We start from the raw sequence: 54920 nt of genomic DNA on the forward strand, positions 1-54920 counted from the left end.
AGGACCAAACGGCTGCGGTAAATCGACGCTTTTAAAAGCCATTCTCGGCGAAGTGGCTCCGCTCTCAGGAACGTGTAAGGTATCGGTAAACTGCGCTTATCTCGATCAACATCTGTCGCAGCTCGATCTTTCGCAGTCGGTGATGGCACATCTCAATCTGAGTCATACACCTCTGGAAGAGGGTGTGCTGCGAACCCGTTTAGCGCAGCTTCAGCTGGGCGCTGACAAAGTGGCGCTTCCGCTGGCTGAGCTGAGCGGCGGGGAACGTCTCAAGGCTGCTCTGGCCTGTGTCTTGTGGCGTGAGGACGCTACGCAGCTTTTACTGCTGGATGAACCGACCAACCATCTGGATCTGGCCTCGGTCGAGGCGATTGAAGCCGCACTGGCCGGTTTCACCGGGGCATTGCTGGTGGTTTCTCACGATGAGGCTTTTTTGCGGGGGTTAGCATTGACGCATGAACTGGTCTGGGAAGAGGCGGGTTGGCGGTGTGCCCCCCTTTAAAACACAAGCCCCCGCAAAGGCGGGGGCGGTAACTCACTTTACTGCATCATGCTATATGCTTGCTGAGTGCAGGGTTGGCCTGAATCAGGCGCATCAGCTTTAGCTCGGTTGGGGTGGGTTTTTCGCGTTTTGACTCCCACTCCTGCACCATAGCCACGCTGACACCCATCGCTCTGGCGAATTCTTCAGTTTTTAATCCAGTCCCTTTACGCAATTGCTCATATTCTTTAAAGGGATTGGATCTTTGTTGCAGGGTTAACGTCTGCGGTACATCTTTAAAAATAATCTGTTCCAGGCTGCTCAGCAGCTCAAGCTCAGGATCTTTATATTCCATTGAGGACTCCTCTTAAATCACATACCGGGATCAAGAACATCAGAGAGCCTGTTAAGAATAGTCCCTAATACAAACGACGGATCGTCACGGATGTGATTAATCGTGCGGTAATGATCGCTTTATGCGTTTCAGCCGTTGCCAGGGTGAGACTAATTACCTGATTACGCTTATGTCGGCTTCGCCAGGTATTTTTTTGTAAATAGTAAGAAATAAAACGGCAATAGCCGTTTTGCATGAAAAGAGTATCTTGCAGGGCTGACCTGGACTATCCTTGTCAGCGTCGGGCACGCATGTGCCGGTGTGCGCTTTTTTGGGTGAAAGGAGTAATGAAATGGCGACAGGAAAGTCCTGCTCTCGCTGGTTTGCGCCTATTGCGGCGTTGTTGATGGTTGTTAGCCTGAGTGGGTGTTTTGATAAAGAAGGCGATCAGCGCAAAGCGTTTATCGATTTTCTGCAGAATACGGTGATGCGCAGCGGTGAACGGTTGCCGACGCTGACTGCGGATCAGAAAAAACAGTTTGGCCCCTTCGTGTCTGATTACGCCATTCTTTATGGTTATTCACAGCAGGTGAGTCAGGCGATGGATTCCGGTATCCGTCCGGTTGTGGATAGCGTGAACGCTATTCGCGTCCCGCAGGATTACATGACGCAACGTGAACCGCTGCGCCAGTCCAACGGTGCGCTCGGCGTGCTGAGCCAACAGCTGCAGAATGCGAAAATGCAGGCGGACGCGTCACGTTCCGCGCTGAAGCAGGGCGACGATCTCAAACCGGTCTTCGACAAAGTGTATGAGAAAGTGGTGTCGAAACCTTCTGAAGCGATGCAACCGCTGATCCCGGCCGCGCAAATTTTCACGCAGCAGCTGGTTCAGGTGGGGGACTTCATCTCCCAGCAGGGCACTCAGGTGAGCTTTGTGGCCAACGGTATTCAGTTCCCGACCTCGCAGCAGGCAAGCCAGTATAATGCGCTGATTGGGCCACTGGCCTCCCAGCACCAGGCCTTTAGTCAGGCGTGGAGTGCAGCGGTCGCTGCCACAGAATAAATCGGAAAACCCCGCCTCAGGCGGGGTTTTTTATTCCGGGCGAAAATAACGCTTGTTATTCTTCTACCACATCGGTATAACTATACAGGTCGGTTTGTTACACAGACCTAAAGCAGTTTAGTAAAGCAGTCCAGATTGTTATCCATAGATACCCTTCGTAGTGACCCTTCCTTCATCGCTTAAAAATCTGTAACACAATCCATCAAGCCGGAAGGCACAATATATTTGTTAATTAAGGTAATTCTATGTCTGCTAAAATGACTGGTCTGGTAAAATGGTTCAACGCTGATAAAGGTTTCGGCTTCATCACTCCTGACGATGGCTCTAAAGACGTGTTCGTACACTTCTCTGCTATCCAGAACGAAGGCTACAAATCTCTGGATGAAGGTCAGAAAGTTTCCTTCACCATCGAAAGCGGCGCTAAAGGCCCAGCAGCTGGTAACGTTGTAAGCCTGTAAGCTTCCAACCCAGTAGCACAAATTTTAAAAACCCGCCTTCTGGCGGGTTTTTTCATTTCTATCGCTGAACCTGCGGGTTAACGCAATTGATTTCCACCTTTCCGCTAAGGGCAGCGATCAGGTTGTCTACCGCGGTTGCAGCCATATTGTAGCGTGTTTCATGGGTTGCTGAGCCGATGTGGGGCAGGGCCACCACGTTGGGCAATGAAAGCAACGGGGAGTCCACCGGCAGCGGTTCCTGTTCAAACACGTCAAGACCGGCAGCATGGATCTCACCCTGTTGCAGAGCCTCAATCAACGCCTTCTCATCCACCACCGGGCCACGACCCGCGTTGATGAAAATGGCCGTTTTCTTCATTTTTTCAAACGCCTCTTTACCGATAAGATGACGGGTTTCGTCCGTCAGCGGCAGGATCAGACAGACAAAATCGGCTTCCTGCAGCAGCGTATCCAGCTCGCAGTAGCGGGCGTTAAAACGTTCTTCGGCTTCACTGTGATGACGACGCGCGTTATAAAGAATCGGCATGTTAAAACCAAAATGTGCGCGCTGCGCCAGAGCCAGGCCAATACGGCCCATGCCAACGATGCCCAGCGTTTTGCCATGAACATCCACCCCAAACCAGTCCGGACCAATGCTTTTTGTCCATTCGCCAGCTTTGACGCGATCGGCCACTTCGACCACACGACGCGCCGTGCTGAGGACCAGCGCCATCAGCGTGTCGGCCACGGTCTCCGTCAGCGCATGTGGCGTATGCATCAACAGGATCTTGCGGGCATTAAGGGCATCCACGTCGAAGTTGTCATAGCCCACGGAAACGGTAGAGGTAGCACGAAGCTTCGGCATTTTCTCCAGCAGGGCGACATCCACTTTTTCGCTTGAACCCAGCAAACCTTCGGCGCTGGCGAACGCATCGGCGTGCTGTGCCACGGTTTCCGGGCTGAGGTTCTTCACCTGGGTAACGGTGAAGTGTTCCTCAAGGCGTTTCTGCAGATCTTCCGGCAGTGCTTTATACAAAATGACGGACGGCTTCATGCTAATCTCCGTTGATTTTTAAGGATTCAGGCGTGGCGTGCGCCGACAGGTAATTGTTGATTATTAGCAGGCTTAACAATCAGAGTAAGCCACACGGAGGCGAAAAGCGCTACCCCCATAAATATGTACGATGCGGATGGGCTGCCGGTTGCTCCGTTCAGGTAACCCACAAACCAGGAGCCGCAGAACGAGCCCAGCGCCCCCATACTGTTAATCAGTGCCATCGCGCCGCCTGCCACGTTACGCGGCAGCATCTCCGGGATGATCGCAAAGAACGGTCCATAAGGGGCGTACATTGCCGCGCCCGCAATCACCAGCAGGGTGTAAGAGACCCAGAAATGGTTCGCGCCGACGGCCCAGGAACCAATGAAGGCAAAGGCAGCGATCAGCAGCAGCGGCCAGACAAACAGCTTACGGTTCTGCATTTGGTCCGATGCCCATGACGCAATGATCATGGCGATTGTGGCTGCGAGGTAAGGTACAGACGACAGCCAGCCCACTTCCACCATGCCAAGGTTTTCACCGGCATTGCGGAGAATCGATGGCAGCCACAGTACGAAACCGTACACGCCAATGCTCCAGGTGAAATACTGGGCGCAGAGCAGAATCACGTTACGCGAGCGGAATGCTTCACCGTAGTTACGCACCGCTTTCAGGCCTTGCTGTTCTTTATCCAGCTGCGCCTGCAGAGCGGCTTTTTCATCTTCGGAGAGCCATTTCGCCTGCGCAGGTTTATCTTTTACCAGCATCCACCAGCAGAATGCCCAGATAACCGCTGGTACCCCTTCGATAATGAACATTTCACGCCAGCCGAAGGACTGGATCAGGTAGCCAGAAACCACCGACATCCACAGCACGGTGACCGGGTTACCGAGGATCAGGAAAGTATTGGCTCGTGAGCGTTCGGATTTGGTAAACCAGTTGCTGATATAAATCAGCATCGCGGGCATTACCGCTGCCTCAACGACCCCAAGAATAAAGCGAATGGCTGCCAGAGCAGGAATATTATTCACCACGCCGGTCAGTGAGGCGCAGGCACCCCACAGGATCAGGCAAACGAAAATCAATTTGCGGACGCTGCGACGCTCCGCATAGATAGCGCCGGGGATCTGGAAGAAGAAGTAGCCCAGGAAGAAAAGGGCACCCAGCAACGAAGAGATACCTTTGGTGATCCCCAGGTCTTCGGTGATCCCTGCCGCGGACGCGAAACTGAAGTTGGCACGATCAAGGTACGCCAGGCTGTATGTGATAAACACGATTGGCATGATGTACCACCAGCGTTTTACTGCATTGGTCGAACTGTTCATAGGCTTGCCTCTGTTGTTGAGGTTTGTACCGCCGTTGTATGTAGGGTACACGGTGGTTTGTTTTGTTTCCCCCTGACCTACCTGAGGAGAGGGGGAGGGAAACGGAATTTATTCGTTCAGCTGCGCGCGGGTCGGTAATCCTTCACTGTCGCCCTGCACCTGGATTGCCAGCGAGCCAATTTTATTGCCCCGGGCGACGGCCTGCTGCAGCGGTTTGCCTTCCAGCAGGGCACTAATGACCCCCACGGCAAAACCATCGCCAGCGCCGACGGTATCAACCACGTTATCAACCTTCACGGCCGCGACTGCGCCTTGCTCGCCGTTAGCCGTTTTAAACCAGGCGCCATCGGCGCCGGTTTTCAGCACCACCGCTTTTACCCCTTTGTTGAGGTAAAAATCGGCAATCCCTTCAGGGGTGTTTTTACCGGTCAGGATCATGCCTTCTTTCACGCCCGGCAGAACCCAGTCAGCCTGAAACGCCAGACGGTTCAGCTTCTCGATCATTTCCGCTTCGCTTTTCCACAGCACCGGGCGCAGGTTAGGATCGAATGAGATCGTTTTCCCCTGAGCCTTCATGGTGGTTGCGGCATGATCCAGTAATGCATACGAACTGGCTGAAAGCGCAGCCGCCACGCCGCTCAGATGCAGATGGCGTGCGGAGGCGAAATAGTGGGCGTGGTAATCCTCGACTGAGAGGTGGCTCGCCGCAGACCCTTTACGGAAATACTCTACAATGGGATCGGTTCCATTTTCGACTTTCGATTTAAGCTGGAAACCGGTCGGGAAGCGTCCATCGAGGGTGACGCCGGAAGCATCAATGCCCTCTTTTTTCAGCGAATCGAGAACGAAATGGCCAAAGCTGTCATCACCCACGCGGCTGACCCAGCCGACATTCAGACCCAGGCGCGCCAGGCCGGTCGCGACGTTCAGCTCAGCCCCCGCCACGCGTTTGATAAAGTGCTCCACCGTACTCAGGTCGCCCGTTTCGGTGGCGACAAACATCGCCATGGCTTCGCCGATAGTGATCACATCCAGCGTCTTGTGCATGGTTTACTCCTCACGCAGCAGGTTTACGTAATGACGGGTGACGGCGGTTAAATCCGCCCCTTCCAGCGGGAACTCGATACCACGCGGGGCATCGGCGGGCAGCTGACAAAGCAGATCCAGCCAGCGCGCATCGGCCCGATCCGGCGCCACGGCGCGGAAATTTTCTTTATGCGGCACGGCGGCTTTAACGTGGATATAGCTCACTGCAGAGGCCAGATGGCGCGCGGCTTCTTCCGGGGAGTCGCCCACCCACAGCCAGTTGCCCATGTCGAACGTCAGCGTGACGGGCAGCGCCATGTCCCGGCAGGCGGCTTTGAAGCGCTGCATCGGCGCAAGCTGGCCGCAGTCGGTCTGGTCGTTTTCCACCACCAGGGCCATACCGCTTTCATCGAGCAGGGCACGCAGGGCGTGAAGCGGCTGGGTGTCGCTGAAATGACCCAGCGAGACCTTGAGCCACAGCGCATTCAGGGTACTGGCTTCGCTGAGATAACGGGGAAGGTCAGGGTTGAGGGTGCCATCGGGCATAAACAGGGCCGCAGGGGCGGAGTAGCATGCCAGCAGGCCCAGCAGCTCAATGGATTCACCCAGCGCGGGCAGCGCCAGCAGCTCTTCGCTGTTGAACAACTCGCGGCGGATCTCGACGCCGTCGGCACCCGCGCCCGCAATGACGGGCAGCATTGCCCGTTGACCACCTGCCTGTCGCACCTGTTCCGCGCCATACGCGGCGGTGACCACCATGATTTTTCTGCCCATCGTCGGACTCCATCGCAATACATCAATACTATTACGCTAGATGGAACCGGTTCCAAAGAAAAGGTCAGGATGTTGAATTTATGATCGGTATCACAAGGGAAAATTAACGGGCGGTGGAGCCGCGAACAATCAACTCGCCGGAAAATACCTGTTCGCGAACGGCATCGCTGGTGCCTTCAATACGACGAACCACTTGTTCAACAGCGGCATAGCCAATCTGCCAGGTGGGTTGTTTGAGGGTGGTGATCCCGACGCCAGCCAGTTCTGCCCACTCGAGTTCATCGAACCCCAGCAGACCGATATCGCTTCCCCAGTGCAGGCCAATGCGCTTAAGCGAGCGGGCAACCTGCAGGGTCAGCGCCCCGTTGGCAGAGATAACGGCTTTACGCATTCCGCGATGGCGGGTGTGGAACTGCCGCAGGGTATTGTCGAGCTGATCGGCTTCGTGGAGGGGCGTTTCGGCATTCTCGGCAATCACGCCGGGGTAACGCTCCAGCGTGGCACGAAACGCGCTCAGTCGCTCACGACGGGTGTTGACCATGCCCAGAGGTTCGCTCAGAAACAGGATGGCTTCAAAGCCCTGTTCAATCAGATGCTCAGTGGCGGTTGTCGCCGCCTGAGTGTTATCCAGCCCGACGACATCGCAGGCGAATTCCGGGATTTTGCGGTCGATGAGAACCATCGGCAGGGAGGATTGCTGCAGGCGGTTTAAGCCCTCTTCACGCATGCCCACGGCATTCACCACAATCCCTTCGACCTGATAGCTGCGCAGCAGATCCAGGTAATGCAGCTCCTGATCGACTTCGTTGTTGGTGTTACAGACCAGCGGCGTAAAGCCCTTTTCGCGACAGGCGGCTTCAATTCCGCTCAATACGTTAACGGAGTAGGGATTGGTGATATCGGCGATGATAAGCCCGATAAGACGGGTACGACCCCGTTTGAGCCCGCGCGCCATAAGGCTCGGGCGGTAGTCGAGATCGGCAATGGCTTGTTCAATACGAGCGAGCAACGCATCGGACAGCAGGTGTTTCTCGCCGTTGAGGTAGCGTGAAATGCTGGTTTTACCGGTTTTGGCGGCTTTCGCCACGTCGCTGATTGTGGCCCGTGTTGGTTTGCTCATCGCTGAATTCCCTGAAGTGAGTGAGAACACCTTAGCGGGAAAATTAGCGATGGCAAGCGGTTCATGCCGACGTGGCGGCATGATGCCCTTATCCCCCTCTCCCCTGGAAGAGGGGGGCAGCCCTTACTGAATTGGGCTTAAGGTAATCTCAACGCGACGGTTCTGCGCTTTGCCTTCCGCCGTGCTGTTGCTGGCGATAGGGTTTGCAGGGCCCATGCCGCTGGTGCGGATGCGGTTTGCTGCAACGCCCTGCGTGATCAGCGAGCTGGCCACAGAATCGGCACGCTGCTGAGACAGACGCATATTCAGATCCTGGCTGCCGGTGCTGTCGGTATAACCGATCACATTCACCGCAGTCTTGTTGTACTCTTTCAGCACCATTGCCACGCCGGTCAGGGTGTTCGCCCCTGCTGGTTTCAGCGTTGCGCTGCTGCTGTCGAAGGTGACGTTGTTTGGCATATTCAGGATGATGTTATCGCCGCTGCGCGTTACGCTCACGCCGGTGCCTTTCATTTTGTCGCGCAGTTTTGCTTCCTGCACATCCATGTAATAACCCACGCCGCCGCCCAGGGCTGCACCTGCCGCTGCGCCAATTAACGCGCCTTTGCCGCGGTCTTTCTTGGAGGAGGAGAGTGCGCCCACACCAGCCCCTACCAGCGAGCCGAGACCCGCGCCGATGCCGGATTTACCTGCTTCGCTTTCACCGGTGTAAGGGTTTGTTGTGCAGCCAGAAACAGCCAGTGCACCGCTCACCAGAGCGGCAATAACGAATACGCGTTTTTTCATCTTATTTCCTTAATCCTTTTTATTCTTTGCCACGACGCGCGTAGCAGTTGATTATGACGTCCAGATACGGAGAAAATTCCGGGTATAACTCTGAAATTTGTGACAAACCATAAACTGCCTCACTAAGAAGGCCGTAAAACCTGCACGCAACCAGGAGCGCACGCTTGAGCACCTCAACAAAAACGATTCTGACCGCCGCCCACTGGGGGCCGATGCTGGTCGAAACCGATGGCGAAAATGTTCTGTCGTCTCGCGGGGCATTGCCAACGCAACATCCCAACTCTTTACAGACCGTCGTTCGCGATCAGGTGCACAGCAAAACGCGCGTGCGCTGGCCGATGGTGCGTAAAGGATTTCTGACGTCGCCAGACAAGCCGCAGGGGATTCGTGGTCAGGATGAGTTTGTCCGGGTGAGCTGGGATGACGCGCTGGCGCTGATCCATGCGCAGCACAAACGTATTCGCGACACGTATGGCCCGTCGTCCATTTTTGCCGGATCTTACGGCTGGCGTTCAAACGGCGTGCTGCATAAGGCTTCGACGTTACTGCAGCGCTATATGAGTCTGGCCGGGGGGTATACCGGCCATCTTGGGGATTACTCCACCGGCGCAGCGCAGGCGATCATGCCCTACGTGGTGGGCGGTAACGAAGTGTATCAGCAGCAGACCAGCTGGCCGCTGGTGCTGGAGCACACCGATGTGGTGGTGCTGTGGAGCGCCAACCCGCTCAATACCCTGAAAATCGCGTGGAATGCCAGTGACGAGCAGGGGATCCCGTATTTCGATGCGTTGCGTAAAAGCGGCAAACGCATCATCTGCATTGACCCGATGCGCTCGGAAACCATGGACTTCTTTGGCGACAGCGCCGAGTGGATTGCCCCGCATATGGGCACCGACGTGGCGATGATGCTGGGCATTGCCCATACGCTGGTGGAGAACGGCTGGCACGATACCGGGTTCCTCGCACGCTGTACCACCGGTTTTGACAACTTCGCCGACTATCTGACGGGCACTACAGACGGTATGGCCAAAACGGCAGAGTGGGCGGCAGAGATTTGTGGGGTTCCTGCGACCAAACTGCGTGAACTGGCAGCGTTATTCCACCAAAACACCACGATGTTAATGTCCGGATGGGGGATGCAGCGCCAGCAGTTCGGTGAGCAGAAACACTGGATGCTCGTGACGCTGGCCGCCATGCTCGGGCAAATTGGTACGCCGGGCGGTGGGTTTGGTCTCTCTTATCATTTCGCCAATGGCGGCAACCCGACCCGCAAAGCGGCAGTGCTGGCTTCTCTGCAGGGCTCGGTTCAGGGCGGTGTGGATGCCGTGGATAAAATCCCGGTGGCGCGCATTGTTGAAGCCCTGGAAAACCCGGGCGGGTTTTATCAGCATAACGGTCTGGATCGCCACTTCCCGGATATCCGGTTTGTCTGGTGGGCCGGTGGCGCGAACTTTACTCATCACCAGGACACGAATCGCCTGATCCGCGCCTGGCAGAAGCCAGAACTGGTGGTTATCTCAGAATGCTTCTGGACCGCCTCAGCCAAACATGCCGATATTGTGCTGCCGGCGACCACCTCGTTTGAGCGTAACGACCTCACCATGACCGGTGACTACAGCAATCAGCATATGGTACCGATGAAGCGCGTCGTAGCGCCGCGTGATGAGGCGCGTGATGATTTTGAGGTGTTTGCTGAGCTGAGCGAGTTGTGGGAAACGGGGGGGCGCGAGCGTTTTACCGAGGGCAAAACGGATTTGCAGTGGCTGGAGACGTTCTACCAGATTGCAGGTCAGCGCGGGGCCCCGCAGGGCGTGACGCTGCCGCCATTTGCACAATTCTGGGAAGCGAACCAGATTATTGAGATGCCGGAGAGTGAACAGAATGCGCAGTTTGTTCGCTTCGCCGATTTCCGCCGCGACCCGGAGAACCATCCGCTGAAAACCGAGAGCGGGAAGATTGTGATCTACAGCGAGCGTATCGCCCAATTTAAGTATGCCGACTGTCCGGCGCATCCAACGTGGCTTGAGCCGGACGAGTGGCACGGTAATGCCCAGCCGGAACAGCTGCAGGTGTTATCGGCCCATCCTGCCCATCGCCTGCACAGCCAGCTTAACTATTCATCACTGCGCGAGCGGTATGCGGTTGCCGGACGGGAGCCCGTGACCCTGAACAGCGCAGATGCACGCGCGCGTGGGATCATTGACGGTGACGTGGTTCGCGTCTGGAATCAGCGTGGCCAGGTGCTGGCAGGGGCGGTAGTGAGCGACGGGATTAAACCTGGCGTTATCTGCATTCACCAGGGGGCATGGCCAGACCTGGAGCCGAGCGAAGGCGGTATTTGTAAAAACGGTGCAGTAAACGTTCTGACCAAAGATCTCCCCAGCTCGAAGCTGGGGAATGGCTGCGCGGGGAACACGGCGCTGGCCTGGGTCGAGAAATATCAGGGACCCGAGCTTACGCTCACGGCGTTTGATCCGCCTGCCAGCTCATGATCCACGTTGGGTGCTGAGTGTCATCCTGCCAGGCGCTGTCTTCAATGCGAAAACCCTGTGCATGATAGAAATTCACCGCCCGGACATTTTTCTGGTAGACCTCCAGGCTTAAATACGGGAAGCGCTGTTGAACATGGTTCAGCAGCGCACGCCCAATCCCCCGACCAATAAAATCAGTTGAGACAAACAGCGCGCCTACAAACTGGGACTGCATGACGCTGATAAAGCCGCGCAGCATTCCATCCTCTTCCCATACCCAGGTTTCGGCGGCGGGCAGGTAAACATCCCGCACCATACCTTCGTTCTCTTTCCAGTAGCTTGCGCTGATAAACGGGTGCGCCTCCGTGGTGCTTTCAAGCCACAGACTCAGGAGTGGCCCGGCATTATCACTTTCCCATTTGCGGATCATGGTGCCTCCCTGGATGACAGACGCAGCCGGTAACGTGGTCGTTGACCAGGCCACAGGCCTGCATAAAGGCGTAACAGATGGTGGAGCCGACAAATTTAAAGCCGCGTTTTTTCAGTGCCTTAGAGAGCGCATCCGACGCCGGGGTGGAGGCCGGGATTTCCGCGAGCGTGGCGGCCTGGGTAATTTGCGGCGTATTGTTCACAAACGTCCAGACAAATTCTGAGAACGGTTCTCCGTTTTGCTCCATCGCCAGATAAGCGCGCGCGTTACCAATGATGGCCTGGATCTTACCGCGATGGCGGATGATGCCTGCATCCTGGACCAGCCGTTCCACATCGTCCTCGGTCATGGCAGCGACGGCGACCGGATCGAACTGATGGAAAGCATTACGATAGTTTTCCCGTTTCTTAAGCACCGTAATCCATGACAAGCCCGCCTGTTGACCTTCCAGGCAGATCATCTCAAAAAGCTTTTTCCCTTCTGTCTCCGGTACGCCCCATTCCCGATCGTGATAGTCGATATAAAGCTGATCCTGGCTTACCCAACCGCAACGCTGCATCGGTTATCTCCCTTAATGAAACGGTTATCGCAAAATTTTCATTCTGTCAGGCTTGACGTGTCTACTATAAAGACAATAGTTAATACAGGGCCATATGCTCGCAAAACTCTTCCTAAACAATGACAAATATCGCCGAATTCGGCTCTCTCTGGAGTCGCTTTGATGATGATAAAAAAAATCAGTGGTCGCCATGCTGTTTCTGGCCTGGCGGGGATTTCAGCCTGTCTGTTTTTTTGTAATACAGCATTTGCCTGGCAACAGGAATATATCGTTTCAGACGCCCAAAGTAATACGGCGGAACGCTATACATGGGATGCGGATCACCAACCGCGTTATGAGGATATTCTCGCCGAGCGGATTCAGTCCTCACAAAATGCCCCCGGACTTGCGCTGAGTTTACCGTCGGGTTCCACGCCGGCAGGGGCCATGAGCGTGGGCTGGAATATTCCGGTGTCAGGGCGTATCACGACCGGTCCGGTGATGGCATGGCGTTATGACGGCACGGCACCGATGATGATCAACGAATTTGGTGACAGCGCGACGACGCAGGGGCTTACCGACCCACTCTGGCATGCCAGCGTCAGCACGCTCGGCTGGCGCTTGGATACACAGTATGGCGAGCTTCGCCCGTGGGCGCAGATAAGCTATAACCAGCAGTTTGGTGAAAACCAGTGGAAATCCCAGTTTGGGATGCCACAGACACCTGCACCGACACAAAGCGGCAACTGGATGGATGTAACCGTCGGAACGGATATTCCGTTTAACACGCATATGGCGGCCTATGCGTCGCTGGCACAAGGGGAATACACCACCACCGGTGAGGAGTTTATGTACACCCTGGGCGTGAGCGCTAATTTTTAAGGTTGTTACTTTTTTAAACGTGCCGATAACATCCTGAATACAATAGCCGTGGGGGTTGTAGCGATAGCAGTCACTAACACGCTGTCGCTTCATTCCCCGGCAAGGTCATTCATTCCCGATTTATGGCATTTCATTCCATTCCTCCTGCATTTCATGCCGTTTTACCCCAGGCATATTAAGGTTTTGTTTATCGTTGTCCTCAGCGAATTCCCTTACTTTCTCTTGCAGGACAACTGCCATGAACACATCAACTTACAACCGTACGCGCTGGCTAACGCTTTTTGGCACCATCGTGACCCAGTTTGCACTGGGGTCGGTCTATACCTGGAGCCTGTTTAACAGTGCGCTTTCCGATAAGCTTGGTGCACCGGTCAGCCAGGTGGCGTTCTCCTTCGGCTTGCTGAGCCTCGGGCTGGCGCTTTCATCTTCCGTCGCGGGAAAATTGCAGGAGCGATTCGGCGTGAAGCGGGTGACGATGGCATCCGGTATCTTGTTGGGCGTGGGCTTTTTCCTGACGGCGCATTCCAGCAACCTGATGATGCTGTGGCTGAGCGCCGGGGTGCTGGTGGGACTTGCCGACGGTGCAGGTTATCTGCTGACCCTGTCAAACTGTGTGAAGTGGTTCCCGGAACGTAAAGGTTTAATCTCTGCGTTTGCCATCGGGTCCTATGGCCTGGGGAGCCTCGGTTTTAAATTTATCGATTCCCACCTGCTTGCTTCCGTGGGGCTCGAAAAAACGTTCATGATCTGGGGCGCTATCGTTCTGGTCATGATCCTGTTCGGCGCCACGCTGATGAAAGATGCGCCGCAGCAGGAGGTGAAAACCGTTAACGGTGTGGTGGAGAATGATTTCACCCTCGCGCAGTCTATGCGTCAACCACAGTACTGGATGCTGGCGGTCATGTTCCTGACAGCCTGCATGAGCGGTCTGTATGTGATTGGGGTGGCGAAAGATATTGCTCAGGGAATGGTGAAGCTGGATGCGGCAACAGCGGCGAATGCGGTCACCGTCATCTCCATTGCCAACCTCTCTGGCCGTCTGGTGCTCGGGATTCTGTCTGACAAAATTGCCCGTATCCGCGTGATTACCATCGGGCAGGTTGTCTCGCTGGTGGGGATGGCGGCGCTGTTGTTTGCCCCACTGAACGAAGCCACGTTCTTCGCCGCAATTGCCTGTGTGGCCTTTAATTTCGGCGGCACGATTACAGTCTTCCCGTCGCTGGTCAGTGAGTTCTTCGGCCTGAACAATCTGGCGAAAAACTATGGCGTTATCTATCTGGGCTTTGGCATCGGCAGTATTTGCGGCTCGTTAATCGCCTCGCTGTTCGGTGGGTTCTATGTGACCTTCTGCGTGATATTTGCTTTGCTGATAATCTCGCTGGCCTTGTCGACCACTATTCGCCAGCCGCAGCGTGAAGTCTTTAACGAAGCGCATGCCTGACGACAACAAAAAAAGGCCGGTTATCCGGCCTTTTTATTATCTTAAAAACTGAGGCTTAGATGAAAACGTCGGTTTCAGGATTTGCTTTTTTGTAAATAACTGCACCGATCACATTCTCTGTTGCCACTTTTTCCCATCCCTGTGGTCTACTTACCACGCTTGTAGACGTTTCTGATTAACGATCCCCTGAGCGTATATCTAATCTGCCTACTTTTAATACCGAGTGGGCGGTGGTACCGTCCCTTTTTCCGGGTAGCTTGCATGAAATACATTAAATCGATGGCGCAACAAAAGCTCTGCTTTTTGCTGGCGTTGTACATCGGCCTGTTTATGAATGGCGCAGTTTTTTTCCGTCGGTTTGACGGGTATGCGCACGATTTTACCGTCTGGAAAGGAGTTGCAGCGGTTGTCGAATTGGTCGCTGCTGTACTGGTCACCTTCTTTTTATTCCGGGTTCTCACCCTGTTTGGCCGCCGCGTATGGCGAGTACTGGCAACGTTTATTGTGCTGTGCTCCGCTGGTGCCAGTTATTACATGACTTTTATGAACGTTGTCATTGGCTACGGCATTATTGCTTCGGTGATGACGACGGATATAGATCTCTCTAAAGAGGTCGTTGGTCTGCACTTTATTCTCTGGCTGGTGGCAGTCAGTACCTTGCCTCTGCTGCTCATATGGAGCAACCGCTGCCGGTACACGCTGGTACACCAGATTCGCACGCCGGGGAAACGTTTCAGAAGTGTCGCGATTGTGCTGCTCGCTGGGTTGATGGTCTGGGGGCCGATTCGCCTGCTGGAAGTGAAGCAGAAAAATTATGAGCGTACGTCTGGCGTGGACATGCCAAGCTACGGTGGTGTGGTTGCAAATTCTTATTTGCCGTCAAACTGGATTTCCGCACTGGGGCTGTATGCCTGGGCACAGGTGGACGAATCCTCTGATAACAAATCGTTGTTGAACCCGGCAAAGAAATTTACCTATGACGCGCCAAAAGATATCGATGATACCTATGTCGTCTTTATCATTGGTGAAACGACACGCTGGGATCATATGGGCATTCTGGGTTATGACCGTGATACCACGCCTAAACTGGCTCAGGAGAAAAACCTGGTTGCCTATCGCGGTTACTCCTGTGATACCGCCACCAAGCTCTCCTTACGCTGCATGTTTGTGCGCGAGGGTGGAGCGAGCGATAACCCGCAGCGAACACTGAAAGAGCAAAATGTCTTCTCGGTGCTTCACCAGCTCGGCTTTACTTCCGCTCTGTATGCAATGCAAAGCGAGATGTGGTTCTACAGTAACACCATGGCGCAGAACATTGCCTATCGTGAGCAAATCGGTGCGGAGCCACGTAACCGTGGCAAGTCTGTCGATGATATGTTGCTGATTGATGAGATGAAGCTCTCTCTTAATGGGAATCCTGATGGTAAGCATATGATTATTCTGCATACCAAAGGATCGCACTTTAATTACACCCAACGTTATCCGCGTAGCTTTGCCAGGTGGACGCCGGAATGTATTGGTGTGGATAAAGACTGTACCAAAGACCAGTTGATTAACTCTTTCGATAACTCAGTGTTGTATGTGGATCACTTTATCGATTCGGTGATTGACCAGGTACGCGATAAGAAAGCAATTGTGTTCTATGCAGCGGATCACGGTGAGTCAATTAATGAATTTGAGCACCTGCATGGTACGCCACGTAATATGGCTCCTCCGGAACAGTTCCGCGTGCCCATGATGGTGTGGATGTCGGACAAGTACCTGGAAGACCCGGAGAAAGCGAAGATGTTTGCCCACCTGAAAAAAGAGGCAGACATGAAGGTGCCGCGTCGTCACGTTGAGCTGTACGACACCATTTTGGGTTGCCTGGGTTATACCTCTCCTGACGGCGGTATCAACGAAAATAACAACTGGTGCAAACTCCCTGATAGCAAGGCGAAAGCCGCGCAGTAACGCGTCTGGCGAGAATATCGCCAGTTGAAGGGCTTTTTTAATTTAAGGGATTGACGGGGGCGCACCTCAGCAGTAAGATGCGCTCCGCATTCGGCGAGTAGCGCAGCTTGGTAGCGCAACTGGTTTGGGACCAGTGGGTCGGAGGTTCGAATCCTCTCTCGCCGACCACATTTAAAGAAGGGCTAACCGCAAGGTTAGCCCTTTTTGCATTAGCAGCTTACTCATCCTGATTCACCAAAACGCCCCTTATCCCGCCTTCTTCCTGTCTGTTAACGATTTTGTGACATAATCCATTGTATTTTTTTATATATAGATTGATCTTTTTTCGCGTTGCTTATGGATAACCTCAGCATTTTTCGCTGTGCGTTTTAACGTTCGCGGTATTTAGTGCTCAGATAATCACCGTTCTGCAAGAAAATTTACCCGATCTGAATAAAAGTTAATCACTGATTGTTGCGAAATATGAAGATAATTGTGCTGCAACATAGCGAGTAGCATAAATTTCCCTGCTGAAAACTGGCATACATAGTTTTTTTAATCTTTGTTTGCGGTTTCTCACACTCAGCGTAAATCCCCGTCACCTGTATTGACGTTTTCACATTCTGTTGACAGATTGTAGGGCATGAGGGGCATTTCAGGGACGATCTGCGCTGCAACTCAAACGCTCTTCTGAAAGGATTCTCCATCCCTTAAACGCCTTCGGGCATCACCGACCGGACCGGGTAAAAAATAAATAAAGGTCTGGCGGCGTAACACAACAAAGCAAAACATCACATTGGAGCAGAATAATGAGTATTTCCTTGAAGAAGTCAGGGATGCTGAAGCTTGGTCTGAGCCTGGTGGCTATGACCGTGGCAGCAAGCGTACAGGCAAAAACCCTGGTTTACTGTTCTGAAGGCTCGCCGGAAGGCTTTAACCCACAGCTCTTTACCTCTGGTACGACTTACGACGCAAGCTCTGTGCCTATCTATAACCGTCTGGTTGAATTCAAAACCGGTACCACGGAAGTGATCCCAGGTCTGGCGGAGAAGTGGGACGTCAGCGAAGACGGTAAGACCTATACCTTCCACCTGCGCCAGGGCGTGAAGTGGCAGGACAACAAAGAATTCAAACCAACGCGCGATTTTAACGCCGATGACGTTGTGTTCTCCTTCGACCGTCAGAAAAACGCTCAGAACCCGTATCACAAAGTGTCTGGCGGCAGCTATGAATACTTCGAAGGGATGGGCCTGCAGGACCTGATCGCTGAAGTGAAAAAAGTGGACGATAAAACCGTTCAGTTCGTGCTGACGCGTCCGGAAGCACCATTCCTGGCTGACCTGGCTATGGACTTCGCCTCTATTCTGTCTAAAGAGTACGCGGACAACATGCTGAAAGCCGGCACCCCGGAGAAAGTGGACCTGAACCCAATCGGTACCGGTCCGTTCCAGCTTCTGCAGTACCAGAAAGATTCCCGTATTCTGTATAAAGCCTTCCCGGGCTTCTGGGGCACCAAGCCGCAGATCGACCGTCTGGTCTTCTCCATCACGCCTGATGCTTCTGTGCGTTACGCAAAACTGCAGAAAAACGAATGCCAGGTCATGCCATACCCGAACCCGGCTGACATCGCGCGCATGAAGCAGGATAAAAACATCAACCTGCTGGAGCAGGCTGGTCTGAACGTGGGTTACCTCTCCTTCAACACCGAGAAGAAACCGTTTGATGACGTGAAAGTCCGTCAGGCGCTGACCTACGCGGTGAATAAAGAAGCGATCATTAAAGCGGTCTATCAGGGCGCGGGTGTTGCCGCCAAGAACCTGATCCCACCAACCATGTGGGGCTATAACGACGACGTTAAAGACTACACCTACGATCCTGAGAAAGCGAAAGCGCTGCTGAAAGAAGCAGGCCAGGAGAAAGGCTTTACCGTTGAGCTGTGGGCGATGCCAGTACAGCGTCCGTATAACCCGAACGCACGCCGTATGGCTGAAATGGTTCAGGCTGACTGGGCTAAAGTGGGCGTTCAGGCCAAGATTGTGACCTACGAGTGGGGCGAGTATCTGAAGCGTGCAAAAGCGGGTGAGCATCAGGCGGTGATGATGGGCTGGACCGGTGACAATGGGGATCCGGACAACTTCTTCGCTACCCTGTTCAGCTGTGCAGCCGCGAAAGACGGTTCTAACTACTCTCGCTGGTGCTACAAGCCGTTTGAAGACCTGATCCAGCCGGCGCGTGCGACCGACGATCACAACAAACGTATCGAGCTGTACAAACAGGCTCAGGTTGTGATGCACGATCAGGCTCCGGCTCTGATTGTGGCTCACTCCACCGTGTACGAACCAGTGCGTAAAGAAGTGAAGGGCTACGTGGTTGATCCACTGGGCAAACACCACTTCGAAAACGTCTCTGTTGAATAATAAGTAGGGTGTTCTCCCTCTCCTTCACGGAGAGGGCAGGGATGAGGGCGTGCATGCATTCCCTCACCCTAATCCTCTCCTGAAGAGAGAGGGAATTTACATTTGTGAGCAATACAGACGTCACGCCAACTGGTTGTACGTCATCAGAGAGAATCCGGGTTATGTTGCAGTTCATCCTCCGACGTCTGGGACTTGTTATCCCCACGTTTATCGGTATCACCCTTCTCACTTTTGCCTTCGTCCATATGATCCCCGGCGACCCGGTAATGATTATGGCGGGCGAGCGTGGTATTTCACCTGAACGCCATGCACAGCTGCTGGCTGAGCTTGGCCTGAACAAACCACTGTGGCAGCAATACCTCAACTATATCTGGGGCGTGTTGCACGGTGATTTAGGGATTTCGCTGAAAAGCCGTCTTCCGGTGTGGGACGAGTTCGTGCCGCGTTTTAAAGCGACACTGGAGCTTGGTGTCTGTGCCATGATTTTCGCCACTGCGGTGGGTATCCCTGTTGGGGTCCTGGCTGCCGTGAAACGTGGCTCTATTTTCGACCATACGGCTGTTGGCCTGGCGCTGACGGGTTACTCCATGCCTATCTTCTGGTGGGGCATGATGCTGATCATGCTGGTCTCGGTGCAGCTAAACCTGACGCCGGTCTCCGGACGCGTCAGCGATATGGTCTTCCTGGATGATACGAATCCTCTGACCGGTTTCATGCTGATCGATACGGCTATCTGGGGCGAAGAGGGTAACTTCATTGATGCGGTGGCACATATGATCCTGCCTGCGATGGTGCTCGGCACCATTCCTCTGGCGGTAATCGTGCGTATGACCCGTTCTTCAATGCTGGAAGTGTTGGGTGAGGATTACATTCGCACCGCACGCGCCAAAGGTCTGACGCGTATGCGCGTCATTATCGTTCACGCCCTGCGTAACGCCATGCTGCCGGTGGTGACCGTTATTGGTCTGCAGGTGGGGACGTTGCTGGCGGGGGCGATCCTGACCGAAACCATCTTCTCCTGGCCGGGCCTCGGACGCTGGCTGATTGACGCACTGCAACGCCGTGATTATCCGGTAGTGCAGGGCGGGGTATTGCTGGTCGCGACGATGATTATTCTCGTCAACCTGCTGGTCGATTTGCTCTACGGCGTGGTGAACCCGCGTATTCGTCATAAGAAGTAAGGGGCCATCATGTCACACGTTTCTGAAAATAAAGTGGTTACTGCACCGGTTCCCATGACGCCGCTGCAGGAATTCTGGCACTACTTCAAGCGCAACAAAGGCGCGGTGGTGGGGCTGGTTTATGTCTCTGTCATGATCCTGATTGCGGTGTTTGCCAACGTGCTTGCACCGTATAACCCGGCGGATCAGTTCCGTGATGCGTTGCTGGCACCGCCAGCATGGCAGGACGGCGGTAGCCTGTCGCACCTGCTGGGTACCGATGACGTGGGCCGCGATGTGCTGTCGCGTCTGATGTACGGTGCGCGTCTGTCGCTGCTGGTCGGCTGCCTGGTGGTCGTGTTGTCGCTGGTTATGGGGATCGTACTCGGTCTGGTTGCCGGCTACTTCGGCGGCATTATCGATAACATCATCATGCGTATCGTCGATATCATGCTGGCGCTGCCCAGCTTGCTGTTGGCGCTGGTACTGGTGGCGATTTTTGGTCCGTCGATCAGTAACGCCGCGCTGGCATTAACCTTCGTGGCGCTTCCCCACTATGTGCGACTCACACGTGCGGCGGTGCTGGTGGAAGTAAACCGCGACTACGTAACGGCCTCCCGCGTGGCGGGTGCTGGCGCGATGCGTCAAATGTTCGTCAACATCTTCCCGAACTGCCTGGCGCCGCTGATTGTTCAGGCGTCGCTCGGTTTCTCTAACGCCATTCTTGATATGGCCGCTCTTGGCTTCCTGGGCATGGGTGCGCAGCCACCAACACCGGAGTGGGGCACCATGCTCTCCGATGTGTTGCAGTTCGCCCAAAGCGCCTGGTGGGTTGTGACCTTCCCGGGTCTGGCAATCCTGCTGACGGTGCTGGCATTTAACCTGATGGGTGATGGCCTGCGTGATGCACTTGATCCCAAACTGAAGCAGTAAGAGGCACGAGATGGCGTTATTAAATGTAGATAAATTATCGGTGCACTTCGGTGACGAAGGCACTCCGTTTCGCGCCGTGGACCGCATCAGCTACAGCGTAAATCAGGGCGAAGTGGTCGGTATTGTGGGTGAGTCGGGTTCCGGTAAGTCGGTCAGTTCACTGGCCATCATGGGGCTGATTGATTATCCCGGCCGTGTGATGGCCGAAAGTCTGGAGTTTAACGGTCAGGACCTGCAGCGTATCTCCGAAAAGCAGCGCCGCCAGCTGGTCGGTGCGGAAGTGGCGATGATCTTCCAGGACCCGATGACCAGCCTGAACCCTTGTTACACCGTGGGATTCCAGATTATGGAAGCCATCAAAGTGCACCAGGGCGGGAATAAGAAGACCCGGCGTCAGCGTGCGATCGATCTGCTAAATCAGGTCGGTATCCCTGACCCAGCATCGCGTCTGGACGTTTACCCGCACCAGCTCTCCGGTGGGATGAGCCAGCGTGTGATGATCGCCATGGCGATTGCCTGTCGGCCAAAACTGCTGATTGCGGATGAACCGACAACGGCACTGGACGTGACTATCCAGGCGCAGATCATCGAGCTGCTGCTGGAACTGCAGCAGAAAGAGAACATGGCGCTGGTGCTGATTACGCATGACCTGGCGCTGGTGGCCGAAGCGGCGCACAAAATTATCGTGATGTATGCAGGTCAGGTGGTCGAGACTGGCCATTCGCACGATATTTTCCGCGCGCCGCGTCACCCTTATACGCAGGCGCTTTTGCGTGCGCTGCCGGAGTTTGCCCAGGACAAAGCGCGCCTGGCATCACTTCCGGGCGTCGTACCGGGTAAATATGACCGACCGCAGGGCTGCCTGCTTAATCCGCGTTGTCCGTATGCTACAGACAAATGTCGTGCAGAAGAGCCAGAGCTCAACCTGCTTGCTGACGGTCGTCAGTCGAAATGCCACTACCCACTCGATGATGCCGGGAGGCCAACACTATGAGTACGCAACAGGCCACCACGCAACAACCGCTGTTGCAGGCTATCGACCTGAAAAAATACTATCCGGTGAAGAAGGGGCTGTTTGCGCCTGAACGCCTGGTGAAAGCGCTGGATGGCGTCTCCTTTACCCTTGAACGCGGCAAAACGCTGGCGGTGGTCGGTGAGTCAGGCTGTGGCAAATCGACGCTGGGTCGTTTGCTGACGATGATTGAAGTCCCCACCGGCGGTGAGCTCTATTATCAGGGACAGGACCTGCTCAAGCACGATCCGCAGGCGCAGAAACTGCGCCGTCAGAAAATCCAGATTGTGTTCCAGAACCCGTACGGATCGTTGAACCCGCGTAAAAAAGTGGGACAGATTCTGGAAGAGCCCCTGCTGATTAACAGCAATCTGAACAAAGAGCAGCGTCGTGAAAAAGCGCTGGCGATGATGGCGAAAGTGGGCCTGAAAACCGAGCATTACGATCGTTATCCGCATATGTTCTCTGGCGGCCAGCGCCAGCGTATCGCGATTGCGCGTGGTTTGATGCTCGACCCTGACGTGGTCATCGCCGATGAGCCGGTATCTGCCCTCGACGTTTCTGTGCGTGCGCAGGTGTTGAACCTGATGATGGATCTGCAGCAGGACATGGGGCTGTCGTACGTGTTTATTTCGCACGACCTGTCGGTTGTGGAGCACATTGCCGACGAAGTGATGGTGATGTATCTGGGGCGCTGCGTGGAGAAGGGGACAAAAGAGCAGATCTTTACTCATCCTCGTCACCCGTACACCCAGGCGCTGCTGTCTGCGACCCCGCGTCTGAACCCTGACGATCGTCGTGAGCGTATCAAACTGACGGGTGAATTGCCCAGCCCGCTGAATCCGCCTCCAGGCTGTGCATTCAACGCCCGATGCAGTCGCCGCTTTGGCCCGTGCACCCAGTTGCAGCCACAGCTCAAGGATTATGGCGGTCAGCTGGTTGCCTGCTTCGCGGTCGATCAGGATGAGAATGGCGAAAAGCCGATGGCGTAATCCATCAATAAAAAAAACCGGCGCTAAGCCGGTTTTTTTATGTCTGCGTGATTACTTGCGCAGACGGATCTGGTCGACAGCGTGTTTCTCACTCTTGGTGAGGATCAGGCTGGCGCGCTCACGTGTGGGCAGGATGTTCTCTTTCAGGTTCACGTAGTTGATCTCATTCCACAGCCCTCGCGCCACATTAATGGCTTCTTCTTCAGAAAGCTGGGCGTAGTGATGGAAATAGGAGTCAGGGTCGGTGAACGCCCCTTCACGGAACTTCAGGAAGCGGTTGATATACCAGTTCTGCAGCAAGTCTTCCGGCGCATCGACATAAATAGAGAAATCGACGAAGTCAGAGACAAACACATGATGGGGATCGTGAGGATAATCCATCCCGCTTTGCAGGACGTTTAACCCTTCGAGGATCAGGATATCCGGCTGAACCACCGTTTTGTCTCCACCCGGGATGCGATCGTAGATCAGGTGCGAATAGACCGGAGCCGTCACGTTAGGCGCGCCCGATTTCAGGTCAGAGACAAACTTCACCAGACGGTGCATATCATAAGAGAGCGGGAAGCCCTTCTTCTTCATTAGCCCGCGTTCCTTTAACACCTCATTCGGGTGCAGGAAACCGTCAGTGGTGATGAGCTCCACGCTGCGGTGTTCTGGCCAGCGGCTCAGTAACGCCTGCAATACACGTGCGGTGGTGCTTTTACCGACGGCCACGCTGCCTGCAATGCTGATGATATAAGGAATGCGTTGGCCGTTCGTCCCGAGGAACTGCTCCAGCACCGCCTGACGGCGCAGGTTGGAGCTGATATAGAAGTTAAGCAAGCGCGAGAGTGGTAAATAGATTTCTGCCACTTCTTCCAGCGACAGATCTTCGTTTATCCCCTTTAACCGTGCGATTTCGCCTTCCGTCAGCGTCATCGGGACGGAGTCACGCAGTGCAGCCCACTGACTACGGTTAAACTGAAGATAAGGTGTCATTAACGTTTGCTCTTTTTTGCTCATAAGCATGCTTCAGTGAGCCAGCACAACACAGCGCGTCCGGGCTCAACGTAGTTAATTTTGGACAATGGGCAGGAGGTTAACACCAGATGACAGGAATAATAAGAAAAAATATGGGGAAGCGATGCTTTACGCGGGAGTCATCACGATACGGTATAAGTGGTGTAAATCGGGCGCTGATGTTGAATTTTTGACCTTGAGTGGATGAATTTACAGCGGTTAACCCTGGTTTCGAATAAAATGTGAGCGAAAGAACGTTTTATGCAATTTTTTAGTTGCATGACTGCGCATGTCTCCATAGAATGCGCGCTACTTGATGCCGACTTAGCTCAGTAGGTAGAGCAACTGACTTGTAATCAGTAGGTCACCAGTTCGATTCCGGTAGTCGGCACCATCAAGTCCGGTGGGGTTCCCGAGCGGCCAAAGGGAGCAGACTGTAAATCTGCCGTCACAGACTTCGAAGGTTCGAATCCTTCCCCCACCACCACTTTCTGGCAGCGTTAAGCCGCCGGAGCTGGTTTGAAAATTGAATCAGCTCGAACCTAAAAAGAGAGAAATCTCTTTTTTTGTTACAGAAAGAACTGGGTAGCCGAGTTTCAGGATGCGGGCATCGTATAATGGCTATTACCTCAGCCTTCCAAGCTGATGATGCGGGTTCGATTCCCGCTGCCCGCTCCAATACGTGCTGATATGGCTCAGTTGGTAGAGCGCACCCTTGGTAAGGGTGAGGTCCCCAGTTCGACTCTGGGTATCAGCACCACTTCACTTCTCCTTCCCGTTTCTCTCTGTTTCAATTTTACTGTATTCAACAATTCAGGCATTTCGCCTGGTTGATGTGGTGATATCACCGATTTATCCGTGTCTTAGAGGGACAATCGATGTCTAAAGAAAAGTTTGAACGTACAAAACCGCACGTTAACGTCGGTACTATCGGCCACGTTGACCATGGTAAAACAACGCTGACCGCTGCAATCACTACCGTTCTGGCTAAAACCTACGGTGGTTCTGCTCGTGCATTCGACCAGATCGATAACGCACCAGAAGAAAAAGCTCGTGGTATCACCATCAACACCTCTCACGTTGAGTACGACACCCCGACTCGCCACTACGCACACGTAGACTGCCCAGGCCACGCCGACTATGTTAAAAACATGATCACCGGTGCTGCGCAGATGGACGGCGCGATCCTGGTTGTTGCTGCGACTGACGGCCCTATGCCTCAGACTCGTGAGCACATCCTGCTGGGTCGTCAGGTAGGCGTTCCTTACATCATCGTGTTCCTGAACAAATGTGACATGGTTGATGACGAAGAGCTGCTGGAACTGGTAGAGATGGAAGTTCGTGAACTGCTGTCTCAGTACGATTTCCCAGGCGACGACACTCCAATCGTTCGTGGTTCCGCGCTGAAAGCGCTGGAAGGCGAAGCAGAGTGGGAAGAGAAAATCATCGAACTGGCTGGCTTCCTGGATTCTTACATCCCAGAACCAGAGCGTGCGATTGACAAGCCGTTCCTGCTGCCAATCGAAGACGTATTCTCCATCTCCGGTCGTGGTACCGTTGTTACCGGTCGTGTTGAGCGCGGTATCATCAAAGTTGGCGAAGAAGTTGAAATCGTTGGTATCAAAGAGACTGCTAAGTCTACCTGTACTGGCGTTGAAATGTTCCGCAAACTGCTGGACGAAGGCCGTGCTGGTGAGAACGTAGGTGTTCTGCTGCGTGGTATCAAACGTGAAGAAATCGAACGTGGTCAGGTACTGGCTAAGCCAGGCTCAATCAAGCCACACACCAAGTTCGAATCTGAAGTGTATATCCTGTCCAAAGACGAAGGCGGCCGTCATACTCCGTTCTTCAAAGGCTACCGTCCACAGTTCTACTTCCGTACAACTGACGTGACCGGTACCATCGAACTGCCAGAAGGCGTTGAGATGGTAATGCCAGGCGACAACATCAAGATGGTTGTGACGCTGATCCACCCAATCGCGATGGACGACGGTCTGCGTTTCGCAATCCGTGAAGGTGGCCGTACCGTTGGCGCGGGCGTGGTTGCTAAAGTTCTCGGCTAATTGCTGATAACATTTGACGCAATGCGCAATAAAAGGGCATCATTTGATGCCCTTTTTGCACGCTTTCAGATCAGAACCTGGCTCATCAGTGATTAAATTTGTCATAATCATTGCTGAGACAGGCTCTGCAGAGAGCGTATAATCCGAAAAGCGAATTAGCATTTCGATTTGGTTTGCCTCGCAATCGCGGGGTGAAAATGTTTGTAGAATACTTCTGACAGGTTGGTTTATGAGTGCGAATACCGAAGCTCAAGGGAGCGGGCGCGGCCTGGAAGCGATGAAATGGGTAGTCGTAGCCGTGCTGCTGATCGTAGCGATTGTCGGCAACTACCTTTATCGTGACATGATGCTGCCGCTACGCGCGCTTGCAGTGGTAATTCTGATTGCTGCAGCGGGTGGTGTCGCGCTGTTGACGACAAAAGGCAAAGCGACTGTCGCTTTTGCTCGCGAAGCGCGTACCGAAGTCCGCAAGGTAATTTGGCCGACTCGCCAGGAAACATTGCACACCACGCTGATCGTAGCGGCGGTTACCGCTGTAATGTCACTGATCCTGTGGGGACTGGATGGTATTCTGGTTCGCCTGGTATCCTTTATCACTGGCCTGAGGTTCTGAGATGTCTGAAGCCCCTAAAAAGCGCTGGTACGTCGTTCAGGCGTTTTCCGGTTTTGAAGGCCGCGTAGCAACGTCGCTGCGTGAGCATATCAAATTACACAACATGGAAGAGTTATTTGGCGAAGTTATGGTTCCGACCGAAGAAGTGGTCGAGATCCGTGGCGGCCAACGTCGCAAAAGCGAGCGTAAATTCTTCCCGGGTTACGTGCTGGTTCAGATGGTTATGAACGACGCGAGCTGGCACCTGGTGCGCAGCGTACCGCGCGTGATGGGCTTTATCGGCGGCACGTCTGACCGTCCGGCACCAATCAGCGACAAAGAAGTTGATGCGATTATGAACCGCCTGCAGCAGGTGGGTGATAAGCCGCGTCCGAAAACGCTGTTTGAACCGGGTGAAATGGTTCGTGTTAATGACGGTCCGTTTGCTGACTTTAATGGCGTGGTTGAAGAAGTGGACTATGAAAAGTCCCGCCTGAAAGTGTCCGTTTCTATCTTCGGTCGTGCGACCCCGGTAGAACTGGACTTTGCCCAGGTAGAAAAAGCCTAAGCAGCGATCAAAAAAGCGACGATTTAATCGTTGCACAAGGCGCGAGATTGGAATACAATTTCGCGCCTTTTGTTTTTATGGGCTGCGGCCTGTAAAACGATTTTATTCACGGGGAGCCTCCTTGAGGCGTTATCACCCAATCAGAGGATTTTAGAATGGCTAAGAAAGTACAAGCCTACGTCAAGCTGCAGGTTGCAGCAGGTATGGCGAACCCAAGTCCACCAGTTGGTCCAGCTCTGGGTCAGCAGGGTGTGAACATCATGGAATTCTGTAAAGCGTTCAACGCCAAAACCGAATCCATGGAAAAAGGTCTGCCAATCCCAGTTGTTATCACTGTATACGCTGACCGTTCTTTCACTTTCGTTACCAAAACCCCTCCAGCAGCAGTTCTGCTGAAGAAAGCGGCGGGTATCAAGTCTGGTTCCGGTAAACCGAACAAAGACAAAGTGGGTAAAATTTCCCGCGCTCAGCTGCAGGAAATCGCGCAGACCAAAGCTGCCGACATGACTGGTGCCGACATTGAAGCGATGACTCGCTCAATCGAAGGTACTGCACGTTCCATGGGCCTGGTAGTGGAGGACTAAGAAATGGCTAAACTGACCAAGCGCATGTCCGTGATCCGTGACAAAGTTGATGCGACCAAACAGTACGACATCAACGAAGCTATCGCTCTGCTGAAAGAACTGGCTACCGCTAAGTTCGTTGAAAGCGTTGACGTTGCTGTTAACCTGGGCATCGATGCTCGTAAATCTGATCAGAACGTTCGTGGTGCAACTGTACTGCCACACGGTACTGGCCGTTCCGTACGCGTAGCTGTATTTGCTCAGGGTGCAAACGCTGAAGCGGCTAAAGCTGCCGGCGCTGAACTGGTAGGTATGGAAGATCTGGCTGACCAGATCAAGAAAGGCGAAATGAACTTTGACGTTGTTATTGCTTCTCCAGATGCAATGCGCGTTGTTGGCCAGCTGGGCCAGGTTCTGGGTCCACGCGGCCTGATGCCAAACCCGAAAGTGGGTACTGTAACCCCTAACGTTGCTGAAGCTGTTAAGAACGCTAAAGCAGGTCAGGTTCGTTATCGTAACGACAAAAACGGCATCATCCACACCACCATCGGTAAAGTGGACTTTGACGCTGACAAACTGAAAGAAAACCTGGAAGCTCTGCTGGTTGCGCTGAAAAAAGCAAAACCAACTCAGGCGAAAGGCGTGTACATCAAGAAAGTTAGCATCTCCACCACCATGGGTGCAGGTGTTGCAGTTGACCAGGCTGGCCTGAGCGCTGCTGCAAACTAATGCCTTTACGTGGGCGGTGATTTTGTCTACAATCTTACCCCCACGTTTGCTAACAAAAGTTAGCGGCTAAAAGATTTGTTCGTTGGAGCCTGGCCTAATCCAGGCCTCCGTCGAAGACCGCAGGTGTTTCGCAAGAAACTTAATGCCCTGCGTAGACGGTGACAGAACGCTAAGATTATTTTTGGATACTCTGGCTTGTTTCTGCTCACCGTATTAAGACGCTCTTTCCGTTGGGGAGAGTGAAGTGAGTTCCGGAACATGAGTTCCGGCAAACATCCAGGAGCAAAGCTAATGGCTTTAAATCTTCAAGACAAACAAGCGATTGTTGCTGAAGTCAGCGAAGTAGCCAAAGGCGCGCTGTCTGCAGTAGTTGCGGATTCCCGTGGCGTTACTGTAGACAAAATGACTGAACTGCGTAAAGCAGGTCGTGAAGCTGGCGTATACATGCGTGTTGTTCGTAACACCCTGCTGCGTCGCGTAGTTGAAGGTACTCCTTTCGAGTGCCTGAAAGACACGTTTGTTGGTCCGACCCTTATTGCATACTCTATGGAACACCCGGGCGCTGCTGCTCGTCTGTTCAAAGAGTTCGCGAAAGCGAATGCAAAATTTGAGGTCAAAGCTGCAGCCTTTGAAGGTGAGTTGATCCCGGCATCGCAAATCGATCGCCTGGCAACCCTGCCGACCTACGAAGAAGCAATTGCACGCCTGATGGCAACCATGAAAGAAGCTTCGGCTGGCAAACTGGTTCGCACTCTGGCTGCTGTTCGCGATGCAAAAGAAGCTGCTTAATCGCAGTTATCTTTATAAAGCATTTGCTTACGTATAAACTTATTCTGATTTTCAGGAACAATTTAAATGTCTATCACTAAAGATCAAATCATTGAAGCAGTTGCAGCTATGTCCGTAATGGACGTTGTAGAACTGATCTCTGCAATGGAAGAAAAATTCGGTGTTTCCGCTGCTGCTGCTGTAGCTGTAGCTGCTGGCCCGGTTGAAGCTGCTGAAGAAAAAACTGAATTCGACGTAATTCTGAAAGCTGCTGGCGCTAACAAAGTTGCTGTTATCAAAGCAGTACGTGGCGCAACTGGCCTGGGTCTGAAAGAAGCTAAAGACCTGGTAGAAGCTGCTCCAGCTGCGCTGAAAGAAGGCGTGAGCAAAGACGACGCAGAAGCACTGAAAAAATCTCTGGAAGAAGCTGGCGCTGAAGTTGAAGTTAAATAAGCCAACTTTTCTGGTTGCAGCCTAAGTCATTAGGCTGATGGCTGGTGACTTTTTAGTCACCAGCCTTTTTGCGCTGTAAGGCATCAGTAGCATTTCACACTGTTTGACTACTGGTTGTCCTGACAATGCATGTTTCTATCGACGACTTAATATATTGCGACAGGGTGCGCGCTCTGTGTAAATCGCGACGAAATGATTTAAGCGTGATAGCAACAGGTATTGCGGAAAGTATTCAATTTTCCGGTCCACAAAATGGTGTTGCACAAACTGTCCCTTCGTCGGACAGATGGGTCGACTTGTCAGCGAGCTGAGGAACCCTATGGTTTACTCCTATACCGAGAAAAAACGTATTCGTAAGGATTTTGGTAAACGTCCACAAGTTCTGGACATTCCATATCTCCTTTCTATCCAGCTTGACTCGTTCCAGAAGTTTATCGAGCAAGATCCTGAAGGGCAGTACGGTCTGGAAGCAGCCTTCCGTTCCGTGTTCCCGATTCAGAGCTACAGCGGTAACTCCGAGCTGCAGTACGTCAGCTACCGCCTTGGCGAACCGGTGTTTGACGTTCAGGAATGTCAGATCCGTGGCGTGACCTATTCCGCACCGCTGCGCGTAAAACTGCGTCTGGTGATCTATGAGCGCGAAGCGCCAGAAGGCACCGTAAAAGACATTAAAGAACAAGAAGTCTACATGGGTGAAATTCCACTCATGACAGACAACGGTACTTTCGTCATCAACGGTACTGAGCGTGTTATCGTTTCCCAGCTGCATCGTAGCCCGGGTGTCTTCTTCGACAGCGATAAAGGTAAAACACACTCATCCGGTAAAGTACTGTATAACGCGCGTATCATTCCTTACCGTGGTTCCTGGCTGGACTTCGAGTTCGATCCTAAAGACAACCTGTTTGTCCGTATCGACCGTCGTCGTAAACTGCCTGCGACCATCATTTTGCGTGCGCTGCAATACACCACTGAACAGATCCTGGACCTGTTCTTTGAGAAAGTAATCTTTGAAATCCGCGACAACAAGTTGCAGATGGAGCTGGTGCCAGAGCGTCTGCGTGGTGAGACCGCGTCGTTCGACATCGAAGCCGACGGCAAAGTGTATGTGGAAAAAGGCCGCCGTATTACCGCGCGCCACATCCGTCAGCTGGAAAAAGATGATATCAAACTCATCGAAGTTCCGGTTGAATACATTGCTGGAAAAGTAGCCGCGAAAGATTACGTTGATGAATCAACTGGCGAGCTGATCTGCCCGGCGAACATGGAGCTGAGCCTGGATCTGCTGGCTAAGCTGAGCCAGTCTGGCCACAAACGCATCGAAACGCTGTTCACCAACGATCTGGACCACGGTCCTTATATCTCTGAGACTATCCGCGTCGATCCAACGACCGATCGTCTGAGCGCGCTGGTAGAAATCTACCGCATGATGCGCCCTGGTGAACCACCAACTCGCGAAGCGGCTGAAAGCCTGTTCGAGAACCTGTTCTTCTCCGAAGACCGCTACGATCTGTCCGCGGTTGGTCGTATGAAGTTCAACCGTTCTCTGCTGCGTGATGAGATCGAAGGTTCCGGTATCCTGAGCAAAGACGACATCATCGAAGTGATGAAGAAGCTCATCGATATCCGTAACGGCAAAGGTGAAGTGGACGATATCGACCACCTCGGCAACCGTCGTATCCGTTCCGTAGGCGAAATGGCGGAAAACCAGTTCCGCGTTGGCCTGGTACGTGTTGAGCGTGCGGTGAAAGAGCGTCTGTCTCTGGGCGATCTGGATACCCTGATGCCTCAGGATATGATCAACGCCAAGCCGATTTCTGCAGCAGTGAAAGAGTTCTTCGGTTCCAGCCAGCTGTCTCAGTTCATGGACCAGAACAACCCGCTGTCTGAGATCACGCACAAACGTCGTATCTCTGCACTCGGCCCAGGCGGTCTGACCCGTGAACGTGCAGGCTTCGAAGTTCGAGACGTACACCCGACTCACTATGGTCGCGTATGTCCAATCGAAACGCCTGAAGGTCCAAACATCGGTCTGATCAACTCCCTGTCCGTGTACGCACAGACTAACGAATACGGTTTCCTTGAGACGCCGTACCGTAAAGTGACCGACGGTGTTGTAACTGACGAAATTCACTACCTGTCTGCTATCGAAGAAGGCAACTACGTTATCGCTCAGGCGAACTCCAACCTGGATGACGAAGGCCACTTTGTAGAAGATCTGGTTACCTGCCGTAGCAAAGGCGAATCCAGCTTGTTCAGCCGCGACCAGGTTGACTACATGGACGTATCCACCCAGCAGGTGGTATCCGTCGGTGCGTCCCTGATCCCGTTCCTGGAACACGATGACGCCAACCGTGCATTGATGGGTGCGAACATGCAACGTCAGGCCGTTCCAACTCTGCGTGCTGATAAGCCGCTGGTTGGTACCGGTATGGAACGTGCTGTTGCCGTTGACTCCGGTGTTACTGCGGTGGCTAAACGTGGCGGTACTGTTCAGTACGTGGATGCTTCCCGTATCGTTATCAAAGTTAACGAAGACGAGATGTACCCGGGCGAAGCAGGTATCGACATTTATAACCTGACCAAATACACCCGTTCTAACCAGAACACCTGTATCAACCAGATGCCTTGTGTGTCTCTGGGTGAGCCCGTTGAGCGCGGCGACGTGTTGGCAGACGGTCCGTCCACCGACCTCGGTGAACTGGCGCTCGGTCAGAACATGCGCGTAGCGTTCATGCCGTGGAACGGTTACAACTTCGAAGACTCCATCCTCGTCTCCGAGCGTGTGGTTCAGGAAGATCGTTTCACTACCATCCACATTCAGGAACTGGCATGTGTGTCCCGTGACACCAAGCTGGGGCCAGAAGAGATCACCGCTGACATCCCTAACGTGGGTGAAGCTGCGCTCTCCAAACTGGATGAATCCGGTATCGTTTACATCGGTGCAGAAGTGACCGGCGGCGACATTCTGGTTGGTAAGGTAACGCCGAAAGGTGAAACCCAGCTGACGCCAGAAGAGAAACTGCTGCGTGCTATCTTCGGTGAGAAAGCGTCTGACGTTAAAGACTCTTCTCTGCGCGTACCAAACGGTGTTTCCGGTACAGTTATCGATGTTCAGGTCTTCACCCGTGACGGCGTTGAAAAAGATAAGCGTGCGCTGGAAATCGAAGAGATGCAGCTCAAACAGGCTAAGAAAGACCTGTCTGAAGAACTGCAGATCCTCGAAGCGGGTCTGTTCAGCCGTATCTATGCGGTGCTGGTTGCCGGTGGCGTTGAAGCTGAGAAGCTCGACAAACTGCCACGCGATCGCTGGCTGGAACTGGGCCTGACCGACGAAGAGAAACAAAATCAGCTGGAACAGCTGGCTGAGCAGTATGACGAACTGAAACACGAGTTCGAGAAAAAACTCGAAGCGAAACGCCGTAAAATCACTCAGGGCGACGATCTGGCACCAGGCGTGCTGAAGATTGTTAAGGTGTATCTGGCTGTTAAACGTCAGATCCAGCCTGGTGATAAGATGGCAGGTCGTCACGGTAACAAGGGTGTTATCTCTAAGATCAACCCGATCGAAGATATGCCGCACGATGCTAACGGTACGCCGGTAGATATCGTACTGAACCCACTGGGCGTACCGTCTCGTATGAACATCGGTCAGATTCTGGAAACCCACCTGGGTATGGCTGCGAAAGGTATCGGCGATAAGATCAACGCCATGCTGAAACAGCAGGAAGAAGTCGCGAAACTGCGCGAATTCATCCAGCGTGCCTACGATCTGGGTACCGACGTTCGTCAGAAAGTCGACCTGAGCACCTTCAGCGATGAAGAAGTGCTGCGTCTGGCAGAGAACCTGCGCAAAGGTATGCCGATTGCAACGCCGGTATTCGACGGTGCAAAAGAAGCTGAAATCAAAGAGCTGCTGCAACTGGGTGGTCTGCCAACGTCTGGTCAGATTACGCTTTTTGATGGCCGTACCGGTGAACAGTTCGAGCGTCCGGTAACCGTAGGTTACATGTACATGCTGAAACTGAACCACCTGGTCGACGACAAGATGCACGCTCGTTCTACCGGTTCTTACAGCCTGGTTACTCAGCAGCCGCTGGGTGGTAAGGCGCAGTTCGGTGGTCAGCGCTTCGGGGAGATGGAAGTGTGGGCGCTGGAAGCATACGGCGCAGCATACACCCTGCAGGAAATGCTCACCGTTAAGTCTGATGACGTGAACGGTCGTACCAAGATGTATAAAAACATCGTGGACGGCAATCATCAGATGGAACCAGGCATGCCAGAGTCCTTCAACGTACTGTTGAAAGAGATTCGTTCGCTGGGTATCAACATCGAACTGGAAGACGAGTAATTCTCGCTCAAACAGGTCACTGGTGTCGGGCTAACCCCCGACACCAGATTGTGCTAACTCCGACGGGAGCAAATCCGTGAAAGATTTATTAAAGTTTCTGAAAGCGCAGACTAAAACCGAAGAGTTTGATGCGATCAAAATTGCTCTGGCTTCGCCAGACATGATCCGTTCATGGTCTTTCGGTGAAGTTAAAAAGCCGGAAACCATCAACTACCGTACGTTCAAGCCTGAGCGTGACGGCCTTTTCTGTGCGCGAATTTTCGGGCCAGTAAAAGACTACGAGTGCCTGTGCGGTAAGTACAAGCGCCTGAAACACCGTGGTGTGATCTGTGAGAAGTGCGGCGTTGAAGTGACCCAGACCAAAGTGCGCCGTGAGCGCATGGGCCACATCGAACTGGCATCTCCAACTGCGCACATCTGGTTCCTGAAATCTCTGCCGTCCCGTATCGGCCTGCTGCTGGATATGCCGCTGCGCGATATCGAACGTGTTCTGTACTTCGAATCTTATGTGGTTATCGAAGGCGGTATGACGAACCTGGAACGCCACCAGATTCTGACCGAAGAACAGTATCTGGACGCGCTGGAAGAGTTCGGTGACGAATTCGACGCGAAGATGGGTGCGGAAGCTATTCAGGCCCTGCTGAAAAGCATGGACCTGGAGCAAGAGTGCGAGCAGCTGCGTGAAGAGCTGAACGAAACCAACTCCGAAACCAAGCGTAAAAAGCTGACCAAGCGTATCAAACTGCTGGAAGCATTCGTTCAGTCTGGTAACAAACCAGAGTGGATGATCCTGACCGTTCTGCCGGTTCTGCCGCCAGATCTGCGTCCGCTGGTTCCGCTGGATGGTGGTCGTTTCGCAACGTCGGATCTGAACGATCTGTATCGTCGAGTTATCAACCGTAACAACCGTCTGAAACGTCTGCTGGATCTGGCTGCGCCGGACATCATCGTACGTAACGAAAAACGTATGCTGCAGGAAGCGGTAGATGCCCTGCTGGATAACGGTCGTCGCGGTCGTGCGATCACCGGTTCTAACAAACGTCCTCTGAAATCTTTGGCCGATATGATCAAAGGTAAACAGGGTCGTTTCCGTCAGAACCTGCTCGGTAAGCGTGTTGACTACTCCGGTCGTTCTGTTATCACCGTAGGTCCATACCTGCGTCTGCATCAGTGCGGTCTGCCGAAGAAAATGGCACTGGAGCTGTTCAAACCGTTCATCTACGGCAAGCTGGAACTGCGTGGCCTGGCCACCACCATCAAAGCCGCTAAGAAAATGGTTGAGCGTGAAGAAGCTGTCGTTTGGGATATCCTGGACGAAGTTATCCGCGAACACCCGGTACTGCTGAACCGTGCACCAACACTGCACCGTCTGGGTATCCAGGCATTTGAACCGGTACTGATCGAAGGTAAAGCTATCCAGCTGCACCCGCTGGTTTGTGCGGCATATAACGCCGACTTCGATGGTGACCAGATGGCTGTTCACGTACCGCTGACGCTGGAAGCCCAGCTCGAAGCGCGTGCGCTGATGATGTCTACTAACAACATCCTGTCTCCAGCGAACGGTGAACCAATCATCGTTCCTTCTCAGGACGTTGTATTGGGTCTGTACTACATGACCCGCGACTGTGTTAACGCCAAAGGCGAAGGCATGGTGCTGACTGGCCCTAAAGAAGCTGAGCGTATCTATCGCGCTGGCCTGGCCTCTCTGCATGCGCGTGTCAAAGTGCGTATCACTGAATATGAAAAAGATGCTAACGGCGAATTCGTTGCGAAAACCAGCCTGAAAGACACGACCGTTGGCCGTGCCATTCTGTGGATGATCGTACCGAAAGGTCTGCCTTTCTCCATCGTCAACCAGGCGCTGGGTAAGAAAGCGATCTCCAAAATGCTGAACACCTGTTACCGCATTCTGGGTCTGAAGCCGACGGTTATCTTCGCTGACCAGACAATGTACACCGGCTTTGCATATGCAGCGCGTTCAGGTGCATCTGTTGGTATCGATGACATGGTTATCCCAGAGAAGAAACACGAGATCATCTCTGAAGCGGAAGCCGAAGTTGCTGAGATCCAGGAGCAGTTCCAGTCTGGTCTGGTTACCGCGGGCGAACGCTATAACAAAGTTATCGATATCTGGGCTGCGGCGAACGATCGTGTATCCAAAGCGATGATGGATAACCTGCAAACCGAAACCGTGATTAACCGTGACGGCGTAGAAGAGCAGCAGGTTTCCTTCAACAGCATTTACATGATGGCCGACTCCGGTGCGCGTGGTTCTGCAGCACAGATTCGTCAGCTGGCAGGTATGCGTGGTCTGATGGCGAAGCCAGATGGCTCCATCATCGAAACGCCAATCACCGCGAACTTCCGTGAAGGTCTGAACGTACTCCAGTACTTCATCTCTACTCACGGTGCGCGTAAAGGTCTGGCGGATACCGCACTGAAAACAGCGAACTCCGGTTATCTGACGCGTCGTCTGGTTGACGTTGCGCAGGACCTGGTTGTGACCGAAGACGATTGTGGCACCCTCGAAGGTATCACCATGACCCCGGTTATCGAGGGTGGTGATGTTAAAGAGCCGCTGCGCGATCGCGTACTGGGTCGTGTGACCGCGGAAGACATTCTGAAGCCGGGTACCGCAGACATTCTGGTTCCACGCAACACGCTGCTGCACGAACAGTGGTGTGACCTGCTGGAAGCGAACTCTGTTGACTCTGTGAAAGTTCGTTCCGTTGTATCTTGTGACACCGATTTCGGTGTATGTGCGCACTGCTATGGTCGTGACCTGGCGCGTGGCCACATCATCAACAAAGGTGAAGCAATCGGTGTTATCGCGGCACAGTCCATCGGTGAACCGGGTACACAGCTGACGATGCGTACGTTCCACATCGGTGGTGCGGCATCTCGTGCGGCTGCTGAATCCAGCATCCAGGTGAAAAACAAAGGTAGCATCAAGCTCAGCAACGCGAAGTCTGTTGTTAACTCCGCAGGCAAGCTGGTTGTGACCTCTCGTAACACCGAGCTGAAGCTGATCGACGAATTCGGTCGTACCAAAGAGAGCTATAAAGTGCCTTACGGTGCTGTTATGGCGAAAGGTGATGGCGAGCAGGTTGCCGGCGGTGAAACCGTTGCAAACTGGGATCCACACACCATGCCGGTTATCACCGAAGTAAGTGGTTTCATCCGCTTCACTGACATGATCGACGGCCAGACCATTACTCGTCAGACCGACGAGCTGACCGGTCTGTCTTCTCTGGTCGTTCTGGACTCTGCTGAGCGTACTGCCGGTGGTAAAGATCTGCGTCCTGCACTGAAAATCGTTGATGCTCAGGGTAACGACGTTCTGATCCCTGGTACCGATATGCCTGCGCAGTACTTCCTGCCGGGTAAAGCGATTGTACAGCTGGAAGATGGCGTACAGATCAGTTCTGGTGACACCCTGGCGCGTATTCCTCAGGAATCCGGCGGTACCAAGGACATCACCGGTGGTCTGCCACGCGTTGCGGATCTGTTCGAAGCTCGTCGTCCGAAAGAGCCTGCAATCCTGGCTGAAATCAGCGGTATCATCTCCTTCGGTAAAGAGACCAAAGGTAAACGCCGTCTGGTTATCACCCCAGTAGATGGCAGCGAGCCGTACGAAGAGATGATTCCTAAGTGGCGTCAGCTCAACGTGTTCGAAGGTGAACGTGTAGAACGTGGTGACGTGGTTTCCGACGGTCCAGAAGCGCCGCACGACATCCTGCGTCTGCGTGGTGTGCATGCTGTTACTCGTTACATCGTTAACGAAGTACAGGACGTATACCGTCTGCAGGGCGTTAAGATTAACGATAAACACATCGAAGTTATCGTTCGTCAGATGCTGCGTAAAGCAACCATTGATAGCGCGGGCAGCTCTGAGTTCCTGGAAGGCGAGCAGGTTGAATACTCACGCGTCAAGATCGCTAACCGCGATCTGGAAGCGAACGGCAAAATCGCTGCGACCTTCTCGCGCGATCTGCTGGGTATCACCAAAGCGTCTCTGGCAACCGAGTCCTTCATCTCTGCAGCATCGTTCCAGGAGACCACGCGTGTCCTGACCGAAGCCGCTGTAGCAGGTAAGCGTGATGAACTGCGCGGTCTGAAAGAGAACGTTATCGTGGGTCGTCTGATCCCGGCTGGTACCGGTTATGCGTACCATCAGGATCGTATGCGTCGTCGTGCTGCAGGCGAACTGCCAGCTGCACCGCAGGTAACTGCTGAAGATGCATCCGCGAGCCTGGCAGAGCTGCTGAACGCAGGTCTGGGTGGTTCTGACAACGAGTAATCGTTGATTCAGCAAATAAAAAACCCGCTTCGGCGGGTTTTTTTATGTCTGCATATTTTTCAGTTTATCAGCGGTAGCCGACGATACAGCTCAATCATATCGCCCGCCAGGTCCTGAATGACCATCGCGTTCATCAGGTGATCCTGAGAGTGGACGGTGATCAGGTTAACCGGCAGCTTTCCGGTCCCTTCATCAAGACCAATCAGCTGCGTCTGGATGGTGTGGGCATGTTTCACGTATTCACGCGACTCTTCCATCGCCTTTTCGGCTTCGTCAAAGTCGCCTTTACGGGCCATCTGCAACGCCGTAAGGGCAGCACTGCGCGCTGCTCCCGCGTTGACCAGCAGTTCCATGATCGTTGTTTCTAAATCTTCCACGGGTCACTCCAGTAATTTAAGCGCTTTTTCCAGGACGACATCACCTTTCATCATGCCGTAATCCATCATGTCGATCACCGCGACCTTTTTACCAAGCGGATCGGCCTGCGCCTGAAGTTTAGCCTGCTCGTATTTAACCTGTGGCCCCAGCAATACGATGTCAGCCGTCGCGATATTATCTTTAAACTCCGCAACCGGAACGGCTTTAATGGTGACTTCAACTCCTTTTTTCTGCGCGGCGTCTTTCATACGTTGAACCAGCATGCTGGTTGACATTCCCGCTGCACAGCATAAAACGATGTTCTTCATAATCAGCCTCGATCTACATGTGTTTATTGATAATTATCCCGTGCAGACCGCTTCAACAACCGCTTTACCGCGATTGTGTGTCAGGCATCACAAAGAAATGGGTGATTTTCTGAAACCGGTTACAATTTTGCATGAAAGCGCACGCTGCCCGTCGAAACGGACAGCGTGGGAGGGAAGAAATTAACGGATGGAGGTCTGAAGGATGCGGTTTTTACCCTGTTGTTTTGCGCTGTAAAGTGCGTTATCCACGCTCCCTACAAATTGCTCCAGCGGTTCGAAATGCCATTCCCCCAGGCCTGCACTGAACGTAACCTGCAGGTTTTCTTCGCGCCAGACGCGTTTTTCAATGGTGGTACGCCACGCTTCCAGCAACGAGATTGCATCAGCAATTTGCGTAGCCTCGAAGACCACCGCAAACTCTTCTCCACCGTACCGGTACACCGAGATGTGGTGCGGTTGCATGATCTGGATCCCTTCACGCGCCACGTTACGCAGGACAATATCGCCGCTAAGGTGGCCCCAGGTATCGTTGATTGATTTGAAGTTATCGATATCCACCAGCGCCAGTGCGAAAGGCTGTTGAGCCGCCATTAACTCTTCCACATCGGTATCGAACGCGCGGCGGTTTTTGCAGCCTGTTAGCGCATCGTGGGTTGCCTGGCGGACATATGCCATCTCACGCTCTTTATTCGACTGGATGGTATGACTCAGCATCGCTTCCAGACGCGGTGCCTGGCTGACATCGCCAGTTTTGATGGCGTTGATAATATGCATTAGCACGGTACGCGAGGCATGGCGAAGGTATAAACCGAAGAGAATGATAATAATCGCCGCCAGTGCAAATCCCCAGCCAACGATAGTGGTTTCGTGGCGGGTAATATCCGTCAGGGTCGCGCCAGAGACCCGGTAGATGACAAACCAATCCGGGTTAGTGAAGGAGTAGTAGTAATACCAGGTTTTACTTTTCCGGTCGTATAAATGACCCTCGCCGCTGGTCATTTTGTCCATCAGCGCTTCGCTCACGTATTTTTTGAACAGCGCGCCCGTGTCAGGATGAAGCACCACGGTTCCGTCGCGCTCGACGACGAAGAATTCCCCTTGTACAGGGGCCACCATCTGTCGAAGGGTATACCCCATCGACGCCAAATCAAGATGAAAGGCGAGGGTTCCCTTGAGTCTGCCTTCTGTTGAAATCAATGGCTTATAAAGCGTGACCGTTGGATGCCCGGTAAAGTAGTCCATATAAGGGTGGGTATAATGGCTGAAAATACTGGCTTCCGCGTGGGCGACAAACCACGGGCGCGTCCGCGGATCGACGTTTTTACTCTTTTCCGTGGGAGGCGCTTCGGGAGCGTGCAAATAATGCCCCTCCGTGTCGGCCAGCGAGATGGATGACACGGTCGGCATCAGGTTTTGCAAATGCATCAACATCTGCAACCCTTGCGTCGGGTTGACGTTCAGCGTCTCATTCAGTATTTCGTTGCGGGAAAAGTACATCGCAGAACGACCAAGAATATAGTCGTTTTCACGCAACATTGATTCGGTATAGTTAACCGCCAGATTATGCGTGAAATTACCATTAATTTTATGATAATCCTCAAGAAAATCCTTTCGTTGCGAAAGCGTAACCACGACAGCGATCAGTGCAAAACTGCACAGTATCCCCGCGAAGCTGGCCATTATTGGCCGGGTAAAAGAGAGTTTTTTGCTGTGAAGTGCCATGAGTTGTACATCATTCCTGAGGGTGAATGCTTTTCGTCTGCCGATATCCTCTCAGCATAGTCGCAGTCCTGCGGTTAGCTGTGAATTATACGGAACACGATTTCAGACGAGATGATTTATCTTAAGAATGGCTAAGAAATTACTCATAAAATCAGAAATTCAGTGTGCACGATAAGTCAGAGGCAGGGCGAAACGAGGAAGAAGCTTTTCGCCCTGGTCAGCGTCCGTTGCTGACCACATGACAATAAAAAACCGGACGATAGCTGGCAATCATCCGGTAGTGACTCTCCGTGCCGCCTCGTTTTATTTCTGCGGAGTTGCAGTATGTTTCAGCGTAATTGCGAGGCTCTTCCCAGCCAGCTGTCCCAGTCTTTCCAGACCGGCTGCAGCCCCTGTGCGCTCAGGGCCGCGGCGACCGCTTCCGGACGTCGTCCATCATGCGGGGCAAACTGCTCCAGTTCAGGGTGATCATCGGCGTAACCGCCCGGCTGTGTTTTGGAAAATGCGCTCACGTTGTTTATCGCAAGCGGGATCACGCGGTCGCGGAACGCCGGTGATTCACGTGTTGAGAGCGATAATTCAACCTCCGGGGCAAGCAGGCGAAACGCGCAGATCGTTTGTACCAGCTGGCGCTCATCCATGAGTGAGGCCGGTTCAATCCCGCCAGCACACGGGCGCAGCCGGGGGAAGGAGATGGAGTAGCGGCTCTGCCAGTAGTGCTGCTGAAGCCACAACAGATGTTCCGCCACCATGTAGCAATCCACGCGCCAGCTATCGGAAAGCCCAATCAGCGCACCAAGGCCAATTTTATCGATCCCGGCACGTCCGAGCCTGTCCGGCGTTTCAAGGCGGAAGAAGAAGTCCTGTTTCTTGCCCTTCAGGTGATGCCGTGCGTAGGTCGCTTCGTGGTACGTTTCCTGATAGACCATCACTCCATCCAGTCCGAGCGTTTTGAGCTCCGCATACTCATCCTGCGACAGGGGCTGCACTTCCATCTGCAACGAGGCGAACTGACGACGAATGGCAGGAAGGTGCTGGCGGAAATAGTCCATTCCGACTTTGCCCTGGTGCTCACCGGTGACCAGCAGGAGATGCTCGAAGCCCATTTCCCGGATGGCCGCACACTCGCGCGCGATCTCTTCCTCATCAAGCGTCTTACGCTTAATGCGGTTGCTCATGGAGAAGCCGCAGTAGGTACAGTCATTGGCGCACAGGTTTGAGAGATAGAGCGGGACGTAAAAGCTTACCGTGTTGCCAAAGCGCTGTCGGGTGAGACGCTGGGCGCGCTGGGCCATCGGCTCCAGATAAGCACTGGCCGCAGGGGAGAGCAGGGCCATTAAATCGTCGCGGGTCAGATGGCGCGCATTCAGTGCGCGCTCGACGTCGACCGGCGTTTTGCTGTTGATGCGCAGGGCAATGTCGTCCCAGTTAAGCTGCCGCCAGCGGTCGGTAAAGGTGGTCATGAGATTGCCTCCAGAAAACCGGTCAGCGGGCTGGTGGCCTGCGCCTGAAAACTGCGCGAGCCAGGGCCTGATTGCCGTGCCAGCAGGCCAGCCTCCACCGCCATGCGAAACGCGCGCGCCATCATGACCGGATCGTCGGCAACCGCGATGGCCGTGTTCACCAGCACCGCGTCCGCCCCCATCTCCAGCGCCTGCGCGGCATGGCTTGGTACGCCAATACCCGCATCCACCACCACCGGCACGGTGGCCTGCTCAATGATGATCTCCAGCATTGCCCGGGTTTCCAGCCCCTGGTTAGAGCCAATAGGCGCGCCCAGCGGCATAACGGCGGCGCAGCCAACATCTTCCAGACGTTTGCAGAGTACCGGATCGGCACCGCAGTAAGGCAGAACGATGAACCCTTGTTGTACCAGCTTTTCTGCCGCTTTCAGCGTCTCGATCGGGTCGGGCAACAGCCAGCGAGCATCCGGGTGAATTTCCAGCTTCAGCCAGCGTGTGCCGAGCGCTTCACGCGCCAGTTGAGCGGCGAAAATGGCCTCTTCGGCCGTTTTCGCGCCGGAAGTATTTGGCAGTAGCGTGACGCCAGCTTCCAGTAAAGGCGCCAGAATGGCATCACTGTGATGGTGCAGATCCACGCGTTTTAACGCCAGCGTGACCAGCTGGCTGCCGCTTTCACGGATGGCATCGACCATCAGCTGGGGTGATGCGAATTTCCCGGTTCCGGTAAACAGATGTGAATCAAAGACTTTATCGGCAATACGTAACATCTCAGCCCCCTGCGATAACCTGAAACAGCAGGATCTGGTCGCCTTCATTGACCTGCTGATGTTCCCACTGCTCGCGCGGCAGGATCTGTTGATTGAGCGCCAGCGCCGTTCCCGGCTTGAGCTGGCGCAGTTTATCGAGCAGCACGGCAACGGTGAGCCCGTCCTCGCATTTCATCGGCTCATCGTTAAACAGAATGCGCATTGCCGCCTCCGCATACCGGGCAGTGGCTGGCGCGGTGTAACGCCAGATGACGCCAGCCGCTGGAGCGGGCGTCAAATAACCGCAACGTGTTGCGCTCGGTCTCCATTCCGCTGAGCAGCTTGATGGCCTCGAGCGCCTGCAGGGTACCCATCACCCCCACAACCGGGCCAAGAATGCCCGCGGTGCGACAGTTACGCTCTGGCTCAGCATCGTCTGGCCACAGACAGCGATAGCAGCCCTGCGCCCACGGCGGTGTCAGGACCATCATCTGCCCGCCGAACCCCACCGCGCTGGCGGTGATAAGCGGCGTATTTTTTGCGACACAGGCGGCGTTGATCGCCTGGCGGGTTGCCATATTGTCGGTGCAGTCCAGCACCACGTCGGCCAGGGCGACTTCTCGGAGCAGATTGTCGCCGCTGAGCCGCTCCTGACACGCAATGAGCTCAATATCCGGGTTCAGCTGGTTCAGGCGCTGGCGGGTAATGTGTACTTTGGGCTGGTTGATATCCTCGGTGGTAAAGAGGATTTGACGCTGCAGGTTGCTAAGATGCACCTCGTCGTCATCGGCCAGTACCAGCGTGCCCACGCCTGCACCGGCCAGATAGAGCGCGGCAGGCGCGCCTAATCCGCCCAGCCCGACAATCAAAACCCGGCTGGCGAGTAGCTTTTGCTGCCCGTCGATGGCGATATCCTCCAGCAGGATCTGGCGGCTATAGCGCATAAAGTCACGATCATTCATCGCCTGCTCCTGCCAGTTGTAAGAGCTGCCGGGTGGCGGCCTGCCAGTCTGCGGCCTGGGTGATGGCACTGACGACGGCGATACTGCCGACACCGGTATCCAGCACGGCCGGCGCTCGTTCAAGGCTAATCCCGCCGATGGCCACGGTCGGGTACTGCGCAAGACGCTTCACGTGAGCCGCCAGCTGTGCCAGCCCTTGTGGCGCGGAGGGCATCTGTTTAGTTTGCGTCGGGAAGACGTGTCCAAGCGCAATGTACGAAGGGCGAGCCGCCAGTGCCACGTCAATCTCCATATCGTCATGGGTCGAGACACCCAGGCGCAAACCGGCTTCCCGGATGGCCTTCAGGTCTGTGGTCTCCAGGTCCTCCTGACCCAGATGCACGCCGTAGGCCTGGTGCTTTATCGCCAGTCGCCAGTAGTCGTTGATAAACAGGCGGGCTTTATACCGACGCCCCAGCGCGATGGCGGCGGCGACATCGTTCTCCACCTCCTCATCGCGTTTATCTTTGATGCGCAGCTGCAGCGTGCGTACACCTGCCTCCAGCAGGCGGGCAACCCACTCCACGCTGTCCACCACCGGGTAGAGCCCCAAACGAAAGGGCACGGGTGGGAAATCGGGCTGGTACATTACGCCTCCTCTTTTTTGAGGTAGATTTCGCCGCCTTTCGCGCGGAAGGTTTCTGACATATCCGCCATGCCCACTTCAATGGTTTGCGCGGCGGCGTAGTCACGCACCTCCTGGCTGATCTTCATCGAGCAGAATTTTGGCCCACACATGGAGCAGAAATGGGCCACTTTGCCGGACTCCTGCGGCAGGGTTTCGTCGTGATAGGCGCGGGCGGTAAACGGGTCGAGCGCGAGGTTAAACTGATCTTCCCAGCGGAATTCAAAGCGGGCCTTCGACATCGCGTTATCGCGAATTTGCGCGCCCGGATGGCCTTTCGCCAGGTCCGCAGCGTGGGCGGCAATTTTGTAGGTGATAAGCCCCTGCTTCACGTCCTCTTTGTTGGGCAGACCGAGGTGCTCTTTTGGCGTCACATAGCAGAGCATGGCGCAACCGAACCAGCCGATCATCGCCGCACCAATTCCGGAGGTGAAGTGGTCGTAACCCGGGGCAATATCGGTGGTCAACGGCCCCAGTGTATAGAATGGTGCTTCATGGCAGTGCTCCAGTTCTTCCGTCATATTGCGGCGGATCATCTGCATGGGGACATGGCCCGGGCCTTCAATCATCACCTGCACGTCATACTCCCAGGCGATTTTGGTCAGCTCGCCCAGCGTGTGCAGTTCGGCAAACTGCGCTTCGTCGTTGGCATCACGAATGGAACCAGGGCGCAGGCCGTCGCCCAGCGACAGCGAGACGTCGTAAGCGGCACAGATTTCGCAGATCTCGCGGAAGTGTTCGTAGAGGAAGTTTTCCTGATGATGAGACAGACACCACTTCGCCATGATTGAGCCCCCGCGCGAGACAATGCCGGTCAGACGCTTCGCGGTCATCGGCACGTAGCGCAGCAGCACCCCCGCGTGGATGGTGAAGTAGTCTACACCCTGTTCAGCCTGCTCCAGCAGCGTGTCGCGGAACGCTTCCCAGGTGAGGTTTTCAGCGATACCGTTCACTTTCTCCAGCGCCTGATAGACCGGCACCGTTCCGATAGGCACCGGGCTGTTACGCAGGATCCACTCGCGGGTTTCGTGGATATAACGCCCGGTGGAGAGATCCATTACCGTGTCCGCACCCCAGCGCGTTGACCAGACCAGCTTCTCGACCTCTTCTTCGATGGAGGAGGTGACCGCGGAGTTACCGATATTGGCGTTGACCTTCACCAGGAAGTTGCGGCCGATAATCATCGGTTCGGATTCCGGGTGATTGATGTTGGCGGGGATAATCGCGCGGCCAGCGGCCACTTCATCGCGCACAAACTCCGGGGTGATGTTTTCCGGCAGGCGAGCACCGAAACCTTCGCCCGGATGCTGGTGGCGCAGCACTTCGCTACGGATGCGCTCACGGCCCATGTTTTCACGGATGGCGATAAACTCCATCTCCGGGGTGACGATCCCCTGACGCGCATAGTGCAGCTGGGTAACGCATTTGCCCGCTTTCGCACGTTTCGGCGTCAACAGGCCCGCGAAGCGCAGTTCGTCCAGGCCGTCGTCGGCCAGACGCTCTTTGGTGTAGGCAGAGCTGCGAACCGTCAGTTCTTCGCAGTCGTTACGCGCGTCAATCCAGCGCTGGCGCAGTTTTGCCAGACCCTGCTGCACGTTAATGGCCACATCAGGATCGCCGTACGGGCCAGACGTGTCGTAGACTGGCACGGCTTCGTTGTCTTCATACTGCGGGTTCTCTTTGCTGCCGCCAAGAAGCGTCGGGCTAAGCTGGATTTCGCGCATCGGAACGCGGATACCCGCCTGAGAGCCGGTGATGTAAATACGCTTAGAGTTCGGGAAAGCGGTGCCTTCCAGGGTGTCGATGAAGTGTTGGGCTTGTGCGCGCTGTTCGCGGCGGGTCAGTTTAGTAGTAGACATAGCTCATTCCAAAAGTGAAGGACATGGCTTGTCAGACGACGGATGAAGCAAGAGGAGATCGCCCGGGGGCGATACTACAGCAGTTTTACTCTTGTTCCCTTCGCAGGTATTAGCCTGATCAGGTTCCGCGGATCCCGAATTAACGGTCTCAGCCCGTGCTTTCACACTGGGCACTCCGACAAGAAATTTACACGCCACCGTTCACGCTATCGCATGAATGATTTCGTGTAATACCCCTCCTGAGAGGGGCGAATGTTTGTAAACTACTCGTTAACGATTAAGAACTCAAGCAGGCCGCGCGATGTTATCTTCGTTGCTGGCCTTAGAATCGTTATCCAGCACGAGGGCGATCAGCTTATCTTCCAGCGAGAATCGCTCTTCCAGCGCTTCGCCGAGATCGGACAGCGCCTGTTGAAACTCAAGGTAGTTGTCGTGATCGATGGCATTCTCGAGGGTGGAATCGTAGTAATTCATGATCTGCTGGGTATTGGCTTCCAGCAGCGGGTAGAGTTTGGATGCCGTTAAATACGGGCTAGTGCCTTCCATTTCGCGGATAATGCGTTCATAAATATTGAAATGGCCGTCGGACAGGTAGTCGACCAGGCTCTGACAAAAATCATCCAGCGCTTTTTCATTCAGCCGCATAAACGATTCTTTGCCAGGCTTAATACCGACCAGATTGTAATAAGCCACGAGTAGATGCTTGCGCACATGTAGCCAGCGATCCACCAGTTTGTTACTTCCTCTAACGCGCTCAGTCAGGCTTTCTAGCTGGTTTAACATGTTCGACTCCGCAAGGTTTAGAATTGATTCTGCTTATCCAAAATGTAACCACAATGCTAACAACATGTCAGTGAAGCGAAGGTAGTGCAATAGATATGGATCGTATTATTGAAAAATCAGATCTGGGTTGGTGGATTGTCAGTCACGAACAAAAATTATGGCTGCCCGGTGGGGAAATACCCCATGGCACTGCCGATCGTTTCGATCTCGTTGGTCAGCCTGCGCTGAAGATCGGCGAGTGGCAAGGGGAGCCGGTGTGGTTGATCCAGCAGCCTCGCCGCCAGGACATGGGATCCGTTCGTCAGGTGCTGGATCTTGATGTGGGCCTGTTCCAGCTGGCAGGCCGTGGCGTGCAGCTGGCCGAGTTTTACCGATCGCATAAATACTGCGGCTACTGCGGGCATACCATGCACCCGAGCAAAACCGAGTGGGCCATGCTCTGCAGCCACTGCCGTGAACGCTATTATCCGCAGATTGCGCCGTGCATTATCGTCGCTATCCGGCGTGACGATTCCATCCTGCTGGCACAACATACCCGCCATCGCAACGGCATTCATACTGTTCTTGCCGGGTTCGTTGAAGTGGGCGAAACGCTGGAGCAGGCGGTGGCGCGTGAAGTGATGGAAGAGAGCGGGATCCGGGTGAAGAACCTGCGTTACGTAACGTCTCAGCCGTGGCCGTTCCCACAGTCGCTGATGACGGCGTTTATGGCCGAATACGATAGCGGTGAGATTGTTATCGACCAGAAAGAGCTGCTGGACGCGAACTGGTACCGTTATGACGATTTGCCACTGTTACCCCCGCCGGGAACGGTAGCCCGTCGGCTGATAGAAGATACCGTGGCAATGTGTCGGGCCGAGTATGAGTAGTGTTACACTCACGGACTGACGCAATAAGGAACTGCAAAATGACCGAACTGAAGAACGATCGTTATCTGCGTGCGCTGCTGCGCCAGCCCGTTGATGTCACCCCGGTGTGGATGATGCGCCAGGCGGGGCGCTATCTGCCAGAGTACAAAGCCACGCGTGCGCAGGCGGGTGATTTTATGTCGCTGTGCAAAAATGCCGAGCTGGCCTGCGAAGTGACGCTCCAGCCGCTGCGCCGCTACCCGCTGGATGCCGCTATTCTCTTTTCGGACATTCTGACCATTCCGGATGCCATGGGCCTTGGGCTCTATTTCGAAACCGGTGAAGGTCCGCGTTTCACCTCCCCGATCAAAAGCAAAGCCGACGTTGATAAGCTGCCGGTACCGGATCCTGAGCAGGAGCTGGGGTATGTGATGAACGCCGTGCGCACAATTCGCCGTGAACTGAAAGGCGAAGTGCCGCTGATTGGCTTCTCAGGCAGCCCGTGGACGCTGGCGACCTATATGGTGGAAGGTGGCAGCAGCAAAGCCTTTACCGTCATTAAAAAGATGATGTACGCGGAGCCACAGGCGCTGCATACGCTGCTCGACAAGCTGGCGAAGAGCGTCACACTCTATCTTAACGCGCAGATTAAAGCAGGCGCGCAGTCGGTGATGATTTTCGATACCTGGGGCGGCGTGCTGACCGGGCGCGATTACCAGCAGTTCTCGCTGTATTACATGCATAAAATCGTCGATGGCCTGCTGCGTGAAAACGAAGGTCGCCGGGTGCCGGTGACGCTGTTCACTAAAGGCGGCGGACAGTGGCTGGAAGCCATGGCCGCAACCGGCTGTGACGCGCTGGGTCTCGACTGGACAACCGATATTGCCGATGCGCGCCGTCGCGTGGATGACAAAGTGGCGCTGCAGGGCAACATGGACCCGTCTATGCTCTATGCTCAGCCTGCCCGTATTGAGGAAGAGGTGGCCTCCATTCTTGCTGGTTTCGGCCAGGGCGAAGGACACGTGTTCAACCTCGGGCACGGTATTCATCAGGATGTACCGCCAGAACACGCTGGCGCGTTTGTGGAGGCGGTGCACCGACTTTCTGCACATTATCATCAGTAAGGAGTGGTTATGGATCTCGCGTCATTACGCGCTCAACAGATAGAACTGGCCTCATCCGTGATCCGTGAGGATCGTCTGGACACAGACCCGCCGCAGTACATTGGCGGAGCAGATGTGGGGTTTGAGCAGGGAGGTGAAGTGACGCGGGCGGCAATGGTGCTGCTGAAGTATCCCTCGCTGGAACTGGTGGAGTACAAGGTGGCGCGTATCGCCACCACCATGCCGTACATTCCTGGCTTTCTCTCATTTCGTGAATATCCCGCGCTGCTGGCAGCGTGGGAGCAACTCTCGCAAAAACCCGACCTGCTGTTTGTCGACGGCCATGGTATCTCTCATCCGCGCCGCTTAGGCGTCGCCAGCCATTTTGGGCTGCTGGTGGATGTCCCTACCATTGGTGTGGCTAAAAAACGCCTGTGCGGTGCGTTTGAGCCGCTCTCCGCCGAGCCAGGCGCGCTGGCACCTCTTATCGATAAGGGTGAGCAACTGGCGTGGGTCTGGCGCAGTAAAGCGCGTTGTAACCCCCTGTTTATCGCCACCGGGCATCGGGTGAGTACGGACAGTGCGCTGGCGTGGGTGCAACGCTGCATGAAAGGGTATCGCTTACCGGAGCCCACCCGCTGGGCTGATGCCGTAGCGTCAGGGCGTCCGGCTTTTACGCGTTGGCAAGAAATTCAGTGATGATTCAGGTAAACTGCGGCTAATTTTCGATTCGAGACCTCATCATGCTACAAAACCCGATTCATCTGCGCCTTGAGAAGCTGGAAAGCTGGCAGCACGTGACTTTTATGGCTTGCCTGTGCGAGCGCATGTATCCCAACTATGCCGCGTTCTGCAAGCAGACAGGCTTTGGTGAAGGGCAGATTTATCGCCGCATCCTGGATTTAATCTGGGAGACGCTGACGGTCAAAGACGCTAAGGTGAACTTCGACTCTCAGCTTGAAAAGCTTGAAGAGGCGATCCCGGCGGCGGATGACTACGACCTGTATGGTGTCTATCCGGCCATTGATGCCTGCGTGGCATTAAGCGAACTGATTCATTCCCGTCTGAGTGGTGAAACGCTGGAGCATGCTATCGAAGTCAGCAAGGCATCCATTACGACCGTCGCGATGCTGGAAATGACCCAGGAAGGTCGGGAAATGACCGACGAAGAGTTGCGAGTGAACCCCGCGGTTGAGCAGGAATGGGATATCCAGTGGGAAATTTTCCGCCTGCTGGCAGAGTGTGAAGAACGCGATATTGAGCTGATAAAAGGGCTCCGTGCGGACTTACGTGAGGCTGGTGAGAGCAATATTGGTATAATTTTTAACCAATGAGACAACAAAACTTGATATAACGCTCGTTTTGTCGCTCCTCGACTCTTCCCTTTCGCCCCTTGTCTGGTCTACATTTGGGGGGCGAAAAAAAGTGGCTATCGGTGCGTGTATGCAGGAGAGTGCTTTTTTGGCATTTTCGTCGCACTCGATGCTTAGCAAGCGATAAACACATTGAAAGGATAACTTATGAACAAGACTCAACTGATTGATGTAATTGCGGACAAGGCTGATCTGTCTAAAGTGCAGGCTAAAGCTGCTCTGGAATCTACCCTGGCTGCTATTACTGAGTCTCTGAAAGAAGGTGATGCTGTACAACTGGTTGGTTTCGGTACCTTCAAAGTGAACCACCGCGCTGAGCGTACTGGCCGCAACCCGCAGACCGGTAAAGAAATCAAAATCGCCGCAGCTAACGTGCCGGCATTTGTTTCTGGTAAAGCACTGAAAGACGCTGTTAAGTAAGACGCGTGGCAGTGAACAGTTTTAACGAAGGGGCGGCAACGCCCCTTTTGTCTGTCTGGCGTGGTCTTTTCGCGCTGGCGGGCGTGATGTTTCTGTCCGCCTGTAGCCACGACACCTCTCTGCCACCGTTTACCGCCAGCGGCTACGCTGACAACCAGGGTGCGGTGAGGATCTGGCGCAAAGATTCTGGCGGCGAAGTGCATCTGCTTTCTGCTTTCAGTCCGTGGCATAACGGCAATACGTCGACTGCGGAGTATCGCTGGCAGGGCGATGACCTGTCGCTGATAGAACTGAATGTCTACAGCAAGACCCCCGAACATGTGAAAGTGCGTTTTGATGACCATGGCGAGCTGAGCTTTATGCAGCGGGAAGTCAGCGGTCAAAAACAGCAGCTTTCCAGCGATCAAGTCGCACTCTATCGTTATCGTGCCGAACAAATCCGCCAGACCAGCGATGCGCTGCGTCAGGGACGCGTTGTGCTGCGCCAGGGGCGCTGGCATGCCGATGGCACGGTAACAACCTGCGAAGGGCAAACCGTTAAGCCTGAGCTTGAAGCCTGGGCAACCGAACATATTGAGCGCCGTCAGCGGCATTCATCAATGGAAGTGAGTGTGGCGTGGCTGGAAGCGCCGGAAGGTTCTCAACTGCTGCTGGTCGCGAACGAAGACTTCTGCACCTGGCAGCCGACAGAAAAGAGTTTTTGAGTGACGTCCCCTCTCCCTGACGGGAGAGGGGCTGGCTGAAGAATTACTCGCCCTGCTCACGCGCAATTGCGCGATAACCGATATCCTGGCGGCTAAAGCTTCCATTCCAGTGAATATCTGCCATCAGCGCATAGGCACGCTTCTGTGCTTCTGCAACGGTGTGACCCAGCGCGGTCGCGCACAGTACACGGCCGCCATTGGTCAGCACGCGATCGTCGTCAGACAACTTTGTGCCGGCGTGGAATACCTTCGCGCCTTCCAATTCTTCCAGCGGTAAACCGTGGATCTCATCACCGGTATTGTAATTACCCGGATAACCGCCTGCAGCAATCACCACGCCCAGAGAAGCACGTTCATCCCACTCAGACGTTTTCTCATCCAGCTTACCTTCACAGGCGGCAAGACACAGTTCCACCAGGTCAGATTTCATGCGCAGCATGATTGGCTGTGTTTCCGGATCGCCGAAGCGGCAGTTGAACTCAATCACCTTCGGATTGCCCTGTTTGTCGATCATCAGGCCTGCATAGAGGAAACCGGTGTAAGTATTACCTTCAGCAGCCATGCCTTTGACGGTTGGCCAGATAATGCGGTCCATGGTGCGCTGATGCACTTCGTCAGTGACCACAGGGGCAGGGGAGTAAGCGCCCATACCGCCGGTGTTCGGCCCGGTATCTGCATTGCCAACGCGTTTATGATCCTGGCTGGTGGCCATTGGCAGAACATGCTCGCCGTCGACCATCACGATAAAGCTCGCCTCTTCACCGTCAAGGAACTCTTCAATCACGATGCGATGGCCCGCATCGCCAAAGGCGTTGCCTGCCAGCATATCCTGAACCGCGGCTTCGGCTTCCTCGAGCGTCATCGCCACGATAACGCCTTTACCGGCGGCCAGACCGTCGGCTTTGATAACGATAGGCGCACCTTTTTCACGTAAGTAAGCCAGGGCTGGCTCTACTTCGGTGAAATTCTGATATTCCGCCGTCGGGATGTTATGACGTGCGAGGAAATCTTTGGTGAAGGCTTTCGAACCTTCCAGCTGTGCAGCCCCTTCCGTTGGGCCGAAGATTTGCAGGCCAGCAGCCCGGAAGGCGTCAACGACGCCAATCACCAGCGGCGCTTCCGGACCCACGATGGTCAGATCGATTTTCTCCTGCTGAGCAAAGCTCAACAGGGCCGGGATATCGGTCACGCCGATAGCGACGTTCTGTAACGTGGGTTCCAGCGCAGTACCGGCATTACCCGGTGCCACAAAGACGGTTTTTACCTGCGGCGACTGGGCCGCTTTCCACGCCAGAGCGTGCTCGCGCCCGCCATTACCAATGACTAATACTTTCATTTTCTGCTCCGTGGATTAATGGCGGAAGTGACGCATGTCGGTGAAGATCATCGCAATACCGTGTTCGTCAGCAGCGGCAATGACTTCGTCGTCACGGATTGAGCCGCCAGGCTGGATAACACAGGTAATGCCCACTGCCGCAGCAGCGTCGATACCGTCACGGAACGGGAAGAAGGCGTCAGAAGCCATTGCCGAGCCTTTCACTTCCAGACCTTCATCGGCCGCTTTGATACCGGCAATTTTCGCGGAGTAAACGCGGCTCATCTGGCCTGCGCCTATTCCGATAGTCATGTTCTCTTTTGCATAGACAATCGCGTTGGATTTCACGAACTTCGCAACCTTCCAGCAGAACAGCGCGTCACGCAGTTCCTGCTCGGTAGGCTGGCGTTTCGTCACGACGCGCAGATCGCCCGCGGTGACCATGCCCAGATCGCGATCCTGAACCAGCAGACCGCCGTTCACGCGTTTGAAGTCCAGACCCGGTACGCGCTCAGCCCACTGGCCACACACCAGTACGCGCACGTTCTGTTTTGCCGCGGTGATTTTCAGGGCTTCGTCGGATGCAGAAGGAGCGATGATCACTTCGACAAACTGACGGGAGATGATGGCCTGTGCTGTGTCAGCGTCCAGCTCGCGGTTGAAGGCGATAATGCCGCCGAATGCGGAGGTTGGGTCGGTTTTATACGCGCGATCATAGGCGTCGAGAATGGAGGTGCTTACCGCTACGCCACATGGGTTCGCGTGCTTCACGATTACGCAGGCGGGTTCACTGAACGCTTTCACGCACTCGAGCGCTGCATCGGTGTCAGCGATGTTGTTATAGGAGAGTGCCTTGCCCTGAACCTGCTGTGCGGTCGCAACAGAGGCTTCTTTTACCTCTTCTTCTATATAGAAGGCAGCCTGCTGGTGGCTGTTCTCTCCGTAACGCATATCCTGCTTCTTAATGAAGTTCAGGTTCAGCGTACGCGGGAAGCGGCCGGAAGGTTCAGTGCTTTCGCCATGATAAGCAGGCACCAGGCTACCGAAGTAGTTGGCGATCATGCTGTCGTACGCGGCGGTGTGCTCGAATGCTTTGATGGCGAGGTCGAAACGCGTCTCCAGCGTCAGCGACCCTTCGTTGGCATCCATCTCATTAATAATGGTGTTGTAGTCGCTGCTCTTCACCACGATGGCAACATCTTTATGGTTCTTAGCCGCTGAGCGCACCATGGTTGGGCCGCCGATATCAATGTTTTCGACGGCGTCTTCCAGAGAGCAGCCTTCGCGGGCAACGGTCTGTGCAAACGGGTAGAGGTTAACGACGACCATGTCGATTGGCGCGATATCATGCTTTTCCATAATGCCGTCGTCCTGGCCGCGACGACCAAGAATACCGCCGTGGACCTTCGGGTGCAGGGTCTTGACGCGTCCATCCATCATTTCCGGAAAACCGGTGTAATCGGACACTTCGGTTACCGGCAGACCTTTCTCTGCTAACAGGCGAGCGGTACCACCTGTAGAAAGCAGCTCCACACCGCGTGCAGAAAGTGCCTGAGCGAATTCGACGATACCGGCTTTATCAGAAACACTGAGCAGAGCGCGGCGGACTGGACGACGTTGTTGCATGGTAAATCCCCTGGATTTCACGATTACAGAGAGCGTTAGATGAATTTTCCAGCGAAAAACTCATCTAACACACCTGACGAGGCATCCTTGTTAAGCGCGAGCATTTTAACGAAAACGTTTGCGCAACGCTCGCGAATTTTCACTTTTTCGTATCTCTGTGGATAAGTCTGTGTGTAAAAGGGTATAAGGCGGGGTTTTGCTGGGGAATGCAGCAGTCAGTCATTTTTCTGTCATTTAGCGGTTGCGGCCTGCAGAGAACTCCCTATAATGCGCCTCCATCGACACGGCGGATGTGAATCACTTCACAGTTAACCCGGTCGGTTGAAGAGAAAAAATCCTGAACTTCAGGGTTGACTCTGAAAGAGGAAAGCGTAATATACGCCACCTCGCGACGGTGAGCTGCAAGCCGCGTCGCAACTGCTCTTTAACAATTTATCAGACAATCTGTGTGGGCACTCAAAGTGACATGGATTCTTAATGTCTTCGGACACTAAATGAATACCAAGTCTCTGAGTGAACATACGTAATTCATTACGAAGTTTAATTCACGAGCATCAAACTTAAATTGAAGAGTTTGATCATGGCTCAGATTGAACGCTGGCGGCAGGCCTAACACATGCAAGTCGAACGGTAGCACAGAGAGCTTGCTCTCGGGTGACGAGTGGCGGACGGG

48 protein-coding genes, 5 tRNA genes, 2 pseudogenes and 1 riboswitch (1 of these 56 running past the window's edge) are annotated in these 54920 nt (G+C 54.2%); of the genes and pseudogenes, 32 read left to right on the top strand and 23 right to left on the bottom strand.

What is annotated here, in order from left to right; genetic code table 11:
- Positions 1 to 502, top strand: the end of a protein-coding gene (locus L462_RS03725) for an ABC-F family ATP-binding cassette domain-containing protein (protein WP_032679352.1). The gene continues 1118 nt to the left of window position 1, outside the view; 502 of the gene's 1620 nt are visible here — the last part of the coding sequence; its start codon lies off the left edge, out of view; it ends in the stop codon at positions 500 to 502.
- A 46-nt stretch (positions 503 to 548) separates the two neighbouring features.
- Here the strand turns inward: L462_RS03725 and L462_RS03720 are convergent, their stop codons facing one another.
- On the bottom strand, positions 549 to 836 hold the full coding sequence (locus L462_RS03720) for an HTH-type transcriptional regulator (protein ID WP_014168128.1): 288 nt from the start codon (positions 834 to 836) through the stop codon (positions 549 to 551).
- 331 nt (positions 837 to 1167) lie between these two features.
- Here L462_RS03720 and L462_RS03715 point away from each other — a divergent pair, with 331 nt between their 5' ends.
- Both L462_RS03715 and cspA read left to right on the top strand, forming a co-directional pair.
- The gene (locus L462_RS03715; protein ID WP_020882641.1) at positions 1168 to 1878 is read left to right on the top strand and encodes a DUF3053 domain-containing protein; all 711 of its coding nucleotides are present in this window, start codon (positions 1168 to 1170) and stop codon (positions 1876 to 1878) included.
- Between the two features lie 245 nt (positions 1879 to 2123).
- Positions 2124 to 2336: a transcription antiterminator/RNA stability regulator CspE gene (gene cspA, locus L462_RS03710; protein ID WP_014168131.1), complete on the top strand. Its 213-nt coding sequence runs from the start codon at positions 2124 to 2126 to the stop codon at positions 2334 to 2336.
- 58 nt (positions 2337 to 2394) lie between these two features.
- On the opposite strand, the gene ghrB is transcribed toward cspA, so the two are convergent.
- From ghrB to L462_RS03680, 6 genes are all read right to left on the bottom strand, one after another.
- Positions 2395 to 3369, bottom strand: a complete 975-nt coding sequence (ghrB, locus tag L462_RS03705) for a glyoxylate/hydroxypyruvate reductase GhrB (protein WP_014168132.1) — start codon at positions 3367 to 3369, stop codon at positions 2395 to 2397.
- 26 nt (positions 3370 to 3395) lie between these two features.
- A complete protein-coding gene (locus L462_RS03700) occupies positions 3396 to 4676 on the bottom strand; it encodes an MFS transporter (RefSeq protein WP_032679354.1) in 1281 nt (426 codons plus the stop codon).
- Between the two features lie 108 nt (positions 4677 to 4784).
- The gene (locus L462_RS03695; RefSeq protein WP_025206424.1) at positions 4785 to 5723 is read right to left on the bottom strand and encodes a sugar kinase; all 939 of its coding nucleotides are present in this window, start codon (positions 5721 to 5723) and stop codon (positions 4785 to 4787) included.
- Between the two features lie 3 nt (positions 5724 to 5726).
- The gene (locus L462_RS03690) at positions 5727 to 6476 is read right to left on the bottom strand and encodes a sugar phosphate isomerase/epimerase family protein (protein ID WP_032679355.1); all 750 of its coding nucleotides are present in this window, start codon (positions 6474 to 6476) and stop codon (positions 5727 to 5729) included.
- A gap of 103 nt (positions 6477 to 6579) precedes the next feature.
- A complete protein-coding gene (locus tag L462_RS03685; RefSeq protein WP_032679356.1) occupies positions 6580 to 7596 on the bottom strand; it encodes a LacI family DNA-binding transcriptional regulator in 1017 nt (338 codons plus the stop codon).
- A gap of 123 nt (positions 7597 to 7719) precedes the next feature.
- Complete coding sequence (locus L462_RS03680) at positions 7720 to 8382, bottom strand: OmpA family lipoprotein (protein WP_014168137.1); 663 nt, start codon at positions 8380 to 8382, stop codon at positions 7720 to 7722.
- A 212-nt stretch (positions 8383 to 8594) separates the two neighbouring features.
- Here L462_RS03680 and L462_RS03675 point away from each other — a divergent pair, with 212 nt between their 5' ends.
- The gene (locus L462_RS03675) at positions 8595 to 10874 is read left to right on the top strand and encodes a molybdopterin guanine dinucleotide-containing S/N-oxide reductase (protein ID WP_050595782.1); all 2280 of its coding nucleotides are present in this window, start codon (positions 8595 to 8597) and stop codon (positions 10872 to 10874) included.
- Here L462_RS03675 and L462_RS03670 read toward each other — a convergent pair.
- Both L462_RS03670 and tag read right to left on the bottom strand, forming a co-directional pair.
- Positions 10843 to 11283 carry an N-acetyltransferase gene (locus tag L462_RS03670; RefSeq protein ID WP_032679358.1) on the bottom strand — a complete coding sequence of 147 codons (441 nt, stop codon included), beginning with the start codon at positions 11281 to 11283 and terminating at the stop codon, positions 10843 to 10845. The two genes, L462_RS03675 and L462_RS03670, sit on opposite strands and share 32 nt — an antisense overlap.
- A complete protein-coding gene (tag, locus tag L462_RS03665; RefSeq protein ID WP_014168140.1) occupies positions 11261 to 11842 on the bottom strand; it encodes a DNA-3-methyladenine glycosylase I in 582 nt (193 codons plus the stop codon). Before tag ends, L462_RS03670 begins: the two co-directional genes overlap by 23 nt.
- Positions 11843 to 12004: 162 nt before the next feature.
- Between tag and L462_RS03660 the strand changes: the two genes are divergently transcribed.
- From L462_RS03660 to dppF, 9 genes are all read left to right on the top strand, one after another.
- Positions 12005 to 12703 carry an autotransporter domain-containing protein gene (locus tag L462_RS03660; protein WP_032679359.1) on the top strand — a complete coding sequence of 233 codons (699 nt, stop codon included), beginning with the start codon at positions 12005 to 12007 and terminating at the stop codon, positions 12701 to 12703.
- Positions 12704 to 12941: 238 nt separating this feature from the next.
- Positions 12942 to 14144: an L-lactate MFS transporter gene (locus L462_RS03655; RefSeq protein WP_025206420.1), complete on the top strand. Its 1203-nt coding sequence runs from the start codon at positions 12942 to 12944 to the stop codon at positions 14142 to 14144.
- A 261-nt stretch (positions 14145 to 14405) separates the two neighbouring features.
- Complete coding sequence (gene eptB / locus L462_RS03650) at positions 14406 to 16097, top strand: kdo(2)-lipid A phosphoethanolamine 7''-transferase (protein ID WP_032679360.1); 1692 nt, start codon at positions 14406 to 14408, stop codon at positions 16095 to 16097.
- 91 nt (positions 16098 to 16188) lie between these two features.
- Positions 16189 to 16265 (top strand) — tRNA-Pro (locus tag L462_RS03645).
- Positions 16266 to 16885: 620 nt separating this feature from the next.
- Complete coding sequence (dppA, locus tag L462_RS03640) at positions 16886 to 18493, top strand: dipeptide ABC transporter periplasmic-binding protein DppA (RefSeq protein WP_014168145.1); 1608 nt, start codon at positions 16886 to 16888, stop codon at positions 18491 to 18493.
- 161 nt (positions 18494 to 18654) lie between these two features.
- Entirely contained in the window at positions 18655 to 19674 is a 1020-nt protein-coding gene (gene dppB / locus L462_RS03635) for a dipeptide ABC transporter permease DppB (RefSeq protein ID WP_020882632.1), read from the top strand.
- A gap of 9 nt (positions 19675 to 19683) precedes the next feature.
- Positions 19684 to 20586: a dipeptide ABC transporter permease DppC gene (gene dppC / locus L462_RS03630; RefSeq protein ID WP_014168147.1), complete on the top strand. Its 903-nt coding sequence runs from the start codon at positions 19684 to 19686 to the stop codon at positions 20584 to 20586.
- Between the two features lie 10 nt (positions 20587 to 20596).
- On the top strand, positions 20597 to 21580 hold the full coding sequence (gene dppD, locus L462_RS03625; RefSeq protein WP_014168148.1) for a dipeptide ABC transporter ATP-binding protein: 984 nt from the start codon (positions 20597 to 20599) through the stop codon (positions 21578 to 21580).
- Positions 21577 to 22590 carry a dipeptide ABC transporter ATP-binding subunit DppF gene (gene dppF / locus L462_RS03620; RefSeq protein WP_020882631.1) on the top strand — a complete coding sequence of 338 codons (1014 nt, stop codon included), beginning with the start codon at positions 21577 to 21579 and terminating at the stop codon, positions 22588 to 22590. Before dppD ends, dppF begins: the two co-directional genes overlap by 4 nt.
- A 51-nt stretch (positions 22591 to 22641) precedes the next feature.
- On the opposite strand, the gene coaA is transcribed toward dppF, so the two are convergent.
- Entirely contained in the window at positions 22642 to 23592 is a 951-nt protein-coding gene (gene coaA, locus L462_RS03615) for a type I pantothenate kinase (RefSeq protein WP_025206418.1), read from the bottom strand.
- A 315-nt stretch (positions 23593 to 23907) separates the two neighbouring features.
- Between coaA and L462_RS03610 the strand changes: the two genes are divergently transcribed.
- The 13 genes from L462_RS03610 to rpoC all read left to right on the top strand — a co-directional run bounded on the left by L462_RS03610 (position 23908) and on the right by rpoC (position 37973).
- Positions 23908 to 23983 (top strand) — tRNA-Thr (locus L462_RS03610).
- Positions 23984 to 23991: 8 nt separating this feature from the next.
- Positions 23992 to 24076 (top strand) — tRNA-Tyr (locus tag L462_RS03605).
- Between the two features lie 116 nt (positions 24077 to 24192).
- A tRNA-Gly gene (locus L462_RS03600) sits at positions 24193 to 24267 on the top strand.
- A gap of 6 nt (positions 24268 to 24273) precedes the next feature.
- Positions 24274 to 24349 (top strand) — tRNA-Thr (locus L462_RS03595).
- Positions 24350 to 24467: 118 nt separating this feature from the next.
- Complete coding sequence (gene tuf, locus L462_RS03590; protein WP_014168151.1) at positions 24468 to 25652, top strand: elongation factor Tu; 1185 nt, start codon at positions 24468 to 24470, stop codon at positions 25650 to 25652.
- Between the two features lie 229 nt (positions 25653 to 25881).
- Positions 25882 to 26265 carry a preprotein translocase subunit SecE gene (gene secE / locus L462_RS03585; RefSeq protein WP_003862342.1) on the top strand — a complete coding sequence of 128 codons (384 nt, stop codon included), beginning with the start codon at positions 25882 to 25884 and terminating at the stop codon, positions 26263 to 26265.
- A gap of 1 nt (position 26266) precedes the next feature.
- Entirely contained in the window at positions 26267 to 26812 is a 546-nt protein-coding gene (nusG, locus tag L462_RS03580; RefSeq protein ID WP_003862341.1) for a transcription termination/antitermination protein NusG, read from the top strand.
- Between the two features lie 155 nt (positions 26813 to 26967).
- Entirely contained in the window at positions 26968 to 27396 is a 429-nt protein-coding gene (rplK, locus tag L462_RS03575; protein ID WP_008808007.1) for a 50S ribosomal protein L11, read from the top strand.
- A 3-nt stretch (positions 27397 to 27399) separates the two neighbouring features.
- Entirely contained in the window at positions 27400 to 28104 is a 705-nt protein-coding gene (gene rplA, locus L462_RS03570) for a 50S ribosomal protein L1 (protein ID WP_006810530.1), read from the top strand.
- 291 nt (positions 28105 to 28395) lie between these two features.
- The gene (rplJ, locus tag L462_RS03565; RefSeq protein ID WP_004097644.1) at positions 28396 to 28893 is read left to right on the top strand and encodes a 50S ribosomal protein L10; all 498 of its coding nucleotides are present in this window, start codon (positions 28396 to 28398) and stop codon (positions 28891 to 28893) included.
- A 66-nt stretch (positions 28894 to 28959) separates the two neighbouring features.
- The gene (gene rplL / locus L462_RS03560) at positions 28960 to 29325 is read left to right on the top strand and encodes a 50S ribosomal protein L7/L12 (RefSeq protein ID WP_014168154.1); all 366 of its coding nucleotides are present in this window, start codon (positions 28960 to 28962) and stop codon (positions 29323 to 29325) included.
- Positions 29326 to 29644: 319 nt separating this feature from the next.
- On the top strand, positions 29645 to 33673 hold the full coding sequence (gene rpoB, locus L462_RS03555) for a DNA-directed RNA polymerase subunit beta (protein WP_020882980.1): 4029 nt from the start codon (positions 29645 to 29647) through the stop codon (positions 33671 to 33673).
- Between the two features lie 76 nt (positions 33674 to 33749).
- Complete coding sequence (gene rpoC / locus L462_RS03550; RefSeq protein ID WP_014168156.1) at positions 33750 to 37973, top strand: DNA-directed RNA polymerase subunit beta'; 4224 nt, start codon at positions 33750 to 33752, stop codon at positions 37971 to 37973.
- A gap of 59 nt (positions 37974 to 38032) precedes the next feature.
- On the opposite strand, the gene L462_RS03545 is transcribed toward rpoC, so the two are convergent.
- The 10 genes from L462_RS03545 to L462_RS03500 form a co-directional block, all read right to left on the bottom strand.
- Positions 38033 to 38350, bottom strand: a complete 318-nt coding sequence (locus tag L462_RS03545) for a PTS lactose/cellobiose transporter subunit IIA (protein ID WP_014168157.1) — start codon at positions 38348 to 38350, stop codon at positions 38033 to 38035.
- A gap of 3 nt (positions 38351 to 38353) precedes the next feature.
- Positions 38354 to 38659: a PTS sugar transporter subunit IIB gene (locus L462_RS03540; protein WP_014068453.1), complete on the bottom strand. Its 306-nt coding sequence runs from the start codon at positions 38657 to 38659 to the stop codon at positions 38354 to 38356.
- A gap of 180 nt (positions 38660 to 38839) precedes the next feature.
- On the bottom strand, positions 38840 to 40381 hold the full coding sequence (locus L462_RS03535; RefSeq protein WP_032679361.1) for a sensor domain-containing diguanylate cyclase: 1542 nt from the start codon (positions 40379 to 40381) through the stop codon (positions 38840 to 38842).
- A gap of 329 nt (positions 40382 to 40710) precedes the next feature.
- Positions 40711 to 41844, bottom strand: a complete 1134-nt coding sequence (thiH, locus tag L462_RS03530; protein WP_014168159.1) for a 2-iminoacetate synthase ThiH — start codon at positions 41842 to 41844, stop codon at positions 40711 to 40713.
- Positions 41841 to 42611: a thiazole synthase gene (gene thiG / locus L462_RS03525; RefSeq protein WP_032679362.1), complete on the bottom strand. Its 771-nt coding sequence runs from the start codon at positions 42609 to 42611 to the stop codon at positions 41841 to 41843. Before thiG ends, thiH begins: the two co-directional genes overlap by 4 nt.
- 1 nt (position 42612) lies before the next feature.
- Positions 42613 to 42813: a sulfur carrier protein ThiS gene (gene thiS, locus L462_RS03520; protein WP_032679363.1), complete on the bottom strand. Its 201-nt coding sequence runs from the start codon at positions 42811 to 42813 to the stop codon at positions 42613 to 42615.
- On the bottom strand, positions 42797 to 43552 hold the full coding sequence (locus tag L462_RS03515) for a HesA/MoeB/ThiF family protein (protein ID WP_032679364.1): 756 nt from the start codon (positions 43550 to 43552) through the stop codon (positions 42797 to 42799). Before L462_RS03515 ends, thiS begins: the two co-directional genes overlap by 17 nt.
- Entirely contained in the window at positions 43545 to 44180 is a 636-nt protein-coding gene (gene thiE, locus L462_RS03510) for a thiamine phosphate synthase (RefSeq protein WP_032679365.1), read from the bottom strand. The genes L462_RS03515 and thiE overlap by 8 nt, the downstream gene beginning before the upstream one ends.
- Entirely contained in the window at positions 44180 to 46075 is a 1896-nt protein-coding gene (gene thiC, locus L462_RS03505; RefSeq protein WP_032679366.1) for a phosphomethylpyrimidine synthase ThiC, read from the bottom strand. Before thiC ends, thiE begins: the two co-directional genes overlap by 1 nt.
- Positions 46076 to 46153: 78 nt before the next feature.
- A riboswitch (TPP riboswitch) is annotated at positions 46154 to 46263 on the bottom strand.
- A 97-nt stretch (positions 46264 to 46360) separates the two neighbouring features.
- Entirely contained in the window at positions 46361 to 46858 is a 498-nt protein-coding gene (locus L462_RS03500) for an Rsd/AlgQ family anti-sigma factor (protein ID WP_014168165.1), read from the bottom strand.
- A gap of 95 nt (positions 46859 to 46953) precedes the next feature.
- Here L462_RS03500 and nudC point away from each other — a divergent pair.
- Positions 46954 to 47706, top strand: a pseudogene (gene nudC / locus L462_RS03495) (NAD(+) diphosphatase); the annotation flags it as partial.
- On the opposite strand, the pseudogene L462_RS25800 reads toward nudC, so the two are convergent.
- Positions 47675 to 47764, bottom strand: a pseudogene (locus L462_RS25800) (hypothetical protein); the annotation flags it as partial. The pseudogenes nudC and L462_RS25800 sit on opposite strands and share 32 nt — an antisense overlap.
- A 1-nt stretch (position 47765) precedes the next feature.
- Here L462_RS25800 and hemE point away from each other — a divergent pair.
- The 5 genes from hemE (at position 47766) to L462_RS03470 (ending at position 51306) form a co-directional block, all read left to right on the top strand.
- Positions 47766 to 48830, top strand: a complete 1065-nt coding sequence (gene hemE, locus L462_RS03490; protein WP_032679368.1) for a uroporphyrinogen decarboxylase — start codon at positions 47766 to 47768, stop codon at positions 48828 to 48830.
- Between the two features lie 9 nt (positions 48831 to 48839).
- The gene (gene nfi / locus L462_RS03485; protein ID WP_025206412.1) at positions 48840 to 49508 is read left to right on the top strand and encodes a deoxyribonuclease V; all 669 of its coding nucleotides are present in this window, start codon (positions 48840 to 48842) and stop codon (positions 49506 to 49508) included.
- A gap of 44 nt (positions 49509 to 49552) precedes the next feature.
- Complete coding sequence (locus L462_RS03480; RefSeq protein ID WP_014168169.1) at positions 49553 to 50143, top strand: YjaG family protein; 591 nt, start codon at positions 49553 to 49555, stop codon at positions 50141 to 50143.
- A 186-nt stretch (positions 50144 to 50329) separates the two neighbouring features.
- Positions 50330 to 50602, top strand: a complete 273-nt coding sequence (gene hupA, locus L462_RS03475) for a nucleoid-associated protein HU-alpha (protein ID WP_002445246.1) — start codon at positions 50330 to 50332, stop codon at positions 50600 to 50602.
- Positions 50603 to 50613: 11 nt separating this feature from the next.
- Positions 50614 to 51306 (top strand): DUF1481 domain-containing protein, encoded by a 693-nt coding sequence (locus L462_RS03470; protein ID WP_020882988.1) that lies wholly within the window; start codon positions 50614 to 50616, stop codon positions 51304 to 51306.
- Between the two features lie 43 nt (positions 51307 to 51349).
- Here L462_RS03470 and purD read toward each other — a convergent pair whose 3' ends face one another.
- The gene (gene purD, locus L462_RS03465) at positions 51350 to 52642 is read right to left on the bottom strand and encodes a phosphoribosylamine--glycine ligase (RefSeq protein ID WP_032679369.1); all 1293 of its coding nucleotides are present in this window, start codon (positions 52640 to 52642) and stop codon (positions 51350 to 51352) included.
- 15 nt (positions 52643 to 52657) lie between these two features.
- On the bottom strand, positions 52658 to 54247 hold the full coding sequence (purH, locus tag L462_RS03460) for a bifunctional phosphoribosylaminoimidazolecarboxamide formyltransferase/IMP cyclohydrolase (protein WP_032679371.1): 1590 nt from the start codon (positions 54245 to 54247) through the stop codon (positions 52658 to 52660).
- Positions 54248 to 54920 lie beyond the last annotated feature (673 nt).

It is taken from the genome of Enterobacter sp. BIDMC 26, assembly GCF_000534435.1.
Lineage (GTDB): Bacteria > Pseudomonadota > Gammaproteobacteria > Enterobacterales > Enterobacteriaceae > Enterobacter > Enterobacter ludwigii.

Coding starts and splice junctions, on each gene's coding strand:
- L462_RS03690 (WP_032679355.1), bottom strand. CDS start 6,476: ATGGGCAGAAAAATCATGGTGGTCACCGCCGCGTATGGCGCGGAACAG.
- L462_RS03680 (WP_014168137.1), bottom strand. CDS start 8,382: ATGAAAAAACGCGTATTCGTTATTGCCGCTCTGGTGAGCGGTGCACTG.
- dppF (WP_020882631.1), top strand. CDS start 21,577: ATGAGTACGCAACAGGCCACCACGCAACAACCGCTGTTGCAGGCTATC.
- ghrB (WP_014168132.1), bottom strand. CDS start 3,369: ATGAAGCCGTCCGTCATTTTGTATAAAGCACTGCCGGAAGATCTGCAG.
- L462_RS03685 (WP_032679356.1), bottom strand. CDS start 7,596: ATGAGCAAACCAACACGGGCCACAATCAGCGACGTGGCGAAAGCCGCC.
- hemE (WP_032679368.1), top strand. CDS start 47,766: ATGACCGAACTGAAGAACGATCGTTATCTGCGTGCGCTGCTGCGCCAG.
- L462_RS03675 (WP_050595782.1), top strand. CDS start 8,595: ATGCTGGTCGAAACCGATGGCGAAAATGTTCTGTCGTCTCGCGGGGCA.
- rplA (WP_006810530.1), top strand. CDS start 27,400: ATGGCTAAACTGACCAAGCGCATGTCCGTGATCCGTGACAAAGTTGAT.
- L462_RS03535 (WP_032679361.1), bottom strand. CDS start 40,381: ATGGCACTTCACAGCAAAAAACTCTCTTTTACCCGGCCAATAATGGCC.
- dppC (WP_014168147.1), top strand. CDS start 19,684: ATGTCACACGTTTCTGAAAATAAAGTGGTTACTGCACCGGTTCCCATG.
- rplJ (WP_004097644.1), top strand. CDS start 28,396: ATGGCTTTAAATCTTCAAGACAAACAAGCGATTGTTGCTGAAGTCAGC.
- coaA (WP_025206418.1), bottom strand. CDS start 23,592: ATGAGCAAAAAAGAGCAAACGTTAATGACACCTTATCTTCAGTTTAAC.
- L462_RS03720 (WP_014168128.1), bottom strand. CDS start 836: ATGGAATATAAAGATCCTGAGCTTGAGCTGCTGAGCAGCCTGGAACAG.
- L462_RS03540 (WP_014068453.1), bottom strand. CDS start 38,659: ATGAAGAACATCGTTTTATGCTGTGCAGCGGGAATGTCAACCAGCATG.
- L462_RS03515 (WP_032679364.1), bottom strand. CDS start 43,552: ATGAATGATCGTGACTTTATGCGCTATAGCCGCCAGATCCTGCTGGAG.
- L462_RS03715 (WP_020882641.1), top strand. CDS start 1,168: ATGGCGACAGGAAAGTCCTGCTCTCGCTGGTTTGCGCCTATTGCGGCG.
- dppA (WP_014168145.1), top strand. CDS start 16,886: ATGAGTATTTCCTTGAAGAAGTCAGGGATGCTGAAGCTTGGTCTGAGC.
- L462_RS03660 (WP_032679359.1), top strand. CDS start 12,005: ATGATGATAAAAAAAATCAGTGGTCGCCATGCTGTTTCTGGCCTGGCG.
- L462_RS03655 (WP_025206420.1), top strand. CDS start 12,942: ATGAACACATCAACTTACAACCGTACGCGCTGGCTAACGCTTTTTGGC.
- thiH (WP_014168159.1), bottom strand. CDS start 41,844: ATGACCACCTTTACCGACCGCTGGCGGCAGCTTAACTGGGACGACATT.
- L462_RS03700 (WP_032679354.1), bottom strand. CDS start 4,676: ATGAACAGTTCGACCAATGCAGTAAAACGCTGGTGGTACATCATGCCA.
- purD (WP_032679369.1), bottom strand. CDS start 52,642: ATGAAAGTATTAGTCATTGGTAATGGCGGGCGCGAGCACGCTCTGGCG.
- tuf (WP_014168151.1), top strand. CDS start 24,468: ATGTCTAAAGAAAAGTTTGAACGTACAAAACCGCACGTTAACGTCGGT.
- thiE (WP_032679365.1), bottom strand. CDS start 44,180: ATGTACCAGCCCGATTTCCCACCCGTGCCCTTTCGTTTGGGGCTCTAC.
- L462_RS03500 (WP_014168165.1), bottom strand. CDS start 46,858: ATGTTAAACCAGCTAGAAAGCCTGACTGAGCGCGTTAGAGGAAGTAAC.
- eptB (WP_032679360.1), top strand. CDS start 14,406: ATGAAATACATTAAATCGATGGCGCAACAAAAGCTCTGCTTTTTGCTG.
- rplK (WP_008808007.1), top strand. CDS start 26,968: ATGGCTAAGAAAGTACAAGCCTACGTCAAGCTGCAGGTTGCAGCAGGT.
- thiC (WP_032679366.1), bottom strand. CDS start 46,075: ATGTCTACTACTAAACTGACCCGCCGCGAACAGCGCGCACAAGCCCAA.
- nusG (WP_003862341.1), top strand. CDS start 26,267: ATGTCTGAAGCCCCTAAAAAGCGCTGGTACGTCGTTCAGGCGTTTTCC.
- L462_RS03480 (WP_014168169.1), top strand. CDS start 49,553: ATGCTACAAAACCCGATTCATCTGCGCCTTGAGAAGCTGGAAAGCTGG.
- secE (WP_003862342.1), top strand. CDS start 25,882: ATGAGTGCGAATACCGAAGCTCAAGGGAGCGGGCGCGGCCTGGAAGCG.
- dppD (WP_014168148.1), top strand. CDS start 20,597: ATGGCGTTATTAAATGTAGATAAATTATCGGTGCACTTCGGTGACGAA.
- nfi (WP_025206412.1), top strand. CDS start 48,840: ATGGATCTCGCGTCATTACGCGCTCAACAGATAGAACTGGCCTCATCC.
- L462_RS03695 (WP_025206424.1), bottom strand. CDS start 5,723: ATGCACAAGACGCTGGATGTGATCACTATCGGCGAAGCCATGGCGATG.
- tag (WP_014168140.1), bottom strand. CDS start 11,842: ATGCAGCGTTGCGGTTGGGTAAGCCAGGATCAGCTTTATATCGACTAT.
- purH (WP_032679371.1), bottom strand. CDS start 54,247: ATGCAACAACGTCGTCCAGTCCGCCGCGCTCTGCTCAGTGTTTCTGAT.
- thiG (WP_032679362.1), bottom strand. CDS start 42,611: ATGTTACGTATTGCCGATAAAGTCTTTGATTCACATCTGTTTACCGGA.
- thiS (WP_032679363.1), bottom strand. CDS start 42,813: ATGCGCATTCTGTTTAACGATGAGCCGATGAAATGCGAGGACGGGCTC.
- cspA (WP_014168131.1), top strand. CDS start 2,124: ATGTCTGCTAAAATGACTGGTCTGGTAAAATGGTTCAACGCTGATAAA.
- hupA (WP_002445246.1), top strand. CDS start 50,330: ATGAACAAGACTCAACTGATTGATGTAATTGCGGACAAGGCTGATCTG.
- rplL (WP_014168154.1), top strand. CDS start 28,960: ATGTCTATCACTAAAGATCAAATCATTGAAGCAGTTGCAGCTATGTCC.
- L462_RS03670 (WP_032679358.1), bottom strand. CDS start 11,283: ATGATCCGCAAATGGGAAAGTGATAATGCCGGGCCACTCCTGAGTCTG.
- dppB (WP_020882632.1), top strand. CDS start 18,655: ATGTTGCAGTTCATCCTCCGACGTCTGGGACTTGTTATCCCCACGTTT.
- rpoB (WP_020882980.1), top strand. CDS start 29,645: ATGGTTTACTCCTATACCGAGAAAAAACGTATTCGTAAGGATTTTGGT.